Genomic DNA, 56,819 nt, shown 5'->3' with positions numbered 1-56,819 from the left:
ACCTCATGGTCAAGGACCACCTGTGGCAACGGCCCGCGAACCCGTCGTGAGCCGTTTTCAGGACGCCAGCCGGCCTACTTCACGTCGTCGTCGATTACCTCGGCATCATGGACCGGCGTTTCGCCCTTGCCGAGTTGTTTGGTCTCGTCCGAGCCCTTGCCGAGCATGCCCATCTTGGACTTGAGATCAAGCAATTGCTGGTCGGCCGATCCCTTGTACTCAAGTTGTTTGAACTGGGCCGCCAAGTCGTCGCTTTCGAACTCCTGCTGGAGTTCGGCCGACGCCAGGGCTTTCCGTTCGATCGCTTCGATCTTCTCGGCCATCCGGTCGAAGGACTCGAACGCGCTCTTGTCCGACATCCCAGACATGGTCTCTTGGATCCGCTGCTGGGCTTCGGCGCGCTTGGCCCGGGCCACCAGAATATTCTTCTTCCGCTTCGCTTCTTCGATCTTGTCGTTGAGCTGGCGGAGTTGGACCTTGAGGTTCTCGGTCTCGGTTTTGTGCTTGACCCAGGTCTCATGGAGCTGTTGGGCCCCCTGCAACGCTTCGTTGTAGCGAAACAGCGCCTGTTTGGCCAAATCGTCGCGCCCTTCCTGGACGGCGAGCATGGCCCGTCGCTCCCAGTCTTCCGATTGCTTCTTCAACGCCTCGGCGTCGGCCTGGAGCTTCTTCTCATCCGCGATGGCCCCGGCCGCTTCTTGCTTGGCCTTGGCCAGGTTCGACTTCATGTCGAGAATCAACTGATTCAGCATCTTCTCGGGGTTTTCCGCCCGGGAGATGAGTTCGTTGATGTTCGACTTCAGCATGGTCGAGAAGCGTTCGAACATTCCCATTGCGTCTTACCTTTCCCGGTACGGCGCCAAGGCGCTCAGGTGCGAGGATAGCGCCAACGTCAGCGAATCGAAACTGGCTTCAAACTCAGAAAAATCGAGATTCTCCAGTTCGAGCGCATCGGTCAGAACGATATGGTTGCCTTCGATCCCGTATGATCCATGGATCAGATCCCGGGTATTGAACTCCAACAGCTTTCGGAAGAGCCCGCCCTGCCTATCGGGACTGGCCGGGGGCTCCATGACGCGGACCCGAAGAATGGCCACCGGCGGCGAGAACGTCACCACCACTTCGGCCCCATTCTGGCTCTTGATGACCCAGAGCCCGGGCTCGACCTCCCGGGAATCGGCGGACCCGCCTTCGAGCCGGTCGATGAACGACTGCAAATCCTCTTTCGTGACCATCCGATCCTCCTTCTGATCCCCTAGGGCCACCCCAATGTAGCCGCGGGCACTTCCCCCGGCTCCGTGCCCCACCTGCCCCTACAGCCGCTCGGAATCGCTTTCCCGCCGTTGCGCCAGCATCCGTTCTGAGAAATCGGTTCGTTCCTCAAGTTCCGTGAGCCGGCTCCGGAGGTCGTCGAGTTCGTTCAGCACCTGTTCCGGCGGAAGCTCGCTCCCGGTGCCGCCTCGAATCCGTTCCGCGATCGCTTGCCCAAGCGGACCCCGGAGCACCACGACGGCTCCGATCGCTCCGATGATGGTCACCGGAATGGCGTACTCCTCTCCGAGCTTCAACGCCAGAATCGCGTGCACGAACAGCGCACCCAGACTGGTACCGAGCAACGCCACCAACGGAATCGTGCGGCGGTCGGCGGTCATCGCGGGGTATTCTCCGAGGGGGCTTCCAGCTGGCCGCCCTTCAGTAGAAGCCGCTCGGCGAAGTCGAGGCCTGTTACCGGCTGAGGGCGCGAGTTTATATGGTCCATATGCGATTGATCCTGCTTACGTCGCAATGTTGCAGGATGTTTCATTCCGTGCAACGTCATTCCAATTCCACGCGCGCAATCCGGGGCAAGGCAAGCGCGATTTCGGTATCGTCATCACCGACGGGGTGGAGATAGACCTCCAAGGCCGTGGGGTGCTCGTCAAGGGAGGTGGGGATGCCCAGGACGGTCTGGCCATCGGTCGTGGTGATCCGGACCGCTCGTTCGGAGCCCAGGGCAAAGCGGAGGAATTCAACGATGGTTTGGTACTCCATCAGGTACCTTGGCCCAATCGGCGGGGCCTTCCGGTGGCCGGACCGAACACCGCCTGCGAACGGAGGTGCCGGCCCAGTTGACCCAGCATTTGATTGAGCTCGTCAGTGGCTTTGCGGAGACGGTACCGGTAGAGCCATCGGTACCAGCCCAGCGATGCCACGCCGACGGCGATCGCTCCACCGAATCCCCCCCCTAGCGCACCCATCACCGAGGCGATCCCCTTACTGATCTTCCAGTTGCCCCACATTCCGGACCGGAGATCGCCGTAGCATCGGACCTCGGTCCCGCCACTCGTCACCGGACGAACGGTGACGTTGAGCCCCCGAAGCTCGATCCCGGTCATCCGGTACGAGAACATCGAGAGGCCCTCGCCGCCCACCGAACCCATGACCAGCTGTGGCACGTCGAACAGGCCTTGGGGGGTACCGGGCACCATGGTGACGGCGCTGATCGTTCGGGCCTCGGTGCCCAGCATCTAGGTCCATCGCCGTTCGTCGCCGGACGAGGCCTGGGCCGCGACCACCGACCTTTGATCCAGGCGGTCGAGCCGGACGTCACGGGCGAGGTAGACGATGCCCATGCCGCCACGGCCAAGCTCGCGCTCAATCTGGTACTGGCCGGCGAGCAACGCCGCAATATCGGTCTCTGCGCCGGTCATCGTGGTTAGCCTCCTGGCGCCACCAACCGCCGGAGAAACCGGCCGGTGTGACTGGCGTCGATGCCCGCCACGCGCTCCGGGGTTCCGGCCGCGACCACCATGCCGCCCTTCGTGCCGCCTTCCGGCCCGAGGTCGACGATCCAGTCGGCCGTCTTGATGACGTCGAGATTGTGTTCGATCACCAACACGCTGTTGCCCTTGTCGACCAAGCGATGGAGCACCTCCAACAGGACCCGCACGTCCTCGAAGTGGAGGCCGGTTGTGGGTTCATCGAGAATATAGAGGGTCCGGCCGGTATCCCGCTTCGACAGTTCGGTGGCGAGCTTGACCCGTTGGGCTTCGCCGCCCGAGAGGGTCGTGGCCGCCTGCCCGAGGTGGAGGTAGCCGAGCCCGACATCATTCAAGAGTTCGAGTTTTTCCCGGATCCGGCCATGAGCGGAGAAGAACTCGAGCGCGTCGGACACCGTCAACTCCAACACCTCGGCAATACTCCGTCCCTTGTAGCGGACCTCCAGGGTTTCCCGGTTGTATCGTTTGCCCCGGCAAACCTCACACGGGACATAGACATCGGGCAGGAAGTGCATCTCGATCTTGACGAGGCCATCGCCTTCGCAGGACTCACATCGCCCGCCTTTGACGTTGAACGAGAACCGGCCCGGCCCGTAGCCGCGCATTTTGGCCTCGGGCAACTGGGCGAATAGATCCCGGATCGGCGTGAACAGACCGGCGTAGGTGGCCGGGTTGGACCGGGGGGTCCGCCCGATTGGGCTCTGGTCGACGTCGATGACTTTGTCGAGTTGGTCGAGTCCCTCGATCGTCTTGTGGGCGCCGGGAACGAACTTGGCCCGAAAGAAGTGCCGGGCCAAGGCGTGATACAGGATGTCGGTGATCAAACTCGATTTACCGGACCCCGACACTCCCGTCACGGCCACCAACACACCTAACGGAAACTCCACCGTCAGATTCTTGAGGTTATTCGCCTTCGCGCCGACGACCCGGAGCATCCGCTTGGGGTCCACGGCGCGGCGGCGGGCCGGCAGCGGAATCCGGAGTTCGCCGCGGAGATACCGTCCGGTGAGGGAGTCAGGGTGACCGACGACGGCCTCGACGAGACCCTCGACGATCACTTCCCCGCCGAAGCGGCCGGCCCGAGGTCCGAGATCGACGACATAGTCAGCCGCCCGGATCGTGTCCTCGTCGTGTTCCACGACCAATACCGTGTTGCCGAGGTCCCGAAGTTCCTTCAACGTCTTGAGGAGCCGATCGTTGTCCCGTTGGTGGAGCCCAATGCTCGGTTCGTCGAGGATATAGAGCACCCCGACCAATCGCGATCCGATCTGGGTGGCCAGCCGAATCCGCTGCGCCTCGCCACCCGACAGCGATCCCGACCCCCGGCCTAACGTGAGATATTCGAGGCCGACGTCGCGAAGGAACGTCAGCCGGTCGTGGACTTCCTTGAGGATCGGCCCGCCGATGTCGGGGTCGATGCTGCCGGCTTTGCCGCGGCCGACCGGAATCCCCTCGAAGAACCCGATGGCCCCATCCACCGACAGGTCGACCACCTCGCCGATACTTTTCCCCGCCACCAAGACCGCGAGGCTCTCGGGTTTGAGCCGGCGGCCGGAGCAGGTCCGGCAGGGCATCTCGACCATGAACTCGCCGAGCTGGACCCGGACGGCGTCGCTTTGGGTTTCGTAGAACCGCCGCTCGACGTTCTTGAGAATGCCTTCCCAGCTCGTTTCGTAGTCGCCTTTGAGCTTCGGCCCGTCGAGCTGGAACTTGAACGTCTTCCCGGGCGCGCCGCGGAGCAGCACGTCCTGGGCCGATTGGCTGAGCGACCGCCAGGGCGCGTCGAGATCGAACTTGTACAACTTGGCCAAGGTCGGCAGGATCACCTTGCGCAAATACCCGCTCGGCTCGCCCCACGGAAGGATCACGCCCTCGAGCACCGACAGACCCGGGTCGCCGAGGACCAACTCCGGCACCGATTCGCGCCGGGTGCCGAGGCCGTGGCAGTCGGGACACACGCCGAACGGCGAGTTGAAGGAGAATTGCCGGGGCTCGAGTTCGGGCATCGACAGGCCGCAGACCGGACAGGAAAACCGCTCGGAAAACACCACCGACTGGGCCCCACCCCCGTGGCGGACCACCTCGACCACGCCGTCGGCCACCTTGAGCGCCGTCTCGATGGAATCGTTGATGCGGGATCGATCGGCGGGGCGAACTACAAGCCGGTCGACCACGACGGAGACATCATGATTCTGCCGCCGGTTGAGTTTGGGTACGCCGGTGAGGTCGTAGGTCTCGCCGTCGACCCGGACCCGGACAAACCCCCGCTTGGCGAGGTCCTCGAACAAGTCCCGGAACTCCCCCTTGCGGCCCCGAACGACCGGACCGAGGATTTCAATCCGGGTGCCTTCCGGCCAGCCGGCCACGGCTTCCGCGATCTGCGACGCACTCGACCGGGCCACCGGCGACCCGTCGGCCGGGCAATGCGGCGTCCCGGCCCGGGCCCAGAGGAGCCGCATATAATCGTAGATCTCGGTCACGGTCCCCACCGTCGAGCGGGGGTTGTTGCCGGTGGACTTCTGCTCGATCGAGATCGCCGGCGAGAGACCCTCAATGGCGTCGACATCCGGCTTTTCCATCAGCCCCAGGAACTGCCGGGCGTAGGCCGAGAGCGATTCAACGTACCGCCGCTGGCCCTCAGCGTAGATGGTGTCGAACGCCAGCGAGGATTTGCCGGAGCCCGACAGACCGGTAATGACGGTCAGTTGATTGCGAGGAATCGTGACGTTGATGTTCTTGAGATTGTGCTCGCGGGCACCGCGGACGCGAAGGTATTCCTGAGCCATAGCCCCTGAAGATATCCTGAAAACTGAATTCTTCAACGGATGGGGGTCACCGGGTTTCGGCGGACTCCGCCGGTCCGGGATGCCTTCACGGAATGACTCCGCGCCCATTGACCGGGCTGTGCCTTGCAAGCCACCGAAAGGGCGATGCGTTCCTGCACGCAGCGAAGCGAACCGGGGCCCGGGTTCTGTTGCTGACATCGACGAGCCTGGAGACGTCGGATTGGCCCCGCGAGGCGATCGACGAGTTGTACTTCATTCCCGTTATCGAGAAGAAGTGGGACATGGCCGAGGTCATCAAGGGCGTCAGTTGGCTGGCCCGGACGACGAAGATCGACCGGGTCGTTGCCCTCGACGATTGTGATGTCGAGAAGGCGGCCATGATCCGGGAGCACCTCCGGGTCGCCGGCATGGGCGACACCACGGCCTGGTACTTCCGCGACAAGCTCGCGATGCGGGCCAAGGCGAAGGAGGGAGGCCTCCTGATTCCCGCGTTCGCGCCGGTGCTCCACTACGACGACATTCGGGAGTTCTTGGCGGCGGTTCCCGGCCCGTACGTCCTCAAGCCCCGCTCGATGGCGGCCGCCATCGGGATTCGCAAGATCGCCGCCGGAGCACCGACGAGCGGGCCTTGCTCAGCTTCAATCAGGTCTTGCTCAAGGCATTGGGCCTGAAACAGGGGGTGTCGCACACTGAATTCATCAAGAGCCGACGCAGCGGCGAGTGCTATTTTCTGGAGACCTCGGCCCGGGTCGGGGGCGCCCACATCGTTGATCTCGTGGACGCCGCGAGCGGGCTCAACCTCTGGGCTGAGGGAGCCCGCCTGGAGTGCCGGCGGGACGACGACCCGTATGTCGTGACGGCACCGAAACGCCGGTACGCGGGCCTCCTGGTGTCGCTGGCCAAGCAGGAGGAGCCGGACCTTGCGAGTTACGATGCGCCCGAGGTGACCTGGCGGTTGGCCAAGAAGCACCATGTCGGGTTGGTGGTCGCCTCGCCCAAGCTCGAACGAGTCGATGCCCTGGTGGCCGAATACAGGGATGGATTTTACCGGGATTTCTTTGCGACCGCCCCGCCGAGGATGACGGCAACCGAGTGAGGGATCTATCCTTCCTCCATGCGCCGACTCACCAACTCCCGCGATAACCTGCCGGACGACCAAGCCCTTCTCGGTTCCGACCCCCTGACCCAGGAGGGCGACCTCCTGACACCCTCCCTCGATGCCATCGGATCGCTCCGCCCGTTCGGTCGGGATGTCCCCGAGCAACGGCTCGGCACCATCCTGACCCCTGATGCCGCGGCCGGGGCGAGCGCCCTCCGTCGGTCGGCCACCCTGGCGGGCGCGGGGCGCCGGTTGGATGCGATCGCCTTGCTCCGGCAGGTCATCGAGGAAGGGCCGGACGCGGTTGAGGCGCGGGTGGCGCTCGCCGAGCTCCACGGGTCGGCCAGCGATTGGGAGGCGGCCCTCGCCGAGCTGACGCTGGCCCTGGACGGGGGCGCGACCGCGGCCCCCACCCTGGTCCTCCGTGGCGCATTCCATGCACAAGCCGGTCAGACCCGGGAGGCCGAGCGGGACTTCCGCGAGGCCGTGAAGCAAGACCCATCTTATTGGCTTGCTTATCGTTACCTCGGCTCGACCCGACTCAGGAATGGCGCCAGCCGAGAGGCGATCGAAGTGCTTCGGGAAGCCCATTCCCTGGCACCTCAAGATGCCGAATCGGCCCTGCTCCTCGGCGAGGCGCTGCTGGCCCACGGCGAGCTCGTCGAGGGCCACCGGGTCTTGTTGCTGGCGATCGAGTTAGGACCGCGCGACCCTCGGGGCTTCCTGGTACTGGGGCGATTGCTGGACCGATTAGGACGAACCGACGAGGCGATGGCAATGCACCGCAAGGCACGCGAGGTCACTCCGGCGTGAAGACAGGGACCCTGAATCGGCGAACCGCCGCGCAGTTCATCCTGCTCGGTTGGGCCGTTGCGCTCGCCTGGTTGGCCCAACGGGAATTCGGGAAGGACGAGGCCGCAACGATTTCCGAGGCCACGATCCGGCTGAGCCCCGAGGCTCATTTCTTTACCGTCAACGCGGCCGATCGTCAAATCGGGTACGCCAGCGTGACCATCGACACGATGGCAGCCGGGTTCAAGCTGTCTGAGGTGATGGCGCTCGATGTGCCCGAAGCGGATTCGATTCGCCGGGTAACCCGACGGACTGAACTGGTGTTGTCGCGAAGCCTCCGGCTCCGGTCCTTAGGGCCTCTCCGTTCATGATGTTCTTGAGCGTGGTGACGATCGCCTCTTTTACGATGGTAGCCGGATCACTCGCCTTGTCGCTCGGAGTGCTCTTTCCCCAATTCGAGACCGAAAACGCCGCCAAGGGGTTCACGGGGGAACTGTGGTGGGCGATGGCCAAGGTATTCCTGCTTTGCGCCGCCGCCACCTTGATCCCGCTCCGTCAAAGCCTCAAGCGTCTCGAGGCCATCGAAGTGTAGGCGCTCGCGTTTTTCCTCCTCATCCTCGCGGTTTCTTGGTTGACGGGGACGACGGTCTTTCTCCTACTGTGGATGCCCTGGTCTCGGATACGCCGGGACCAACCATGACGAGGAGAAAACATGAAACATCATTATTGGCGGAGAGGTGCTTGGCTCGGACTGCTGTTGACCGCATGTTCGTCGCCGGATGACACTGGACCCGTCGGGCCCCATCCCGAACCCGGCAGCCGTTCAAGCCAAAGCCCGGCCGGAGCGGCGGGCCAGAGTGATCCCGATCGAACCCGCCATGACCGGCTCGCCCGGCGAGTGGCCCGGGCCCTCCGGGACCCCAGATTTCGGCAGGCGGTCTTCGACGAGATCGGCCGCTCGGGGTTCGCGGAGAAGAAGGTCCACCTTCAGGGTTTCATGGCCAAGGCCGGCGGCACCGAACGGCGCCGGTTGGCCCACCTCAGCGGGGATTCCGAGGGCGCCATCCAGACCGACCTCGACCAGGGGGCCGCGATCGAGATGTACTTCCCGCTCCCGAGTCACCGCCGGCAGTGGACCGGGGGGCCGAACCTGCTCGTGGCCACCGCCGAGCGCGATGGCGAGTCGCCGGTTGCCTATGACCTGTTGGGCCGGCGAAGCCAGTTGAGTCCGGCCAGTCCGCCGGCCACGCCGGTGCTGATGGTCGGGCGGGCCGAGACCCGTTTCGACCGGGGCCCGGCATCGGTGGACGACTGCCCCGATTGCATCTTCCCTCCCCCGCCGGGCGGCATCACCCTCGCGCCGACGGCGCCCGGGGTCTACCTGACCGCCGCCAAGTTCACCGGCACCTTCGAGAGCTGGTTCAAGGGCAGTCCTGAATTCGAGGTCCACGTCCTGGGACAAGCCGGGTCGACCAACGGGCTCACGACCTACCAGTGCGCCGGCGAGCAGGCGGGTGGGCCGTACCAATTCGACCAGAATGCCACCAACTGGACCGGCAACGTGATGCTGTTCAGCCCAACCCAGTTCGATCAATACAAGGTCCAGCACCCGGGACGAAATCTTCGGCTCTTCGTAGTCGAGGACGACGACACGGCATGCGAGATCAGGATCGACTCGACTCGAACCACCAACTTGTTCGACGCGGTCAAACTCGTCTACAGCGACCTGACCGGGGCCCAGGACTCGACGACCGGCTTCGGGACCCGGATCATCCGCAAAGCGCCGATCTATCTCCGGGTCATCCGGGCCGTCACCTCATGGTTCAAGACCAACGACGATCCGGTCGGGAATGCCGTCGAAGATCAAGTGGCCGCGAGTGCGTTTCTGCCGGGGGCGAATTGGTTGATCAAGGGGGAGCGTTCGATTACAAACGGGGCGGTGCGACTGGAGTATCGGTAGCGGCAAAGGCGAGGTGGAGCGGGCCGGCCCGCTCCACCTCAGTTTGGCTTACGACTGCTGTTTCATTTGTTTTGACATCTTTGACAGCTCGGACTCATACTTGGAGCCGCACTTGGCCAGCACCTCCGTGGCGTGAAAGACTCCGTCACGTCCGAGTTTGCCAGCCATGATGACTTCGATTTCGTTCTCGTCGGTGAAGGTGTCGGGCACAAGGCCCTGATACGTCACCGGAAACTGTCCGGTGCTGTCGGACACCACGAAGTTGATCCGCTGGGCCGGAGCGTCCCGCTGAATCGAGCCGCGGACCACCTTGGCACCCACCTTGAGACCCACGTCGTGAAACGTCGGGTCGGTCTCGGTCCGAGCGAGCAACTCGGAGGGGCTCAAGAAGTACACCCCGGTTTGGCTGACACCCGTGTAGATCAACAGCCCGATTGCCGCCACGATGACGGTCGCGCCGACCGCGAACTTGGTTCCAGGTTTCATGGGTTAAAGGTAGCCAAGACATTGGCCGGCGAGGAGGGCGCCGGTCATGGGAGGTCGGGATAGGCCCGGGCCAGGGGAAAGCTGCTGCCCGCCATCTCGCGGACCGCCCACGCGGCCAGCCGTTCCCGCGTCTCGGCGGGGACGTCCTTGTGCCGCTCGGCCGTGCCCCGAACAAACAGCTCGGCGTCGGCCTGAAGAATATGGGGCGGCTGCATCTCGAAGAGATCTTGGTGCGCTTGCATGTATTGGAAGCCGCACTTCTCCACCACGAGCCCGAGTTCCGGCTCCGACAACGGGGCAACCCCGAGGAAGGCGGTGACCTGCTTGACCACCGAGGGAAGATCCTTCTTCATGTCTTCGAACAGGACCACGAGCACGTTCGGGTTCCGGGCCGCCCGATCCCACCAGCCCTTCACGTGGTTGGACCAGGTGCCCCACCACATCAGATCCGGATCGGTGAACCAGGCTTCGAACACCGCCAGCGGCGGCGCCATGGCCCCCACGTTGGTCCGGATGAAATCAACGCAACTCGCAAAGCACGATACCGGGTGACGGGCCACGTAGATGTACCGGGCCGCGGGCTCCGCGGGGCAGAGATCGGCGGGCAGATGGGTCTTGATGATCCGGGTAGGCCGTTCCCGACCCAGGCGGGGCGCGACCTCGATCGGAACGGCTTTGCGCCCTTCGAGCCAGGGGCATTGGGAATAGAGCGTCGTCCCGGTGGCAACCAGATCACCAAGGCCCCGGTTCACCACCTCGTAGACCACGTACTGCATCCAGGTCGTGCCGCACTTCATCTGGGTAACGACGAAGACGTCTTCAGGCAGCGGCGTGAACGCCGCGGCCGCCGCGAAGGTCTCGGCGCTGCAGCTGCCCATTGGGCCCGAGACGCCGCGATACTGGAGCCGGGATTTCCGAAAGTCGAGCCGGATGAAGCGAATGCTGAGGCGGAGGATCGGGGCGAGGAGCCGGGCATGGGTCCGAAGGGTCCGTTTGAACCGATCCCGTTCGGTGGAATGGAGCCCATAGTAGCCGAGCCCGACGGTCTGATCGTCTTCCCAACGGAGTACGATGGAGAGGTAGATCAATTGCAGCACCACCACGGCGGTCACCGATCCGACTACCAGCCCGATCCAGTCCAAAGGCCCCATCGCGCGTGTCCCGAGGAAACGAGTAGTCGAAATGATAGCCTGAACCCTGGTGATCCCACTACTTTTCCGGGATGACATACTCGACCCTGCTGTTCGAAATTCGCGACGGCCTGGCGGTGATCACGGTCAACCGCCCTGACAAGCTCAACGCGCTGAATGCCCAGGTCATCTCGGACCTCGGGGACGCCGTCGATCAAGTCCGGCAGCTGCCGGAGATCCGGGCCGCGATCATCACGGGGGCCGGCCCGAAGGCGTTCGTGGCTGGGGCCGACATCGCCGAGTTCCAGAATCTCCGGGGCCTCTCGGCCCGCCGGCTCTCCGCCAAGGGGTCGGGTATTTTTCGGAGTATCGAGAAAAGTCCCAAGCCCTACATCGCGGCCGTCAATGGCTTTGCCCTCGGCGGGGGCTGCGAGTTGGCCATGGCCTGTCACATCCGACTCGCCTCGGAATCCGCCCGCTTCGGCCAACCCGAGGTGAAGCTCGGGATTCCGCCGGGGTACGGCGGCACCATCCGGCTGGCCCGTCTGATCGGGAAGGGTCGGGGCCTCGAATTGCTGACAACCGGCGGGATGATCGACGCCAAAGAGGCCCACCGAATCGGGCTCGTCAACCATGTCTACCCCGCGGACCAACTCATGGCGGAGGCCGAAAAGCTGGCTCGGGCCATCCTGGCCAATGCCCCGCTCGCGGTGACGGCCTGTATTGAGTTGGTCAATCTGTCGGAGACGATGCCGATGGACGAGGCGTTGGCCTTCGAGACGACGATGTTCGGGGTCTTGTTCGACTCCGCCGATGCAGCGGAAGGAACCCGGGCTTTCCTCGAAAAACGGAGCCCCAAGTTCGAGGGGAAATAGGGTGGAATCCAAGCCCCCACCCGCCTAAATTTCTCCCCTTATGCGGGCGGTCCGAATCGAGGCCAGCGGCTTCAGGAACTTGGCGCGCCTCGATCTCGCGCTGCCCCCGGGGGGAGCGGTCTTCCTGGGCGACAACGGCCACGGCAAGACCAATCTACTGGAACTGATCTACTATCCGGTTCTCTACCGCAGCGTTCGGGGTGCGCGCGACGCCGCGCTGGTTCAATTCGGGGAACCGGGGTTCCACCTAGCCCTGGATTTTGAACGCGGCGACCGAACCACCCGGGCCGAGGCGGGCTTCGAGGTGGTGGGCCGGCGGAAACGGGTGGTGACCGACGGGGTCGAGGCCGAGCGGGTCGGCCAATCCCTGGGCGATTGGTTGGCGGTCGCGTTTCTGCCGACAGACGTGAGCTTGGTTTCGGGCGGGGCCTCCGAGCGGCGGCAGTTCCTCGACCGAACCCTGGCCCTGGCGGACCCCGGGTACCTCCGGGCCCTCCGCCAGTATCGAGCGGCGCTGGAGCAGCGAAATGCGGCCCTTCGCCGGGCCGAACCCGAGATTGCCGCGGCATTTGATCCCGCGGTGGCTCGATTCGGGGCCGGCGTGGTGACGGCCCGGTTGGCGTGGTGCGAGCGGTTCGGCCCGGCGTGGAGCGCCGCCTGTGCCGCGCTCGGCGAGGACATGCCGGTCACGCTTCGATACCGCGGGAAGGCCGAGTTGGCCTCGCCGGATGCTTGGCCCGCGGCCTTCGCGGCCAACCGGAAACGGGACTTGGCCCTCGGGGCCACGCACGCCGGGCCGCACCGCGACGATTTGACGCTCGATCTCGGCGGGACGCCACTCCGGGTCGCGGGATCGACGGGGCAGCAGCGAACGGCGGCGATTGCGCTCAAGCTCTGCGAGCGCGACACGTTCGAGGCAGCGCACGGCGATCCGCCGGCCTTGCTCCTCGACGATGTGTTCGCGGAGCTCGACCGGGACCGGCAGGAGCGATTGGCCGGCCGGCTTCGGCTGGGATCGGTGGTTCAGGTTTTCGTGACCGCCCCCCGGCAGGACGAGTTGCCCGACGGCCTGGATCTCCCGATCTACCGAGTCGAGCGGGGCATGATCGGTACCCGGATGGAGTGGCAACCGGCATGACGAACAAGAAACGCCCCGAACCGTTGAGCAGCGCCCTCGATGCGTATCTCGGGAAAAAGGGCCTGACCAAACGGCTGGACTTGGCCGGGGCGGTCGAACGGTGGGCGGAAGTGGTCGGCGAGCGGGTCGCGGCCAATGCCCGCGCCGAGGCCGTCACCGCCGACGGCCTGCTGTGGGTTCGGGTCCGCTCGTCGCCCTGGGCCGCCGAACTGAGTTTGATGGCCCCGCGGATCCTGGCCCGGCTGAACCAAGACCGTGACGGCAAGATTCGCGATCTTCGCTGCATCGTGGGAATGAACGAATAACCGACGGATTTTCATGGCCAATGCGGACAAGCCGACTAACGGCAACGGGGACTACGGCGCGGACTCGATCCAGGTGCTCAAGGGACTGGAAGCGGTTCGCAAGCGCCCCGGGATGTACATCGGGTCGACCAGCGAAAACGGCCTCCACCACCTGGTATACGAGGTGGTCGACAACTCGATCGACGAGGCACTGGCCGGCCATTGCGACGAGATCTCGGTCACCATTCACGCCAACAACGGAATTACGGTCGCCGACAACGGGCGCGGGATTCCCGTCGACATCCATCCGACCGAGAAGATTCCGGGGGTCGAGTTGGCGCTCACGGTACTCCACGCCGGCGGCAAGTTCGACAAATCGAACTACAAGGTGTCCGGCGGCCTCCATGGCGTCGGGGTGTCGGTCGTCAATGCCTTGTCGGAGCAACTCGAGGTCTTCGTCGATCGCGACGGCAAGCGCTATCACATGGCCTTCGTTCGGGGCCAGACGACCAAGAAGCTGAATGTCGTCGGGAAAGCCAAGGGCACCGGCACGACCGTGACCTTCAAGCCCGACCCTGAGATTTTCACCGTGCTGGAGTACAATCACAACACCCTGGCCGACCGGCTCCGACAATTGGCGTTTCTCAATAAGGGCGTCAAGATCACCCTCCGGGACGAGCGCAAGGAGCCGGCCCAGGACGAGACGTTCTTCGCCAAGGGCGGCCTGATCCAGTTCGTCGAGTGGCTCAACCGCAACAAGAAGCCGGTCCACCCGAAAGTGGTGTCATTCAGCGCCACGTTGAACGATGTCGACGTCGACTTGGCCCTGCAGTACGAGGACGGCTATAACGAGAACACGTTCACGTTTGTGAACAACATCAACACCCACGAAGGCGGAACCCACCTTACCGGATTTCGGGCCGCGCTGACCCGGACGATCAACGACTACGCGAAAAGGGGCGGCCACCTCAAGAAAGAGGATTTTGGCCTCTCGGGCGAGGATATTCGCGAAGGCCTGACCTGCGTCCTGCACGTGAAGGTGCGAGAGCCCCAGTTCGAGGGTCAAACCAAGACCAAACTCGGGAACTCGGAAGTCGAAGGCGTGGTCAAGTCGGCCGTCAATGAACACCTCGGCAACTACCTCGAGGAGTACCCGTCGGTAGCGAGGGCCATCATCGAAAAGGCGGTCAGCGCCGCGCGGGCCCGCGAGGCCGCCCGGAAAGCCCGCGACTTGGTCCGGAAAAAGTCCGGCCTCGAGAATGCGGTCCTACCCGGCAAATTGGCCGATTGCTCCCTGGACGATCCGGCGCTCTGTGAGATTTATCTGGTGGAGGGCGATTCAGCCGGCGGCAGCGCCAAGCAGGGGCGCGATCGCTCGCACCAGGCCATCCTGCCGCTCCGCGGCAAGATCTTGAATGTGGAGCGGGCCCGAATCGACCGAATTCTCGGCAACGAGGAGATTCGGGCGATGATCACCGCCATCGGCTGCGGCGTGAAGGATGATTTCAAACTCGAAGACGCCCGGTACCATAAGATCATCCTGATGACCGACGCCGATATCGACGGCGCTCACATCCGGACGCTGTTGCTGACGTTCTTCTTCCGCCAAATGCCGGAGTTGATCGATGCCGGCTACATCTACATCGCCCAGCCACCGCTGTACCGGGTGGCCCGGGGCAAGGAAGAGTTTTACGCCTATACTGAGGTGGAGCGGGACGAGTACATCAAACGGTTGGCCGGCCCCGAGGGCAAAGCCAACGTCAACGTCCAGCGCTACAAGGGCCTCGGCGAGATGAACCCGGGGCAACTCTGGAACACCACCATGGATCCCGAGAAGCGGACCATCCTCCGGGTCACCCTCGAGGATGTGGTGGAAGCCTCCCGCCTGTTCGAGGAACTGATGGGCGACGAGGTGGAACCCCGGCGGCAGTTCATCGAGCAGAACGCGAGATACGTCAGCAACCTGGACGTCTGATGACCAAGGGGGGCACCCTCATAGTCTGCCCCCCTCGGCCAGCTGGCGGTCGAAGCACCTGAGCATCCATCCAAACCCGCCGGGGGCCCGAATCGACTGGGGTGGCTCGTTGGAACCTCGCTTGAGCAGACGCCGGAGCGCCGAGCCCGACGCAAATCCAAGGGAACGGGCCACGACCGCGACCGACTCGGTCGTGTTCTCCAACCGGTAGGCCGCAACCAGCGCCTTGCCCCACATGACCAACGAGCTGACCGGGGGCATCCCGGCCCGTTTGAGCTGGGCCGCCAGGGTCTTGCTGCTCATCCCGACCGTCCGCGCAATCACCTCCACTCGCGGGGCGCTGGCGGCGTGATCGAGGCAAAACCGGACGACCGGAATGAACGGCGTCGGCACCCGGCGATGGAGCGCTTGATCGGTGAGTTGCTGGAACGCGACATCGCTGGCTCGGGTCAACGCTGAGAGCAGCCGGCGTTCGAAGTCCTGCTCCTCCCGGATGATCACGGCTGACACGCCGGCCTGAATCATGGCTGCAATCGCCGCCCCGTCGGCGCCGACCCGATGGCACCGCAACACGATCGGGAGGTCCGGCCGGCGGCTCCGAATCCGAGCCACGGCGGGGGCCGCCGGCACGCCGCCGCGGTCGGCAAGATCGACGATGACGGCCAAGGCTTCCCGGGCGGACGCACGGATCATCAAATCGTCGAGGTCATCGCACCACACGATATCCCCGAACGCCTTGCAGGCCTCGGCAAATCGAGGCCGCAATTCGACCTGTCCGAGCTGAGCCAGAATGTGGTGCATCGTGGCCAGCTCCCGGGCTTCGAGGGCCCGGGGCCCGGGACTCGTCCCGCGCGCGGCCGCGGTGGCCTTGGCCGGGTCGGTATACCAGGCCGCTGCCGAGCCGACGGTCATTGGCAGCCGCCTCGGTGAGATACAGTTGTTCGCAGCCCGCGACCACCCAGATCCATTGGTCGCTCCCGTACCGCCTCGTTACCCGGGCTATTTGCCCCTGATCCCACCCCAGGCTCATCCGGCCGGGGCGGCGCCGAACCTCGGGACCTGCAACGGGATGGCTCCCGGCAATGGGGCACCCTGGCTATCGAGTGGAGGCAAGGGGTACGCCACCGGCCGGATGGTGAGGAGAGGTGCACGGAGTTGCGTGGCCGAACTTCAGTCGGGGGCGAGCCGCCTCGAAGCCTGGTCGTTAGGCGAGCGCCTCCACGCCGTCTTTGGTCACTCGATGACTCACCAGCGGCAGCGGGTCCGCGATCCCGAAGCCGATGGCTTTCCGAACCGCTTCGGCAGCGTGTTGGGCGGCCGTATTGGTCCGGGCGTGGACGGTCGCGAGGATCTGGCCAGCCTGAATGACGGCCCCGGGCTTGACCAACACCCGCACGCCGACCGCGGAATCGATCACTTCGTCGGTTCGCGATCGGCCGCCGCCGAGGGCGACGACGACATGCCCAATGGCCCGGGGTTCGACGGTACCAATCACGCCATCCGCCTCGGCCGCGATTTCCTGGACCACCGGCGCGACCGGCAGCCTTGAGGGCTCGTCGATGACCCGACGATCCCCGCCCTGGGCTTCGATCAGAAGGCCGAACCGTTCCAACGCCGCTCCGCTTGCCACCAACGCTTCGAGGCGGGTCCGGGCAATGGCCCGGTTGCTCTCGATGCCGGCGGCCACCACCATTTCGACTCCGAGGGCGAAGGTCACCTCCATGAGATCGGGCGGGCCGCTGCCCAACAGACCCTGGATCGACTCCTCGACTTCGAGCGCATTGCCACAGGCCACGCCGAGCGGACGGTCCATGGCGGTCAGGAGCCCGATGGTCCGGCACCCGCTGGCCTCGCCGAGTTCGATCATGGTCCGGGCCAGCACTTGGGAGTCGGTTGGATTCCGGATGAAGGCCCCGCTGCCGGTCTTGATATCAAGGACCAGGCCGGTGAGCGACTCCGCCAGCTTTTTCGACATGATGCTCGCGGCAATCAACGGAATCGACTCGACCGTCCCCGTCACGTCCCGAAGCGCGTAGAGTTTCCGGTCGGCGGGAACCAGTTGCGGCGTCTGGCCGACCATCGCCACCCCGATCCGCTCGATCTGACGACGGGCGTCGGCCAGACTCAGGCCGGTGCGAAATCCGGGGATCGATTCCAATTTGTCGAGGGTCCCGCCGGTATGACCAAGCCCCCGGCCGGAGATCATCGGGACAGCCACGTCGAGACAGGCGAGCATCGGCGCGAGGAGGAGCGAGGTCTTGTCACCGACGCCACCGATCGAGTGCTTGTCGACCCGGGGGCGGTCCAGATCTCCAAGATGGAATTGCTCGCCGGATTCCCGCATCGCTTGGGTCAGGGCCACCAATTCGTCGTCCGCGAGCCCCCGGAACAGGATGGCCATGGCCAGCGCCGCCATCTGGTAGTCCGGAATCCGATCGGCGACGTAGCCCGCGATCAACCCCTGCCACTCCGCGGCCGTCAGCACCCCGCCGTCCCGCTTCCGCTCGATCAACCGAGGTACCATCAGGTCGGTCGGACTCATATCATTCCCCCATGCGTATTGGAATCTTGGCCCTGGTTGGACTCATACTCGGGGCGCCGCTGTTGGCCCAAGGGGAGCTCGCCCTCTTGGCTGAAGCCCGGGAATCGGCGGCTCGACACCCGCGCGAGGCCCTCCGATTGTTGCAAGGGATTCTTGGGCATGATTCCCTTCACTTCGAGGCCAATTGGCGAAGCGCCGTGGCCTGGGTCGACGTTGGCCAGGAAACACCTGATTCGATCCGGAGCCCCGCTCGCGACTCGGCCTACGTCGCGGCGGAGCGGTTCGCCCGCCGGGCAGTGGCGGTTGACGACGCCAGGCCGGAGGGGCACTTCGTCCTGGCCATGGCCCTCGGACGGGTGGCTCTGACCCGGAGTAAGAAGGACCGGGTTCGGTACGCAATCGGGATCTACGAAGCGGCGACCCGAACCCTGGCGATCGACCCCAACCATGATGGCGCCCATCACATCCTGGGCCTCTGGCACGCCGAGGCGATGCGGACTTCGGGGTTCAATCGCTTCATGGCCAAGAACTTGTTAGGCGGGAAGATCTTGAGCAAAGCCAACTGGGCGTCGGCCATTGACCACCTGGAAACGGCGGTCCAGATCGACCCGACCAGGATCTTCCACCGGCTGGACCTTGCCGTGATCTATATCGACCGAAAACGGTGGTCGGACGCCCGGGGCGAACTCGACCGGATCGTCGAACTCCCCGACCGGGTGAGTCTCGATGCCCGCTATCGGTCCGAGGCCGCCCGGCTACTCCGGGACCTGCCCTAAAGACCGGTGCCGCCGGGTTTCGCAGCCGGGGGCCGGCGCGAAGAGGAGCGCCACGGCCGCGCCGACCAAGAGGCCGAGGCCAACGCCGGCGCGCGGGGATCGGGTCTCTTCGGGTTGCTCTCGAGTGTCCATACCGGGAGAAGCTAGCGGCCCGGCCAGCCGGGTTCAACCAAGTTTGCTAATTTAGGTCTATGAACCCAGCCCGGTTTCCCGCCGCCGACCCGAATCGGCTCCAAACCCGGATCGAAGAGCTCGAGGTCGAGCGTCGTCGGCTGCTGATCGTCATCGAGCTGCTCCGTGAGTTGGCTGGTTCGCTCAACTACCGGGACATCGTGCAGTCGGTGGCCCGCCGCGTCGGCTACGCCCTCGCGCTCGACCGCTGTTCGGTCTTCTTGACCGAGAAGGGCGGCGGCGATGTCCACCTGGTGGCGAGCTACGATGACCCCTCGCTCCGGAGCCGGAAGGTCAACCTCGCGGACTACTCCGAACTGAAGCGCGCCATCGATACCGGCGAGATCGTCAGCATTCCCGACGTGATCCACGAACCGGCACTCGAATCGGCCCAAGATGCGCTGGCCACTCGACGGGTCCAGTCGATGACCGTGGTACCGATCGCGTGGCGGAAGGTGACGATCGGCGCAATCTTCCTCCGGACCGACCGGACTCGGCCGCTTCTGACCGCTTCGGACATTCAGTGGGCTCGCTTGGTAGCCGACGTCACCGCTCGGGCGCTCCGGACCGCGCACCGGTTCGAGCGGCTCCAGGCCAAGCAGCGGGGGAGCGCGTCCGCGCTCGAAAAAGACCGGGAGCGAGCGGCGTTGATCGCCTTTCTGAAGAGGCTGCTGGCCACGTTTTCCGATCAGGATGCGGCAGCGGCCGAAGAGCTGGTGCCCCGGGCCAGCCAGGCCGAACTCGATCGGCTGGCCGGGGTTGCCCTCGCGGTTCTCAGGCGCGAATCCCGGTCATGACCCGGCCGGCCACCGACGCCGCCCGGCGGGTCGAGGAACTCCGAGCGGCCATCAACCAAGCCAACCGCCAATACCATGTCGAGGATGCGCCGGAAATCTCGGACGCGGAATACGACCTCCTGTTCCGGGAGCTCCAGAGCCTGGAGGCCGCCCACCCGAAACTCCTGACGCCAGATAGCCCCACCCAGCGGGTCGGTGGCGAGCCCGCCTCGACCCTGACCAAGCACCCCCACCTCCGGCCGATGTTGTCGCTGGCCAATGCGTTTTCGCCCGAGGAGTTGGCGGCCTGGGAGGAGCGGAATGCCCGGATCAACCCGGATGTCCGCCAGTCGGGCTATGCCGCCGAGATCAAGATCGACGGCGCCGCCGTCAACCTGACCTATCGGAATGGACGCCTGACGGTCGGCGCAACCCGCGGAAACGGGGTGATCGGCGAAGACGTCACCGCCAACTTGAAGACGATCGGGGATATCCCCTTGGTCCTCACCGCAACCGACACCCCGCGTCTGGTCGAAATTCGGGGCGAAGTCTATTTCCCGCTCACCTCGTTCCGGAAACTCAATGCCCGCCGGGAGGCGCTCGCCGAACCTCCGTTTGCCAATCCCCGGAATGCCGCGGCCGGCAGCCTCCGGCAACTCGATGCCCGGATCACCCGGTCGCGCCGCCTGCGGATGTTCGCCTTTCACATCGAGGTCATCGAAGGCTCGCTCGCGGCCACCTCCCATCACGAGGTCTTGGCCACGCTGGTCCGGTGGGGGTTTCAGGTCGAGCCCCACCGGCGACGGTTCGAGACCCTGGCGGCGGTCCAAGCGGCAATTCCGGAATACGAAGCGCTGCTGCCAACGCTCCCGTTCGAGGCTGACGGAGTGGTGGTCAAAGTCGACCGCAGGGACCTCCAGGAAGACCTTGGAGTGGTCGGGGGCCGGGAGCCGCGGTGGGCCATTGCCCGGAAATTTGCCCCCGAGGTGGCGATCACCCGGTTGGAGGAGATCCGGATCAACGTCGGCCGGACCGGCGCGCTCAATCCCTACGCGGTGCTCACACCGGTCGAGGTCGGCGGCGTAACCGTGTCGAGCGCAACGCTGCATAACGAAGACTTGATCGCCCAGAAAGACATCCGGATCGGCGACTGGGTCGAGATCATGCGGGCGGGTGAGGTGATTCCTCAAATCATCGGTCCGGTTCGGGCCCGACGGAACGGCACCGAGCGTCCGTTCGTTCCGCCGTCGGAGTGCCCGGCCTGCGGAACACCGGTGGTCCGGCCGCCGGACGAAGCGATGCGATTGTGCCCGAACGCCGCCTGCCCCGGCCGGCTCTTCGAAGCGATCGTGCACTTCGCCTCGCGGGAGGCCATGGACATTCGGGGCTTGGGCGTGGAACGGATCCGCCAGCTCCTCGACGCCAGTTTGATCGCCGACGTCAGCGGTCTCTACGGTCTGTCAGTGTCGCAACTGGTCGAACTCGACCGGTTCGCCGATCAATCGGCCACGCTACTGGTCCGGTCGATCGCGGACTCGGCCACCCGGCCCCTGTCGCAGCTGCTCTTCGGCCTCGGGGTCCGACACGTCGGGAAGAACATCGCCCAGGTCCTGGCCCGCCGGTTCGGCGACCTGACGGCGGTGGCCGAGGCCGACATCGACACCATCGCCGAGGTGCCCGGCATCGGACCGATCATCGCGGCGGCGGTGTTCGAGTTCTTCCGGACGCCGGCCAATCGGGCGCTCCTCGAGCGGCTGGCGAAGGCCGGGCTCAACTTCACGGAGCCTAACGTCGGGCCTGTCGGCGGCGCGCTGGCCGGGAAGAGCTACGTATTGACCGGAACCCTGGCGACTCTCTCTCGGCCCGAGGCGACGGCCTTGATCGAGGCCGCGGGCGGCCGGGTGGGCGGCACTGTCACCAAGAAGACCGACACCGTCGTGGCGGGCGCCGAGGCCGGTGGCAAGCTCGACCGGGCCCGGGCCCTCGGCGTCGAGGTTATCGAGGAGGCCGAACTCTTGCGCCGCGTCGGCCGGGAAGCCTAGCTTGGACTCTTGGTCTCCACCACTACGCACCCTCGTCTCGCGGTCGGCCGCGCCGCCCTCGACCAATTGCGGGTCGTCCTCGAACGTGAAGTACCCGCGCAGGCCGCCGGTTTGCTTCGGGAAATCGGATTCTCGGCCGGGGCCAGCGGATACAACGGATTCGTCGGATCGATTGTCGACCGCTATGGTGTCGAGACGCCGCAGGCACTTGATGCCCGATACCTCGGTGAGGCGCTGGCCGGCTTCTTTTTGGAGGAAGGCTGGGGGTCGGTCGCTGTGGAAACTCTGGCCCCGGGTCTCTTCTGCCTGAACAGCGGAGACTGGGCCGAAGCCGAACCCCGGGGAGCGGGGGTGCCGTCGTGCCATTTTACCTGCGGCTTGCTTTCGGATTTCTTTACCCGGCTCGGCGGGTATCCCGCGGCGGTCATGGAGGTCGAGTGCCGGAGCCGGGGCGAAGCGCGATGCCGGTTTCTGGTGGGCAGCCCCGACCTCTTGACCTGGATGTACGAAGGCATGGTCGCCGGCAAGACCTTCGACGCCCTCGTCGGCGAACTCAAGAAATAACCTACCGGAGCGTCACCCCGACTCCATCAAGAACCAACGACGGGACTCGGACGGCCCCGTGCCATTGGGCGTCGGCACCGATGGCCGCCACCTGTTGGAACAACCGGCCGACATCCCCCGCGAGCACCGCCCGTTCAACCCGGCCGACAATCCGGCCGCCCACAATCCGATAGCACCACGGTACCGCCACCCGGAAGACCCCCGGCGCCGGATTCGGCGCCGGACCGACTTCAATCTCGGAAACCAACAAGCCGTCGCCGACGGCCCGGGCCAAGTTGGACACGCCGGGTTCGGACACTTCGAGGACCAGATTGGAGTACCGGGCCACCGGCGGCCGAAAACCCCGGCGAATGCCGTGACCGGTGGCCGGAAGCCGGAGGCGCGAGGCGGTTCGGAGGTCGAGAAGACCGGCCACCGGTTGTCCCCCGCGGATCAGCGTCCGGCGTTGGGTGGGAATCCCGTCGTCGCAGACCGGCCGGCTGCCGGGGCGGCCGTCGATCAGGGGATCGTCGACCAGCGAGAGCCGCCCGTCGATGACCATGGGGCGGCCCCGATCGTTGGTGTTCCACTCGCTTGAGTGCCGAACCAGCAGGGGTGCCAGCAAGGCCCGCACTGCCCGTGGCTTGAACCAGACCCGCGCGGTGGCGGGCAAGCCGTCCAAGTCGAGCGGTTCCGGAGCAAATCGCGCTTCGACTTCGGCCACCAGCGACTCGAGATCGGGGTCGTCCGGGGGCGGCACGCTCGCCACATGCACCTGGCAGGGCCCGGGTCCTCCAGCGACCGAGATCCCAAGACCGACCACCGTGACATCGTATGACGCCAAGACACCCCGGCTGCTCCCGACGTCGACGGTCCCCACCGAGCGTTCGGCCCAGGTCTCGACGCGACGGTTGAGTCGCCTGAGGCGGTCAGCCACGGACCCCGCGAGGTCGAGCAAGTCGGGAACCGTGAGCGCGGCCGCCGCCGGCGATCGGGTGATGACCGACGGGATCGGCGCGGGAGCCGGGAAGAACATCTCGGCAGGGTCGCCGGCGGCGGCCGACCGGAGCGCGCTCTCGGCCACGGCGCCGACCGTGGCGGTGTCGCCCCCGGCCCAGCCGAGGCGGCCGTTGGCGAGGGCCCGAATCTGGACGGTGTCGCTTTGGTCGATCGAGACGGTGGCCTCACGGTCCGCGGAGAGTACCACGGTGATGGTCTCGTCCCGGGCGCGCACCAAGTCGGCATGCGACGCCCGCGACCGAAGGTCGGCGAGCACCCCGGCCATCATGTGTAGAGGGCGCCGATGTCGAGATCGACGAACCGGGTGTGGGGCGCTCCGGTGGTAATCGGCCGAAGGGGGCCGGCGTCGTGGAGGGCGGCCGCGCTCGGATCCCAGGCAAAGTCGCCCCCGACCCGGTCGAGCCGGCCGTAGAGGGCAAAGAGATCGGCCGTGATCGGGGCGCACTTGACCGACTCCGCCAAGACCCCGTTGCGAATCATCCGGGTGGACGCGGGCGTCAGCGTCACTTGGTGGCCTTCGACCGCCACGCCGAGGACATCCGACACGTAGATGCCTAACGGCACATCGCCGATCAGGGCGGCGGAGTCGCCCGGCCCCTTGGCGACGTAGCTATTGGTCGGGCGAGCCACTGGAATCGACCGGAGGGAGGTGGCCAAGGCATGTCCGGTGGGCCCGACCGCCGCGCGGGCCGCGGTTTCCCGGGTGTGGAGGTGGGCTACGACCACGCCGTTTTGGACCAAGTGCGTGTGGTTGACCGGGGTGCCCTCGTCGTCGAGCGCCAGGCTGGTCCGAAGCCCGGAGGCGGTTGGATCGTCCCCGACGGTCAGGAACTCCGGGCCGATCCGTGTGCCTAACGCCAACAACTCGCGCTCGATGCCCCGGGAGGGCGACCGGCACAGGTTGGTGATGGTCTGGAGCACCAGGGCCCCGGTGGCGCGGGGGTCGAACACAACCGGATACCGGCCGGCCTTGACCGGCGCGGCATGGAGCCGGGCCACGGCGCGTTCGCCCACCTCCCGGAACATGGGAGCCCGTCCCGCCACCGAACCCCAGCCGCCGAGCACGGCGACCGACTCGAGGGCCCGCTCTTGGGCCCCGTCCTCGCCAGCCACGGCCAGGGCGCCGAGACTTGCCTCGCTCCGCAATTCGTGGAGCCAGACCCCTTCGCTGGTGGCCAGCCACGTTTCGTACACTGAGTCGCCGTAGCTGGTCCGGGAATCGGCCAGCCGCCGATCGGCGGCCAACAATTCGCCGGTCAGCCCCTCGAGTAGTTCACGTTTTTCCGCAAGGGAAACCAAGCGGGGATCGTCGAGCAGCAGGTCCGCTTGATCGACCTGCCGAATCGGAATCGGCGCGAGGGTAATCGGGCGTTCGGGACGAGTCTCCAGCGACAGTTCGTGGGCGCGGACGACCGCCAACGCCGAGCGATCGGGGTCGGTAAAGGCCACTGCCCCCCACCCGTGGCCCGGCACCAGGCAACGGGCCACGCCGCCGAAGGCGTGATACTCGGTGGCCACTTCGAGGCGCTGCTTCCGGAACACCACGGCGGTCGACCAGCGGCGGCGGAGCCGGAGTTCGACGTAGCCACCGGCCGACTTCAGAGCCTGGACCAGCAGATCACGCATTGAGACCGGTTCCCAAAGCTCCGGCCGGCCGGCGGATCAGTTCGCCGTCGCGGATGACTTCGCGATCCCAAGGCAGGACGATCGCCTTGTCGGTTTCGAAGGAAAAAAAGTCCGGTTGATACCCACCGGTCTTGAACGACACCGCGGTCCGAACCTCCGCGGGCAACTGGGCCCGGACTTCATTGAGCGCGAGTTTGAGGGTGTGCCCGGAGTCGCAGGTTTCGTCGACGACCAGCACCCGGCGGCCTTGGATCGAGGCGGGGGGCCCGCTGACCAGCACCGGCATCGAGCCGGCCTTCTTCCGGGTCACGGTCATCGAGCTGAACTCCCGCTCCAGGATGGCCGCCACCACCGCCCCCGGGATGACCCCAGCCTTGGCGATTCCCAGGATGACCTCGGGATCGTAGCTCCGGGACACCTTCAGGGCCAAGGCCCGGCAGAGCTCCCCGAACAGGGGCCAATCAATCTCGAGGATTCCCCGAGTCGGGTCCACTGGACGCCGTGGCATGACAAGCTCCTCAATGAGGGGGTTGGCTAGGGGGCCCCCAAACATAGGGACCCGCCAGGTGGTCCGAAAGTCAGCCGCAAGGTGGAGCCGATCGAGTCGACGCCGCAACGACTTGTATTGCATCGGATCAACAACTTTCTTATGTTGTAGCAACGGCGCAGCGACCCCTGGAAAATCGGAGACGACCCCCGCTCATGAGTTTCTTTCGACGCGTCCTGGATCGGTTGAGTTCGACCCCGAGCGAACCCCAGCGCCTCGACTATCTGAACGAAGCCCTGGCCCTCGAGCGGCAGGGCGATTTCGTCGCCGCCTTGACCAGTTACCGCCTCGGACTCCGGGACAACCCCAACGATCCCCGAATCCTCCAGAATATGGCCATCGCCTGTACCAAGACGGGGCAGCCCGACGAGGCGATCCGCCACTACCGACGGGCCCTCGAACTGGACGATTCGCTCTCGGGTGCCCATTATGGTCTAGCGTTCCTGCATCTCAAACGTGGGGACCTCGACCGGGCCGCGGATCATCTCCGCGCCTTTCTGACCAAACCCCCTCGAGGATCGGACGCCGATCGTTGGATCCAGCACGCCTCCACCGCCCTTCGGGATCTCGAAGAAACGCCGGCGGCCGCCGTCGGCTCAGTCTGATCGTTGGCGCCCTGGCGGCCGGCTTCATCGGCTGCAGCGGCGCCTTCGAGAACGACGACCAGATCTCCTTTCTCGAGATCACCCAGCCGGCCAACTCGTTTCTCGAGGAAGGCCGGTCGGTGACCATTCGGGTGGTGGCCCGAAACGCCAAGGGCGACAGCGTGCCCGCGGCCCTGACCTGGCGAACCGTCGACACGGCCGCGATCGCGATTGACACCGTCCGGGGCATCGTCACGGCCCGGAAGGCTGTCGGCACCGCCGACGTCCAGATCGCCGTGTTCGGCAAAGACACGCTGGTCTCCACCCCCGCTGCTGTCAAATTCACCCTCACGGCGCGGGTTGACACCCTCCGGCTCGACGGCGTCGATTCGCTGAACGTCACCCGGGACACGATCGGGGTTCAGGTCCGGGTGGCGCTCGAAGGCGGGGCCCCCCGGGTCGGCGTCATTGGCCGGCCGGTGGCGCTTCGCCTGATCGAACCGGCGCCCGTGGACTCGCCGACCGTCGGATTTCTGTCCGGGCGAACGGCCGATTCGTTGACCACCGGCACCAACGGCCTCGCCATCGCCACCGTCCGGGGCGTCAAGGGACGGGTCGTGCCCGACCGTGCCGTCGTCGAGATCAACGCGTACCGGGCCTCCGGCGAGAAGATCCCCGGCTCGGGCCGCCGCGTCGTAATCAGGTTCCTCCACCAGTGAGCCAGCCGAAACTCGGCCCACCGACGCTGACGGCGCTCTATTTCGAAGCGATCGACCGGTTCCCGCCGGAACGGGTCGCGCTCCGGGCCAAACGGGAGGGCCGGTGGCGGGAGTACCCCTACGCCGAGGTAGCCCAAACCATCGAGGCAATCAGCCAGGGCTTGTTGGCGTTAGGCATTCATCCGGGCGACCGAGTGGCCATCCTGTCGGAAAATCGCCCCGAGTGGGCGTTCGTCGACTTCGCCTGCCTGGCCGCTCGGGCCGCCGATGTGCCGATCTATCCCACGCTGACCGGCAAGCAAACCCAGTACCTGCTCGCCGACTCCGGGGCCCGGGTCTTGTTCGTGTCGAGCGCCGGCCAGTACGCCAAGCTCGCGGAATTCTTGCCCACCCTGCCGGCCCTCGAGTGGATCGTGGCGTTCGACCCCGCCGTCACCGGCCCGCGGGTCCAGTCGCTCGATCAATTGGCGGCGGCTGGACAGGCGGCGGCCGCCCAGTGGCCGGATTGGCGCGAGGAGGCGCTCCGGGCCGGCCCCGAGGACCTCGCGACGATCATCTACACCTCGGGGACCACCGGCGAGCCCAAGGGCGTGATGCTGACCCACGGCAACATCGCCTCCAACGTGCGGGCCGGGATGTCGGTCCTTCCGGTAACGGACACCGACGAATGCCTCTCGCTGCTCCCGCTCTCCCACATCTTCGAGCGGATGACCGGTCACTACAGCATGTTCAGTGCGGGGGTGACGATCAACTACGCGGAAAGCCTCGAGGCGGTCCCGGCCAATCTGGCCGAACTCCGCCCGACGGTCGTGGCCGCCGTGCCCCGGCTGTATGAGAAGATCTACGCCCGGGCCCTCGAAACCGCGATCCGGGGCTCGCCTCTGGCCCGCTGGATATTCTTCTGGGCCAAGGGCGTCGGCGAGCGGGCCGCCGACCTCGCCGTGGCCCACCAGCCGATCCCGCTCTGGCTTCGGATCGAGCGATTCCTGGCCGACCGGCTGGTCTTTCGGCGAATCCGGGCCCGAGTGGGCGGTCGGCTCAAGTTCTTTCTTTCCGGGGGCGCCCCGCTTTCGGCGGAGATCGCCAAATTTTTCTACGCCGCCGGCCTCCCGATCCTGGAAGGGTACGGCCTGACGGAAACGTCCCCGGTCATCACGGTCAACACCTTGCCCCACATTCGTTTCGGAACCGTCGGGCGGCCAATTCCCGGTGTCGAGGTGATGATCGCGCCCGACGGCGAGATCCTGACCCGCGGCCCCCACGTGATGCGCGGCTATTTCGGCCGGCCGGCGGAAACCGCTCTGGCCATTAATCCCGACGGGTGGTTCCACACCGGCGACATCGGTGAGATCGACGAGGATGGCTACCTCAAGATCACCGACCGGAAGAAAGACCTGATCGCCACCGCCGGCGGCAAGAAGATCGCGCCCCAGCCGATCGAGGGCTTGCTCCGCCAGAACCCGTTTATCGCCAACGCCGTGCTGTTAGGCGACCGGCGGAAATTCCCGATCGCCCTGCTCGCCCCGATGTTCCCGGTCCTCGAAGCCTGGGCCACCCGCGAGGGACTGACCTGGACCACCCGGGCTGAGTTGATCGGTCTGGACCGGGTGGTCAAACATCTCGAGGCCGAGGCGATGAAACACCTCCGCGAGCTGGCTCGGTTCGAGGTCCCGAAACGATTCTTGATCGTGGCCCGGGAGTTCTCGATCGAGAGCGGCGAGCTGACGCCGAAGCTCTCGGTGCGCCGGAGGGTGGTCGAGGCCCATTATCGGGACGCGATCGAGGCCGTCTACTTGGCCGCCGACGCCGAGGGCCAAATCGAGGGCTAAGCGGCAGGAACTGCGGGCCAGGACGGCAAAGCTGGCCGGAACCCGACGGATACTTCGGAGAGCTCCCTGCTTTCATCTCATTCCATGACAACAGCTTACGCTCCACACTGAGAACGGCTCGCGACCTGCCTCTCTCGCGGGCATGCCCATCGCTCCCCGATTCCGCCTGGTGCTCATCGTGCTGGCCACAGCCCCCCGTCTCCTGGCCCAGGATTCAACCGCCCAGAGCGCGTTCGCCGGGTTGGAGCAGCAGCCTGAGGTCGGGCGATACCTGGCCTACTTCACCGGTCCCGCCCGGGCCCGGATAACCGAATGGCTGGCCCGAGGATCGAAGTACCGGCCGGCCATCGAGTCGAAGCTGACCCAGGCCGGGTTACCAGCCGAGTTTTCCTATCTGCCGATCATCGAAAGCGGGTTTTCCAATACGGCCGTGAGCCGCGCCGGCGCGGCGGGCATGTGGCAGTTCATGCCCGAAACTGCCCGGGAACTCGGGCTCCGGGTCGATCCGTGGATCGACGAACGCCGGGATCCGAATCGGGCAACCGACGCGGCCATTCGCCACCTCGGCGACCTGACCCGCACGTTCGGCTCGCCACTGCTGGCGGCGGCCTACAACAGCGGTGCCGGACGGGTGAGCCGGGGTCTGCAGAAGATTTCGACGGGCACCCCCGACTTCTTTACGCTGGCCGATCGCGGACTCCTCCCCAATGAGACCCGCAACTACGTGCCCCAGCTGCTGGCCGCCGCGGCCATCGGCAGAGATCCAGGGCGATTCGGCGTCGAGGTTCCGCCGCTTCCGGCGCCCGCCTTCGATTCGGTGTTGGTGGACCGGCCGATCCGGCTCGCCTCCGCCGAGCGGGGCCGGCCGGGGGCCTCCGTGGCGATCGCGTGGGTGCCCCGGTGCGGGGGCGGCGGGGGGACACGGTAACCGATCTCGCCGCCCGCCATGGGGTGAGCGAGGCCCGGCTCCGGCGGCTGAACGCCCTCCCGACGTGGTATCGTCTCCGGCCGGACCAGGCCCTCCGGCTCCCGGCGGCCTAACGACGAACGGTTGCCGTCGGTTTGCGGGCGACCCAGAGGTCCGTCGTCTGGGCCAGCAGTTCGAGTCCGTCGTCGGGAGCGAGCGGTCCTTCGACGATGACCCGGTTCCCGGGCAGCACGGCCTGGACGGCCGCGGCCACCCAGACCGGATCGGCCCCATGGTCGGCCGCAACCACCACGCCCCTCATGCTGGCGGCCTTGATCGGCAAGTGCCCGGCTCGAATCACGCTGATGGTTTCCGACCCAGCCACCCCGGCCGGCGGATTGATCAGGACCAATCGGGCGCCGGGCAGCCGCGCCGTCAGTTGATCCGCCAGGCCGGCGGCGGCCCCGAGGAGCGCGATGAACCCGCCCGGCCCTTCGAGCCCGAGCAAGGTGATGATGGCCTCCACCGAAAGGCCGGTCGGACTCGACGGTGGCGGCGGTGGTCCCCCGAAGTCCATGGCCCCCTCGACCACCGAGACCGTGGCACCGCAAACCGGACACCCGACCGTACCCGCCATGACCCGGCGTCCATCCATCCGATCGGGCAGCAGGATGACGAACTGTTCGTCATGGCCGGCGATGCACCGAAGGTGGTCGGTGAGTTCGATGAACACGGGTCAGGCCGGGCCGAGCTGAACCCAGCCGACGTCGACGTGACGGGGCCGGGTGGCGATCCAACGGACCAAGTCCGCGACGTCCTCCGGCCGGAGCATCGAGGCCCGGTTGGGCAGATCGGGCCGGCCATCGGGATCGATCGGGTCCCAAAGCGGGGTATCGACCGGGCCCGGACTGACCAGAGAGCAGAGGACTCCGGTCCCTCGATACTCCGCCCGAAGCACCTCGTGAAGACCCCGAGCTCCGAATTTCGTTGCCCCGTAGGCGGCGTTACCCGGCAGGGCCACGGAGTCCGCAATGCTTCCGATCAGGACATGACGCCCGGACCCGCGCTCCCGCATCCGGCCGAGGAACCGGCGGGCAATTTCATAGGGAGCCCGAAGGTTGACGCGGTACAACTCGTCGAGGGTACTCGCGGGAGTCGATTCGAACGACCCGAGCGCAAAGCCACCGGCATTGTTCACGACGAGATCGGGCACGCCGAGGGCCAACACCTCCTCCGCCAGAGTCTCGATCCCCCGATCGGTGGCCAGATCCGCCACGATCGACACGTCCCCCAGCGGTGACAGGGCCGACCGGGTTCGGGACGCTCGCACCACCGTGGCCCCCTCGGCCCGGAGGGCGGCGGCGATGGCGGCGCCGATACCCTTCGATCCGCCAGTGACAACGGCGAGTTGGCCAACCAGCGCGCCGGTCGTCACACCCGGCCGATCCGGGGCCCGTGCACCAGCCGGAGGAACTCCTCGCGGGTCCGGGCATCGTCTTTGAAGATGCCCCGCAAGGCGCTGGTGACGGTGGTCGAATTTTGCTTTTCGACACCCCGCATCATCATACAGAGGTGGGACGCCTCGATGACCACGCCGACCCCGGCGGGCTCCAGGACTTCCATGACCGCATCGGCCACCTGATCCGTCAGGCGCTCCTGAACCTGGAGCCTCCGGGCAAAGATCTCGACGATCCGCGGCAATTTCGAAAGTCCGATGATCCGTCCCTTCGGGATGTACGCCACGTGCGCCCGGCCGAAGAAGGGCAACATATGGTGCTCGCACATCGAGTAGAGTTCGATATCGCGAACCAAGATCATATTCTCGTGCGACTCTTCGAAGACACCCCCGCCGACCACATCGGCAACCGACATCTCGTAGCCCCGGGTCATCCAGCGATAGGCTTTTTCGACCCGTTCGGGAGTGCGCTCGAGCCCCTTGCGATCCGGATCTTCGCCCATCGACTCGAGGATGGCCCGGACGTGGGACTTGATGCTAACGGCCTCGGTATTCGACATAGTTCCTCGGAGTTTCCCATAATCGGATCAGGGCCAACTGGCCGGCAGGGAGCAGCGGCCCGATTTGTTCCCAACAGAACACCGCGATGTTTTCCGCCGATGGAATCCGCTCCCGAAACCAGGGAACGTCCAGATTCAAATTTCGATGATCGAGCACGCTGATGATCGCGGTCTCAACGATCCGCTTCACGATCCCGACATCAACAACGTACCCGGTATCCGGGTCGATGGGCCCTTCGACGAGCACATCGAGTTCGTAGTTGTGACCGTGATAGTTGGGATTGTTACACGGCCCAAAGGTGGATTGGTTCCACTCGTCCGACTTGGCCGGGTTATGGAGCCGGTGCGCAGCATTAAAATGCAGTCGCCGGGCGACGACACAGGTGGTCATAACGAACTCCCGTCGAAAAAGAGAGGCACCGACCCGACTACCGTCGGTCGGCGCCCCAGTGTCGGATGATACCCGAGAGGTTTATTGAAGCCCGAAGTGGAATGTTCGGCGCCCTCACCGTGCACATCTGCCTTCCCCGAGGGGCATGGCATCAGCTACAGTATGTGGGCCCAGCCTCGGACCAGTTGGCTCAAAAACTGGTTCCCAGATACCACCCGACAGAACTATTATAGGAACACTGACCGAGACCGTCAACGCGTACAAAGAGCGGACACCATGGTGAATCTCGTTGGCGCAATGATTGCGTTGCTGCTGTGGCTCGTTGGCACCTTCGCGGTGCCCGTTGGACTGGGCCTGATCCACATCCTGCTGGCCGTTGGAGTCGTTCTGCTGATTCGGTGGTGGGCGCTCCGCTACGACGGCGCCCGGGTCTAGATCTCCCAGTTCGAGAACACGACCCCGGTTCGGGGCGCCACCTCCGGGCGGTCGGCCAGGACCATCCGAAGATCGGTCCAGTGGACCCGGAAGCCCATCTCCATCAGATCGCCGTAGGCTTCGCGGAATCCCGTCTGGCACCGGATGGCCACCCGGCCAAGACCGCGAGCCGCCGCCTCCGCGACGAGCGCTTGGACGACCGCCCGGAACGCCCCCCGGTCTTTGGCCACCAGCTTGAGGACCCGAAGCTCGTCGGCCGGTCGACCGAGGGCGAGCGGCGCCGCGTGCCAAAGGGCGGCCGCGCGCCAGTGGTTTCCATCCCGCACCACCGTCACGTCACCCAACGCTTGCTCCAACGTGAGCCCCGCTTCGCGGCCCACGTCAAGACCCGGCATCACCTCGGTGACCAGCTCCCGGAGCCGCTCGATCCAGGCGCCGGGCGGTCCGAGCCGCGAGGCCAGCTCCCCGGGCATTCCGGCGGCCCCGTGGGTCTCACGGGTCACGGACACCGTCATGTGGGCCGGACGGAATCCCATCCCGCTGTAGAAGCCGATATTGTCGACCGTGCGGGGCATCGTTTCGAGCCCGATGACCCGGCACCCGTTCGCTTTGAGCAAATCAACGCCGGCCTGCACGATCCGGCGCCCCAAACCCCGGCCTTGGCAATCCGGCCGAACCGCGAGCGGGCCCATCCACCCCTCGTGGCCGAGGGTGTGGACGATGTTGAAGGCCGCGAGGTGGCCCTCGGCATCGCGCCAATGGAGCGCCCCGTCGCTGGCCGCCGCGAGGGCGAACCGCCAAATGGCCGGATTGAGCGGCGGGACCCGGACGCCGGTCATCCCATCACGGTGGTACCGTTCGGTAAACGCGTCCGAGAACACCCGGTTGATCTCGTCGACGTCGGCGGTGTTGAGCCGGAGCGGCCCCCGAATAGCGTTAGGCTGCGGCACCAGGAAGCTCCAGAGGTCCGGACGGCTCATCACGGGCCGTGGCGATGCCTCGCTCGATATCGTAGTCGATTCGGATAATCCGATCGAAGCCATCCCGAACCGATTCGATGTGCGTAATCAGGATGACCTGGGGAAACCGATCGGCCAGGCCGCGGAGCAGGTCAATGACGGCGTTCCGCCGTTCCTCATCCAGCGATCCGAACACCTCGTCCAGCACCAGCAGCGAAAACGGCTGCCCGGCCCGGTCGGCGATCATCTGGCTGATGGCGAGCCGGAGCGCCAGATTCACCACGTCCTCCTCGCCGCCGGAAATGACCGTCTTGGGTTCGCCGTCATCGACGATCGATGCGACGTACTCCTCGTCCAGCTCGAGATCGGAGTACCGGCCGTTGGTCAACTCACGGAGGAGCGCCGACGCGGCGTCGGCGAGCTCGGGGCGCAAGGTGGCATTGAGGTCATCCCGGAGATCGGTAAACGCCCGGTCGAGTTCCTGATTCAAGAGCACGTCGACCTTCAGGCGCTCGACCTCGGCTGCCCGTCGGGTTCGCTCTTCCCGCCGCCGGGCCACCGCCGCCAGATGTTCGACCGCGCCGTTCCGTTCGCCGGCAGCCCGGACCGCGGCAACCACCGCCGCCTCGCGCTCCCGGTCGGCGGTCAGATAGGCCAAGTGGAGGCGCTCGTAGGCCTCCGCGGACCATCCAAGCTCCGCCAAGCGTGCCGTCAGTTCACTCACCCGAAGCTCGATCCGGGTCAGCACTTGCTCCGCCTCGAGCGCCTTCGGCACCAACTCCGCCGCCCGCTCGGCCCGGGTGGTCAAGCGGACCACTTGCTCACGAATCGGTTCGAGCGCCGCGAGCCGCTCCCGAACCTTCAGGTGCCGGGCTTTGTCATACTCGGTCGGCGTCTCCGCCAGCTGCTGGCGGAGCCCGGCCAGCCGTTCGGCGGCCTCGGTCCGGGCGGCCTCGGCCCGAGTCCGCTCAGCCACGGCGGCCTCGGCGCGAGCGGAGGCGGTGGTGGCCACTTTGAGATCCCGCTCAGCCTGTTCAGCCGCGAGCCGGGCCTGGACCAACTCCTTCGGCTCGGTGGCCAGCTGCTTGATCCGGTCGCGGTAGTGGCGACCGTCCGATCCGATCAGTTCGAGCTTCACGACGAGGTCATCGAGCACCGCCTCGTATTCCTTGCCCAACGGCTTGCCGCAGGTCGGACAGACCCCGGTCGGCCCGGCCTCCGCGAGCCGGTTCTTCTGGGTCTCGACGTCCTCGTGTTGCTGCAGCAGACCTTTCCGCATCGTTTCGGCGTCTTGCTTGTTCCGGACCCAATTGGTCCGTTCCTCCTCGACGACGGCCGCGGTGGCGTCCGCCAGCTGTTGGACGAGGGCCGCGGCGGCCTTGGCCTGCTCAACCCGAGTCCGATCCGGGAGCTGGCTCAACCGCTGGTCGAGTTCGGCGATGGCCTTCTCGGACATCGTGACTTTGGCTTCGAGGGCCAACCGGCCGGCGAACAACTGGGCCAAGGCATCGAGCCGGTTCCGGTCCGCCACCAACGCGTCCCATTCCAAAGTGGCCGGCGCCAACTCGTCCCGCTTGGTCTTGGCCTCCAGCGATTCAGCGAGGTCGCGGTCCAGGGACTCGAACGTCCGCCGGGCCTCGGTGGCGGCGTGATTGGCGATGTTCAAGTCGGTTTCGGTGGCTTGGACCGCCTCCCGGCGGCGCTGCATTGCCGCCCACTCCGGGGCGAGCCGGGCCGAGGCCGCTTCAGCGGCGAGTTGGTGGGCTTGCGTGGTGGTCACCGACTGCGCGGCCGCCACCAGACGGGCGGTGGCCTCCAGCTCTTCGCGCTCCAACTCGACCAGGTCAACCAACCCGGTTTCCGCCGTTTGGAGGGCCGCCCGCACCGCGGAGCGTTCTTCCTTGAGCTTGACCTGCACGGTGGCCAGGCGCTCGTAGCCCAGCACCCGACTCAGGAACTTGGCCCGGCCCGACGCCGACATCGACGCCATGGTAGCCAACTCCTTCTGGCCGGTGAAGTAGGTATTGAAGAACTCCTCCTTGGTCATCTTGAGGAGCCGACTCACCTTGTCGGTGACCGCCGCCGCGCTGTTGGCGACCGGGACGTCGTCGCCATCTTGGTACAGGGCCGCCTGTTGCAGCGAGCGGACGACCCGGTACTGATGGGGGCCGAGGACGAAATCGAGTTCGACCTCCACCCGCGAGCGGGGCGGCGCACTCCGGCGACGAATCGAATCGCGGGTGCCCCGGGCCGCCGGGGTGCCGTACATCGCCCACGCAATCGCCTCGAGCAAGGTCGACTTGCCGGCACCATTGGGCCCGACAATCCCGGTCAAGCCGGCCTCGAATTCGAGCACGGTGTCGGCGTGTTGGCGGAAGTTGACCAGCCGGAGGCGGCGGAGTTGCATCAGGCCTCCGCCTCAGGCTCGAAACTCACCGACTCGAGTAACGAGACCCCACGGTCGACAAATCGGTCGCGATCGAGGCGCTCAGGAAGCGGGCGGCGGGTCAGATGAGCCCGGACCACGTCGGGCAGGGTCTGGCGGCCCCCTGGGGCACCGGTACCGATGACCCGATGCACGTCGGGGCGCCGAAGATCGAGGTGAAAGTGCAACGCCGATGCCTTGGCGGCCCGAATGGCGGTGTGATCGAGTTCCCTGGTGACATGACGGGCTACGTCATAGACGACCAAACGGACGAGCTGATCGGCAATCCCTCCGGGCACGGTGGCCAGCCGCTCCTGGATGGCCTGATCAAGGTCCGCCGCCGAGAGGTCTTTGGCTTCGACGGCTTTAAGATCAACCAGCCGGCGCTCGGGCACCACCCACTGCGGCTTCGGCGCCCCGTGGCCCTCGATCATTTGGTCGAGATCCACCAGCAACCAACCCTTGCCCTTGACCCCGGTCTTCCGTTGCTCGGTGTATTCACCCCATGGGTTCGGGGTGACGTAGTCGAGCGCCCCGGCGTACCAGACCCGGGGACCGACCTCCCGCATCACGTGGTAGTGGCCGAGCGCCACGTAGCTCCAGCCGGCGTCGGCCAACTGAGCGGGATCGAGGGCGGCCCCGCCGGGTTCCGCCCACCAACGGTCGAGCGGGAACAGTCCCTCGACCTCGCCGTGGACGGTCAGGATTTGATAGCGGGCCCGTCCGGTTGGACGAAGGTCGGGACGCTCGGCGCTGACCAGGGCATGGTGCGGCACGGCCCGAACCGCCAGGTCGAGATTCGGAAAGTTGAACTCGATGGCCTCTTCGGTCGCCACGTGAAGGCCGAGCTCGGAAAACAACTTGAGAATCGAGCCGGTCTCGCTGGCCCGCGGGGTATCGTGGTTGCCCGCGATGACGATGATTTCCGCGGCTGGTAGGCCGTCTCGAAGGCGCTGAAACTGGCGAAAGCAATGGACGATCGCCTGGTTGGTCGGCCGGACGGCGTGGAAGAGATCGCCGGCGACGATGACGACATCGGGCTTGGCCTCGATGACCTGCCCTACGGCCTGGTTGAACACCCGGGCAACGTCAACCTCACGCTGGTTGAGGCCGAGCGGGGTCTGGCGGTAGTACTGGCGATAGCCGAGGTGGATGTCGGCGAGGTGAGCAAGCAGCACGGGGGAAATCTACTCGAAAAAGCAGGTCCGTGAGGCAGCGCCTAGCCGGAGGATCGGGTGGTGGCGTCGTAGCACCCGTGGACCGAACGGGGCAACTTGTGTTTCTCGACCCGCTGGCTCGGGGTCAGCGGGAACTCGGCCACCACGGCCAGATACCGAGGGACCTTGAAGGCCGCCAACCGCTGCCGGCAGTGGTCGAGGATCCGCTCGGGGTCGGGAGCCTCGCCGGTGGGCTGGATGTAGGCGAGCACTTCCTCACCCCGGATCGGATCCGGCACCGACACGCAGGCGGCGTTTCGGACTCCGGGGTGTTCACAGAGCACGGCCTCCACCTCGCCGGCGGCGATGTTCTCGCCGCCCCGGCGGATCATGTCCTTGGTTCGACCGACGAGGTAGTAGTAGCCGTCGGCGTCTTGCCGCATCAGGTCGCCGGTGTGGGCCCAGCCGTCTCGCATCCACTGGACGGTCGCCTCGGGATTGTTCCAATATCCGAGCGCGTTGACCGGGCCCCGGCTGATGAACTCACCGACCTCGCCCCGGGGCACATCCTGTCCGGCGGCATCGACGAGCCGACCCTCGTAGCCCGGCAACATCCGTCCGATCGATCCCGACCCGGTCATGTGGCTATCGGCGAGCGGCATCGCGATGACGAAGCCGATCTCGGTGGTTCCGTACCACTCGCGCCACGGCACGCCCCATCGTCGTTCGAGTTCGGCGTGTTGATCGGCCGGGATCCCCGAACAGGAGACCCAGCGGACCCGGTGCCCGCGATCGATGGCGGGATCCTCGGGCTGTTTCTGGAGCAGCACCGGCATCGTCCCCAGGCAATAGAAGAAGGTGCCGCCCGCGTCCCGCACCGAACGCCACAGGCCGGACGCCGAGAACCGGGGCAACAAGACGAGTTCCATCCCGACGGCCAGACAGAGAATGACATTCCATCCGAAATCGCCGTAATAGAACGGGGTCATGATGACCGCCACGTCGTCGGCCGAGAATTGGCCGGCTTCGGCGAACCGGTCCGCCACGGTGAGCCACCCCTCGTGGGTGATCATGCACCCCTTGGGGAAGCCGGTGGTGCCCGAGGTGTACTGGAGCACGGCGAGGGAGTCCGGGGTGACGCCAGGGTCCGGGTCCGCCCGGGGTCCCTCCGCCGCTTCGTCCCGGAACCCGGCGTCCCAGGCCACGCAGTCCTCGAGGCCGGGGCACTCGGTCCAGATCCGGTCGAGCAACGGCAGATGGCCGGCCACGGTGACCACCAGCCGGGTTCCGGAATCGCCGAGGACGAAGCCGAGGTCGCGCTCCTGGTATCCGGTATTGACCGGGACGACGATGGCGCCGATCCGCACCACGGCGAGCCAGCTGACCACGTATTCGACACCGTTCGGCATCATGATGCCGACCCGGTCGCCGACCCTCACCCCGCGCGCCGCCAGCCGCGCGGCCACCTGGGCGCTCCAGGCCTCGACGTCGCCGAACGTTAGGCGCTCGTCGCCGAACCGGAGAAACGGCTGGTCCGGTGTTTGCCGGGCCCGGTCCGAGAGGACCCGGCCGATGGTCCGGTCAGGAATAGGGATCGTCGGCCGGCTTCAAGGAGGCCACCCCGGGCCGGGGCGCCACCGAGCGGACCTTGATCTCCCGGCCGAGACATTTGGTGAAAAACGCGGTGACGTCATCGGGCCGATTCCGGATGGTGGCGTGAAGGGCCCGGACCACGTCGTCGGTGGTCCGGCCGGCCACCAAATCCTTGATCCGATTGACCGACACCGACGGACTGAGCGCCCGGAGCCGCCGGGCCACGGCATCTTCGAACGGGACCTCGACCTCCGGTGGAAACCGCTCGACCCCTTCCCGCCCCGACAGCACCGACGGCCGGGGAAACTTCACGAAGATCGGCTGGGTGAAGTGAGGGTGGCGGAGCATCAACTCGCCCTTGGGTAGTGCGGCGAGCTTCGCCTTGATGGCCGGCGAGAGAATCCCATACCCGGGCGTCGACAATTCGTCGGCGTCGAGGCGGCCGAACACCGAAGTGCCCGCGTTTCCAACGACCCGCTTGTGCACCTGGGAACGAAACTGCTGGGCGGAGAACAGCACCAGGCCGAGGTACCGGCCTCGCTCGGACAGATCGAGCAGCATCTTTCGGACGTAGGTGTCGTGTCCCTCCTGGGGGGCATACTTGTTCAGCTCATCGACGAACACGATCACGTGTTCGACCCCGAGATCCCGGCGTTCGAGATGCTCCCGGAGCTTCGAGACGATCCGGGCAAACACCAGGTCCTGCGCCAGCGGGTCGAGACCGGCGACATCGATGACGTAAATATTTCGATCCTCGAAATGGCCCCACGGGAGGTCGTTGACCTCGCCGTCGTCGGTGACCAGACCCTTGGAGCGGGTGCTGATATTGCCGAGCCGGTTCCGGATCTTTCGAATCGTGGCCACATGGTGGGTCCGCCAAATCTCGGAGCGACCTGTCGTTTCCAAAAACTCGAAGATCGCCTTGAAGAACCCCTCGAGCTCGGCAAAGGTCCGGACCAAGAAGGTTTGCCCCGACACCTCGTCTCGAAACTCCTTCCCGACGACCCGTTCGGCCAGGAAATCGATAAAGCCGTCGGCTTTGGCGTCGATGTCGTCTCGGTTGAGGAGCACTTCGGTGTAGTCGAGCACTTCCCGGAGGCCCCACACCAACGGCTCGGTGGGTTTGAGCTCCGGATTGGTACGGAGGGTATTGAGGTTGACACCGTCGTTCTTGAACGGAGCGAAATATCGGACCTGTTGGAACGGCCCCGCGTCGAGCCCGAGCCGGTCGTAGAGCCGGCGATCTTCATCGGTGAGGGTCCCCGGTTGATCCAGGAACAGCAGGTCGGGTCCTTTGACATTGAAACAAAGGGCGGCGATCCGGCCTTTGTGGGCCGGGAATCGCTGAAAGATCGAGGTCAGGAAGAACTCGACCGCCGAGGTCTTGGTGGCGAGTCCCGAGACCCCGGTGATGTTGAGATGGGCGGCCTCGGGGCCGAGCAGAAAATCGGCGTCGATTTGGATCGGAGCTTCCAACCCGCCGGCCGCATAGAGGCCGACGGGCACGCCGGTCGGCTTGTCGCCCGTCGTGTAGGCGTCCATCCGGAGCGCCACGCCGACGTCGGCGTCGGTGGCCAGATACACCACGCCTAACGGCACCGACTGGAGCGGCTCTTCCGGGACGTGGCGGAGGACGGCGGTCTGGTAGAGCCGGATCTCGCTGCGATGGCTGGGTTCGATCGCGCCGGCGGGATCGCCATCCGCGGCGTACACAGCATCCATCGGGGTGGCGAGATCGGAGTACGCAAACGCGTCCGTCACGACGCCGTAGACCGTGCGCCCCGGCCCTTCGACCCGGACGATCGACCCGATGCCGACTTGGGCATCGCGCGCCGTCCAGAACAGGAACTGGTGCGGCGTGCTCGGCTTGAGTTCGGTGGCAACGACCTGGCCGATCATCGCGCCCTCAGGTGTCGCTCGACCGTGGCCACCCCGTACAGCAATCGGTCCCACCGGGGGTCGGGCCGGCTGAGCGGCACCCGCTCGGCCAGAATCCAGCGCGACAATTCATCGGCCCATTCGAGGCTCCGGCCGGTTTCGGCCACTTCAATCCGCACCAAGCCGTGGAGGAGATCCTGGCCTTCGTGGGGCCAGAGCCGAAGCCCCCAGGAATGGACCTTCGCGAACCGCCAGGTGGCCGGTTCGAAGACACTGGTGCGGTGGAGCGCGGGGAGCGTGAGGTACCGGGTCAGGTCGGGGCCGGCAAACGGAAGGGTGGCATGGCTCTTCGAGATCCCAATGGCTCGCGGATCGCGGGCCCAGATCGGCGCATCGGAAATCACGCCGTCCACGATCAGCCAGGCATCATGGGACCGGCGGAACGCGGCCCCGACCGTCTGCTCCAGGCCCGCCCGCGCCCGATCGATGGCCCGATGGGCGTTCTCGAGTTCTTTGAGGGGGTGGACCTGCTCGGTGGCCTCGAATCCAGCCGGCTCGAAGTCGCCACCCTCCAACCGGAGCTCCGCGAGCACATCCTGGCGGCTGACGAGGAGGCGGCGTTCGGCGCGCTCGACCGTGGTAAACCGGCCGTCGACCCGGAGCCGGACGGCGGCCGCAATGAAGGCAGCCACGATCGGTACCGTATCGAAGTAGCCGACCACTTCATATCGCTGGGTGCCATCGAGGAACGCCAACGGCTCGGGACAGACCGTCGGCGCGCCGACCGCCGAGGCGGCCAACTCGGTGCCCTCGATCAACCGAGACGGCGCCAGCCGATAGTCGTCGGGCCGGCCTTCGACCGCCGGGGGCATCGTCGACGCCACGGTCACTTGCCCGCCCCGGCCGAGTTCTCGGCGGAGCCGCTCGAAGAGCAGGGCTCGGCTCACACCGTGCCGGCCTCGAACTCCGCAAAGCAGCGGACGATCCGGTCCACCGCTTTCTCGATGTCTTTTTCCGAGGTGGCATAGGAGAGCCGGACCCAGCGGTCGTCGCCAAACGCGGCCCCCGGTACCAGCGCAACGCCATGCTCCCCTAACAACCGCTCGCAGAACTTGGTGCCGGTCAGCCCGCCGGAGCGAGGAATCCCGTCGACCCGAAAAAATAGGTAGAAGGCCCCGTGCGGCTCCACGAACTCGACCCCGGGCGCCTCGCTCCGGAACCGGTCGACCAGGTGGTCCCGCCGTTTCCGGAACGCCGCCGTCATCTTGACGACTTCCTGCTCGACCCGCGGATCGGAGAACGCCATCGCGGCGGCCGCCTGGGCCGGATGATTGGCCCCCGTCGTGGTGTGCGACTGCAGGTTCCCCATGGCCTTGGCGATCGCCGGGGGCGCGTAGGCGGCGCCGATCCGCCATCCGGTCATCGCGTAGGCCTTGCTCGCCCCGTAGATGATGACGGTCTTTTCGAGGTACTCGTCGGGCAGGTCGAAGAACGACGGCGCCGGCCCCGACCCGAAGTGGATCCGGCGATAGATCTCATCGCTGATGATCCAGACGTTGTGTTTCCGGGCCCAGTCACCAATCGCCCGAAGCTCACCCAGCGTGTACACGGCCCCCGTCGGGTTGCAGGGCGAACAGAGAATCAATCCGCGGACCAGCTTGTCGGTGTGCCGCTCGAGGTCCTTGACGCTCACCTTGAGGCCCCACTCCACCTCCCCGGGCACCATCACCGGTTCGGCCCGGGCCAGATGGACGATCTGGGGATACGAAACCCAAGCCGGCGAAGGGATCAGGACTTTGTCCTTGGGCCCGAAGAGCGTAAAGCAGGCGTTGAACAACGACTGCTTGGACCCGGTGCTGACCACGAACCGGTCCGGATCGACCGGTCGCCCGCCCGACAACTGGCTCAAGTGGGTTGCCATGGCGTTCCGGAGGTCCGCGATCCCGATGTTCGGCGGGTACCGGGTCAGTCCCTTCTGGATGGCCTGCACCCCGGCCTGCGCCGCGGCCGCCGGGGTGTCGAAATCCGGCTCGCCGACGCTCAGATCGAGCACGTCTTTCCCGAGGGCCCGGAGACGGCGGGCCTCGGTGTTGATCGCGATCGTTTCGGAGCCCTTGAGATGGGCAAGATTGCTGGACAGCGGCTCGGGAAGGCGGAGGACCTTAGTCAAGAAAATCACCGGAAATGGGTGGATGATTGGAAGGTTCGTGGGTTGTTTCAGGGATGTCAATGTTATATTGATGCCAAGCTGTTCTCTTTCACAACCGAGATACCCGTGTCTGATGCTCCGTTCGTAGCCCCGCCGGTGAGCGGGTCGGCCGTTCCGATTGCGGCTCGTGGTGCCAACCTGGTTTTGGCCGCCCCCCCCTCGCCTGCTTATGCCATCCCGGTCCTCGCGGCCGTCCTCGGCCGAACCCCAGACACGCGGTCCCATCCCCTGCTCCTCTTGGTTCCTGAATCCGCCCTGGCCCCCTGGGCCGAGGCGGCCGCTTCGGCCGCGCATTCCATCGGGAAGGTTGCGGCCCAGGGGCCAACCCCGGCCCGGGCCGGCCACCATCTCGTCGGCCAGCGGGTCGACTGCCTCGTCACCACCGGAGCGGTGGCCGCGGAGCTGATTCGCCGGAGCGCGCTCCCGGTTGCCGAATTGTCTGGCGTTGTCGTGGCCTGGCCCGAACTCGAGGCGGACGATGACCGCTTCGTCGCCGTCTTTGCCGACCTCCCGAAGGAGACCCAGCGCGTCGTCATCACCGCCGACCCGGAACGGACCGCGCCGTTCGTCGAGCGGTACGCGTGGCGCGCCGCCGTGGCTGGCCCGTTGGGCGCCGAGCCGGCAGAGCGGTTGGCCCGGATCCGGGTCGCCACGGTCGGGTGGGATCACCGGCCCCAGGCCCTCGGTTCGTTGGTCGATGCCCTCGACCTCGACCAGGTGGCCGTGTGGTGCGCCGATCCTTCCACCGTCGGCCCGGTTACCGCCCGGTTGGCCAGCCACGGCGTGTCGGTCGGGCCGGCCGACGTGACGATCTACTACGATCTCCCAACCCCAGACGTCCTGGCCACGGCCGATCCGGCCCGGTCAGTCTTGCTGATGCCGCCCGGGACCGAACATTACGTTTCTCGCCTGGTGATTAAGCGGGAGCCGATCAACCTCCGCGGCACGGTCGATGAGGCCGAGCGGGCGATGGCGGCGGATCGACGGGTCATCCGCCACCGGATCGAAGCCGGCACCGATCGGGCGGCCTTTGCCACGGTGGCGCCGCTCCTCGACCAATACCCGGCATCGGAGATCGTGATGGCGCTGCAGTCGCTCTGGACGGTGGCGAAAGCGGCGACCCCCGCGCCGACCACCGGACCCTCGATCCGTCCGATGCCCCCCGCCCGCCCGACGATGCCCAAGGTCTGGGCCGGCGTCGGGAACAAAGAAGGGGTCACCGTCGGCGAATGGATGGCGTTTCTCAGTATCGATCTCGGAATTTCCCGCGAGAAATTCGGCCGGGTCGACATCAAGGACTCGTTCACCTTGATCGAGTTTGGCGCCGAGGATACCGCCGCCGAGGCCGCGGAAAAGCTGGCGGGCCGCACCTTCAAGGGGCGCCGGCTGACCGCGCGGGTCGACCGCGGCGCCAAGCCACCCCGCCGAGCGCCTTGACCGTCGGCGGTTCGGCGCATATCGTGGGTCACTTCACACCAAACCAGGCCACCGGATGTACCACGCCTCGCGCACCGGATCCATCGAGGTCATTGCCGGCGTCATGTTCAGCGGGAAAAGCGAAGAGTTGATCCGCCGGGTCCGGCGGGCGTTGATCGCCCGCCGACGGGTTCAGGTCTTCAAATCCCGCCTCGATGACCGTTACGGCGGCATCACCCGGATCTCGAGCCACACCGGGATCGAAATCGAAGCGATTCCGACCGACCATTCGGCCGACATCTTCCGGCAAGTCCGGCCTGATTCCGAATTGGTGGCCATCGACGAGGCCCAGTTTCTCGACGCCGGGATCGTCGCGGTGTCGACCGGCCTTGCGGAGCGGGGTGTCCGGGTGGTGTTGGCCGGCACCGACACGGATTTCCGGGGCGAGCCGTTCGGCAAGATGGGTGAACTGATGGCCGTGGCGGAACAGGTCGACAAGCTCCAAGCCATCTGCGTTGTCTGCGGCGACCTCGCCTGCCGCAATCAGCGACTCATCAACGGCCGCCCCGCCCGATGGGATTCGCCGACGATTATGGTCGGTGGAAGCGAAGCCTACGAGGCCCGGTGTCGCCGGTGCCACCGGGTGCCGCGGCCGGACGAGGACCAGACCAGGATTCTCTAGCGGATGCTCAACGTCGGACTCACCGGGAACATCGCGTCGGGCAAATCCACCGTGGCCCGCCTCTTTGCCGATTGGGGCGCCGTGGTGATCGACGCCGACGCCATCGTCCACGCGCTCGAGCAGCCGGGGACGCCAGTGTTCAATGCCATCGTGGCCAAATTCGGCGAGGACGTGCTCGCCCCCGACGGCCGGCTCGACCGGCCGGCCCTTCGCGCCCGGGTCTTCGGGAACCGCGATGCCCTCGCGGCCCTTAACGGCATGGTCCATCCCGCCGTGGCCGCCGAACGCGACCGCCAGATGGCGGAAGCGCGGGCGGCGCGCACCAAAGTCCTGATCCAGGACATTCCGCTGCTCTTCGAAGTGATGGACCCCAAGCAGTTCGATGCCGTGGTGCTGGTCGATGCCCCGGAGGCGGCCCGGCGGGAGCGGCTGGAACGGCTCCGGGGACTCGACCCCGACACCGCGGAATCGATGATCGGGGCCCAGCGGCCCTCGGCGGAAAAGCGGCCGAAAGCCACCTACATCATCGACAACGAGGCCGACTTCGCCACCCTCGAAAAACGGGCCCGCGACGTCTGGCGCCAACTGGCGCGGCGAGCGGCCCGTTCGGCTTGACCGTGCCGCCCAAGCCGGGTATCCTGCTACCCGTCAATCCCCGCTAGGAAACACCGGTGGCCAACGTCCCCGAAGAGCTTCGCTACACCGCCGACCACGAATGGGCTCGCCGCACGTCGGATCCAGCCATTCTCGAGATCGGCATTACCGAATACGCCCAGGGCGAGCTCGGCGATATCGTCTTCGTGAACCTCCCCAAACCGGGCGAGAAGTTTGCCGACCACCAGGCGTTCGGCACCATCGAGGCCGTCAAAGCGGTGTCGGACCTGTACTCCCCGCTGGCCGGCGAGATCGTCGCGGTCAACCCCGCGCTCGACACCGATCCCGCGGTCGTCAACCGGGCGCCGTACACCGACGGCTGGATGATCCGGCTCAAGATCGCCGACCCGGCCCAGTTCGACACGCTGCTGGCCCCGGCGGCGTATCGATCCCAGATCGGCGCCTGACCGTCTCCGCCTTGCCCTGACAAGCCAGCGATGTCCCGGGGTGCTTCGAACGACCTGCGGGGCATCGTCGCTTCACCTTCTGATCCGTGACTCCGATGACCGAACCCGCCGCCACGTTTCTCGACCGGCACTTGGGCCCCCGATTGGCCGACATCGAATCGATGCTGAAGACGTTAGGCTACCCGAGCCTCGACGCCCTGGTCACCGCCCTGATTCCCGCCAATATCCGCCTGGGCCGGCCGCTCGATGTGCCCCCGGCCTGCAGCGAGCCGGAAGCCCTGGCGGAATTGGCCGCCCGGGCCGAAGCCAACCAGGCGTTCCGCACCTACATCGGCATGGGGTATTCGAATTGTCACGTGCCCGGCGTCGTGCAGCGAAACATCTTCGAGAACCCGGGCTGGTACACGGCCTATACGCCGTACCAGCCCGAGATCGCCCAGGGACGGCTCGAGGCGCTCCTCAATTTCCAAACCGTGATCTGCGATCTGACCGGGCTCGAAGTGGCCAGCGCCTCATTGCTCGATGAAGGGACGGCGGCCGCGGAAGCCATGGGACTGTCGGTGGCCATGGCGCCCGCCGGTCCGGGAAAGACCTACCTGATCGATGCGGCCTGCCACCCGCAGACGATTGCCGTGGTCGAAACCCGGGCCGAAGCCCGCGGCGTCCGGTGCGTGGTGGCCGACCCCGCCACCTTCCACTTCGATGCCGCCACGGTCGGCTGCCTGCTCCAATATCCCTGCACCGAAGGCAGCGTCCGCGACCTGGCCGGGATCTGTAAGCAGGCCCATACGGCCAACGCGTTGGTGACGGTGGCCACCGACCTCCTCGCGCTGGCCCTGCTCGCCCCCCCGGGCGAATGGGGCGCCGACATTGCCGTCGGCAACTCCCAGCGTTTCGGAGTGCCGTTAGGCTACGGCGGCCCCCACGCCGCGTTCATGGCCACCAAGGACGCCTTCAAACGGCACCTGCCGGGCCGGCTGATCGGGGTGTCGAAGGACCGCGAGGGCCGGCCGGCCCTCCGGATGGCGCTCCAGACCCGGGAGCAGCACATCCGCCGTGAAAAGGCCACCAGCAACATCTGCACGGCTCAAGTGCTCCTGGCGGTCATGGCCAGCATGTATGCCGTCTATCACGGCCCCGAGGGCATCCTGGCCATTGCCCGGCGCACCCACCACCGGACCAAGCTCCTGGCCCGGGCCCTGGAACACCTGAAACACTCGGTGGTCCATGGCGCCTACTTCGACACGCTGGCGGTCGACACCGATCCGGCCACCGCCTCGGCCATCCACGCCGCGGCCAATCAGCGGGGCATGAATCTTCGGGCCGTCAGCGCCACCCGGATCGGGATCGCGCTCGACGAAACCACTCGCCTGGAAGATGTCGCCGATCTGGTGGCCTGCTTCGACCGGACCGGGACCTACGTTTTCGATGCAGCCGCGCTCGAGAAGAGCCTCGGCGATGCCATTCCGAGCGGCCTGGCCCGCCGGTCGAGCTATCTCACCCATCCGGTATTCAAGCGCTACCGCTCCGAAACCGAGATGCTCCGCTACATTCGCCGCCTCGAGGCGAAAGACCTGTCCCTGACCTCCGCCATGATCCCGCTCGGCTCCTGCACCATGAAGCTCAACGCCACGGCCGAGATGGCCGGGGTCAGTTGGAAGGGCTTCGGCGGGATCCACCCCTTTGCCCCGATCAACCAAACGCCCGGGTATCAGCAACTGTTCGCCGAGCTCGAGCGCTGGCTTTCGGATATCACCGGCTTCGCCAGGATTTCCCTGCAACCGAACGCCGGGTCGCAGGGCGAGTATGCGGGCCTGTTGGTGATTCGGGCCTATCACAAGGCCCGAGGCGACCACCACCGCACCGTCTGTCTGATTCCGCAATCCGCCCACGGAACCAATCCGGCCAGCGCGGTCATGACCGGGTTCGACGTCGTGGTCATCAAGACCGACGCCCATGGCAATATCGACCTGGCCGACCTCGCCAAGCAGGCCGAGGCCCACGCGGCAAATCTCGGCGCGCTAATGGTGACCTATCCCTCGACCCACGGGGTCTTCGAGGACGGGATTCGCCAGGTGACCGAGATCATCCACCGTCATGGCGGCCAGGTCTACATGGACGGGGCCAACATGAACGCCCAGGTCGGCCTGACCAGCCCCGGTACGATCGGTGCCGACGTCTGCCACCTGAACCTCCACAAAACGTTCTGCATTCCCCATGGTGGCGGCGGCCCGGGGATGGGGCCGATCGGCGTCGCGGCGCACTTGGCGCCGTACCTCCCGAGCCACCCGGTCATTCCCGTGGGCGGACCGGAGAACTGCGGCACCGTCTCCGCCGCGCCGTGGGGAAGTCCCTCGATTCTGCCGATTTCCTGGGCCTATATCCGGATGATGGGCCCCGAGGGCCTGAAGACAGCCACCGAGATCGCGATTCTGAGCGCAAACTACGTGGCCAAACGGCTGTCGCCCCATTACAAAATCCTGTATACGGGCAACGAAGGCCTGATTGCCCACGAGTGCATCGTCGACTTCCGGATGTTCAAGCAGTCGGCGGGCGTCGAGGTCGAGGACGTCGCGAAACGGTTGATCGACTACAGCTTCCACCCGCCCACGGTGTCCTTCCCGGTGGCCGGGACGATCATGATCGAGCCGACCGAGAGCGAGTCGAAAGAGGAACTCGACCGGTTCTGCGACGCCCTGATCGCGATTCGCGAAGAAATTCGGGAGATCGAAACCGGGGTGGCCGAACGGGGAAACAACGTGCTGTTTCACGCCCCGCACCCGCTCGAGACGGTGCTGTCCGATTCCTGGAACCGCCCCTATGCCCGCGAACGGGCCGGCTTCCCCTCGGCGGCCACTCGGCTCCACAAGGTCTGGCCGACCGTGTCACGGATCGACGGGGCCTATGGCGACCGCAACCTGGTCTGCACCTGCCCGCCGATCGAAGCCTACTCGGGAGGGTGACCGGAGCCGCCTTGCGGGGGTTCTGGGTCGACCCAGAGCCCCGGCCCGGGTTTCAGAACATGGCGATCGATCACGCCATGTTCGATCTCAGTGAAGCGACCGGGGCCCATCTCTGGCGGCTGTACCAGTGGGAACCCTTCTGCCTTTCCTTCGGCCGCCACGAGCCGGCCACTCGGCGGTATCGACTCGATGCCATCGCAACGGAACACCTCGCGTGTGTCCGCCGGCCAACCGGGGGTCGCGCGGTGTGGCACGCCCGCGAGTTGACCTACGCCGTCGCCGCGCCGATGACCCAATACGGTTCACTCCGCCTCGCCTACCGGGCCATCCACGAAATCCTGGCTCGAGCCGTCGGATTGCTCGGCGCCAGTCCGGCCTTGGCGGCGGACCGGACCACCCCGGGCCTTGGATCCGGGCCCTGTTTCGCAGCGGCGGTCGGCGGAGAAATCGTGGTCGCGGGGAAGAAAGTGGTCGGGAGTGCCCAACGCCGCGGCGAGCGATCCCTGCTCCAGCACGGCTCCATGTTGCTTGAGGACGATCAGTCCGTCGTCCGCCGCCTCCATCTGGCCGAGAGCGCCGGTGAGCCGCCAGAGGCCCCGCTTGGCGTATTACTGGGCCGGCCCGTCGACTTCACTGCCGCCGCCGCCGCGGTGATCCAGGTCCTCGAGGCCGGGGGGCTCGGCGCGCTGGAGGCCGGCGGACCTAACGAGGTACTCCGCCGGGCCGAACGGCATTACGATACCTACCAATCTGACCAGTGGACATGGAACCGGTGACCATCTTTCGGCTGGTAGGCTTTGCGGCCCTGGCCCTCGCCGCCGCCGGTCCGGCCCGAGCCCAGGAGGGGCGCGACCACGGCACGATCGTCATCGTCATCGGGGCTGAGCCGACCCTCCCGGTCCCGACGCTGAGCTCGAACAAGGCCAACGTCGACGTCGCCAGTCTGATGTTCCTGCCCTTGGCGCGACCGGGCAAAAAGCTGGTCACCACCGGCGAAGCCGGCTTCGAGCCGATGCTGGCCAAATCGTGGACCCGGCGCGACTCGCTTACCCTCGTATTCACCCTCGATCCCCGGGCCACCTGGCACGACGGCGTGCCGGTCACATCGCGCGATGTGGTCTGGAGCTTGAACCGGGCCCGCGATTCGGCGGCTCCCCTGCCCTATCCGCTCCTGCTTCGCGACCTCGCCGCGGTGACGGCCGAGGGACCCGGGCGCGTGGTGGTGACGTTCCGGCGGGCCTATGCCGAGCAAATGTTCGACGCGGTCTTCCACGCCGTTCCGCTCCCCGCCCACTTGCTCGACACCATTCCGGCCGCCCGCCTGGCCACCGCAGCATTCAGTTCGCGGCCGGTGGGCAACGGCCCCTATCGATGGGTCAAGTTCGAGCCCGGGCGCCAGGCCGAACTCGCGGCCAATCCCGGGTTCTTTCTGGGCGCGCCCCAGCTCGACCGGGTGGTGTTTCTGATTGCCCGCGCCGGCGAGGCCCAGCTCAACCTGATGCTCGACGGCACCGCCGACGCCTATGAAGCCGTGCTCTTGCCCCGCCAGGTAACCCCGATCGTCGAGAGCCCGTCGCTTCGGATCCTGACCCAGCCCTCGCTCGGCATCGGATACCTGTTGTTCAACCAGCGGGCCCCCGGGGATCGCACCAAGCCACACCCGATCCTGGCCGACCCCGAGGTCCGCCGGGCGATCGCGTTAGGCATCGACCGGCAGGGGCTGGTCCGGTCGGTGTTCGGGCCCTACGCCAGCGTCACCGACGGCCCGATGGGGTCGGCCAGTTGGGTCCGCCGGATCGCGCCCAAACTCCCTGGGTTCGACCCAGGCCGGGCCCGGCGGATCTTGGCCGAGCGGGGCTGGCGGGATTCCGACGGCGACGGCGTCCTCGACAAGAACGGCACCGCCCTGGCGCTCCGGCTCAACTACCCGGGCTCGAGCCTGCCCCGGGTCAGCATTGCCGAACCGATCCAGGCCATGCTCCGCGCCATCGCCGTCAAGATCGACTTGAACCGGCTCGACGGGCCGGTCTGGGCCGATCGGCGAACCAAGGGTGACTTCGACATCGACATCTCCCAAACCACGCTGGACCCGACGCCGGCCGGCCTGGTCCAGAGTTGGACCTGCGCCGGGATCGGAACCGGCGGCACCAACGTCGGCTCGGTCTGCAATCCGCGGTTTGATGAAGCACTGCAGCAGGCCATTCGGGCCGCCACTGACCCGGTCGGCGCTTGGAAATCCGCCATTGCCGTCCTCCAGGCCGACAACCCGGCGGTTTTCCTCTTCTCGCCGGCCCAGGTCGTGGTGCACCACCAGCGGTACCGCAACGTGTCGGTCCGGGCCGATCTGCCCTGGTCCGACCTGTGGCGGTGGTCGGTCGACCCGAGGCAATCGCTGCCCCGGGATCGGCGTTAGGCAGAACCGCCGGTGGCCGCCTGGCTCGCCCGGCGCCTCCTCCAGGCGGCCGTCACCTTCCTCGCCGTGGCCGCGATCTTGTTCGTGCTGATGCGGGCGGCCCCCGGCAATCCGCTGAGCCGCCTGACCGACGACCGGCCGATGACACCCGCTGAGCAACAGCGGCTCAAAGCCCTCTTCGGGCTCGATCAGCCAATTGGAACTCAGTTCACCCGGTTTGCCGCGGCCGCCACCACCGGCGATTTCGGCGTCTCGATCGAGTACTACCCGGTCCGGGTCAATGCGTTGATTTGGAGCCGGCTCCCGGCGTCCCTGCTGCTCGGCGGCGCGGTCCTCTTCGTCAACCTCGGCCTTGGCATCTGGCTCGGCGTCTTCCAGGCCCGCAGGCGGGGCTCGGCCGTCGATCGCTGGCTCACCCACTTGTCACTGGCCGGCTACGCGATGCCGAGTTTCTGGCTGGCGCTGATCCTCGTCTCGGTGTTCGCGATCGAGTGGCGGCTCCTGCCCGCGGCCCAAATGCGGGACCCGTTGCTCAACTCCGACGCCGGCTGGCCGGCCCGCGCTTGGGACCTCCTGACTCACTTGGTGCTGCCGGTCGTGACCCTCTCCGTGGTGACCATTGCCGCGACGATGCGTTACCAACGAACGGCCATGCTCGAAGTCCTCCGGCTCGACTACGTCCGGGCCGCCCAGGCCCGCGGCCTCGCGGAGTCGACCGTGGTGTGGCGGCACGCGTGGCGGAACGCGCTTTTTCCGATCCTCACGCTGGTGGGACTGATGCTTCCGATGCTGGTGTCCGGCTCGGTGTTCGTCGAATCGGTGTTTGCCTGGCCGGGCCTCGGATCGCTCGCGGCGGGTGCCATTGCCGCGCGGGACTATCCGGTGCTCATGGCCACCGCCCTCCTGGTGTCGGGCGCCGTGCTGGTGAGCGGGGTGCTGACCGACCTCGGCTACCACCTGCTCGACCCGCGGACCCGTAGCCGATGACCGGCTCCCTCGCCGCCACGCTCCGAACCGCCTGGCAAAGCCCCTCGGGCCGCGCCGGGGCCCTCCTGATGGTTGGCCTCCTGGCGCTGGCGGTGGTGGGACCGTGGCTGCTGCCCGACCCGACCGCAATCCCGGACCTCAGCGCCGGGGCCACGCCGCCAGGCGCCGGACATCTCTTCGGCACCGACCACCTGAATCGCGACCTGCTGGCCCGGGTCGCCACCGGCGCCCGGATTTCGTTGGCCATCGGCGCGCTCTCGGTGGCACTCTCCCTCTCGATCGGCACCCTGATCGGCCTGGTGGCAGGGTTTGCCGGTGGCTGGCTCGATGCCGGGTTGATGCGACTAGTCGATGCGGCGCTGGCCATCCCCAGGCTCTTTGTCCTGTTGCTCCTGCTCGTCGTCTGGGACCAGGTTCCGCTCCCGGCGCTGATCGGCGTCATCGGGTTGACTGGGTGGTTCGGGACCAGCCGGATGGTTCGGGGTGAGGCCATCCGGCTCCGGACCGCCGGCTACATTCAGGCCGCCGCCGCCCTGGGCGCCGCCCCCAAGCGGACTATCTTTCGCCACCTGTTGCCCAACGTCTTCGGCGTCATCTTGGTGAGCGCCACACTCGGCATCGGCGAGGTCATCCTGCTCGAAGCCGGGCTTTCGTTCCTCGGCGTTGGGCTCCAGCCGCCGACGCCGTCGTGGGGCATCATGGTACTCGACTCGCGCAATTATTTCTCGACCGCGCCCTGGACGCTGCTGTTTCCTGGCGCCATGATCTTGGTAACGGTGCTCGCCGTCAACCTGATGAGCGACGCCCTCAGGGCCGCCTTCGACCCCCGGAGCGCATGACCCCGCTGCTCGCGGTTCAGAAACTCAAGATCACCTTCCGGAAGGGCACCGGCCACTCAGTTCCCGTGGACGGCGTGAGCTTTGCCATCGACCGCGGCGAACGAGTGGCGCTCGTCGGCGAATCGGGTTCAGGTAAGAGCCTGACGAGCTTGGCTCTGCTCCGGCTGGTCCCGGAGCCCGGGCAGATCGCCCCCGAGAGTTCAATCCTGCTCGACGGGGTCGACGTCATGGGCCTCGAGGGTGAGTCCCTCCGAGCGATTCGGGGCGGACGGATCGGCCTCGTGTTTCAAGATCCCATGACCAGTTTGAATCCGGTCCTCACGGTTGGCTATCAGGTCAAAGAAGCCGTCACCGCCCACCGGAAAATGTCCGCCGTCGAGGCCAAAGCCCGCACCATCGCGCTGCTCGACGAGGTCGGCATCCCCGATCCGGTTGCCCGGTATGGGGCCTACCCGCACGAGCTCTCCGGCGGACTCCGCCAACGGGTCATGATCGCCATCGCCCTCGCCGGCGAGCCCGACCTCTTGGTGGCCGACGAACCAACCACGGCCCTCGACGTGACGGTGCAAGCTCAGATCCTGGAACTGCTCGACAGTCTCCGGACCAAACGCAACATGGCGCTCCTGCTGATTACCCACGACCTCGGCGTCGTGGCCGAGCGCACCGACCGGGTCATGGTGATGTACGCGGGTCAATTGGTGGAAACCGCGCCGACCGCCGCCCTATTCGCCGCGCCCGGGCACCCATACACCCAAGCCCTGCTCCGATCGATGCCGCGGTTAACCGGACCGGTCGGCCGATTGCCGCAGATTCCCGGCGCCGTACCGCAACCGTACGCGTGGCCCGCCGGGTGCCGGTTCAATCCCCGCTGTGGGCTCCGGATCGACGCCTGTACCAGCCAAGTTCCCCCCTGGCGGGCGGCCGGGTTGGATCACGAAGCCAAGTGCTGGGTCGTGGAAGGGCTGGCCCCGTGACCGGCTTGCTCCAAGTGACCGATCTCGTCAAACACTTCGAGAGCCGGGCCGGCTGGTTTCAGGCCCCGAAGCATGTCTATGCGCTGAACGGCGTTTCGTTCGAGGTTGCCACCGGAGAAACCCTGGCCTTGGTCGGCGAATCAGGTTCCGGCAAGACCACCGCCGGCCGGACCGTGCTCCGTCTGCTCGAGGCCGACCAGGGCTCGGTTCGCTTCGATGGCACCGACGTGCTTGGCGCCGACCGCCGGACCCTGAAGCTCCTCCGCCGCCGGATGCAAATCGTCTTTCAGGACCCGTACGGTTCGCTCGATCCGAGAATGACCGTGGGCCAGTCGGTGGCCGAGGGCATCGAGATTCACCGGCTGCTACCCAAGAAGGACGTCGGCGCTCGGGTAGCGGCTCTTCTGTCCGAAGTGGGTCTCGACCCCGCGTCCGCGGAGAAGTATCCCCACGAGTTCTCCGGCGGACAGCGGCAACGAATCGGGATTGCCCGCGCCTTGGCCGTTGATCCGGCCTTCATCGTGCTCGACGAGCCGGTCTCGGCCCTCGACGTGTCGGTGCAGGCCCAGGTGCTCAATTTGCTGCTCGATCTGCAGCAGAGCCGGGGCCTGTCGTATCTCTTCATTGCTCACGACTTGAGCGTGGTCCGCCAGGTGGCCCACCGGATTGCGGTGATGTACTATGGCCGGATCGTCGAACAGGGACCGCGCGACGAGGTCCTCGAACGTCCCCGCCACCCGTACACCCGGGCGCTGATCTCGGCCATTCCGGTTCCCGATCCGACCACCCAACGAACGCGCATCGTGCTCCCCGGCGATCCGCCGAGCCCAACGGTCATGCCGCCCGGGTGCCCCTTCGCGTCCCGCTGCTTCCACCCGGCCAAGGACTCGCGGTGCACCACCAGCCGGCCCGAACTCACCGCGCTGGGACCATCGCTCGTCGCCTGTCACCACGCCTGAACTCATGCCGACACTTTGGCTTATCGACGCCTTCACCGACGCCCCGTTCAAGGGCAACCCCGCCGGCGTGTGCCATCTGACCGGCCCCGCGCCGGAGCAGTGGATGCAATCGCTCGCCGCCGAAATGAATCAGGCCGAAACGGCCTTCGTGCAGGCGGAGGGCAGCGGCTTCCGGCTCCGCTGGTTCACCCCGGCGGCCGAAGTCGATCTCTGCGGTCACGCCACGCTGGCCACCGCTCATTTCCTGTGGGAATCCGGCACCTTAGCGCGGGCGCTGACGGCCCGATTCCACACCCGAAGCGGCCTGCTGACCGCCACGCCGGGCCCGGCCGGCACGATCCTCCTCGACTTCCCCTCGACCCCTCAGCGCCCAGCGGTGGCGCCACCCGGACTGCACGAAGCGTTAGGCACGTCCGGCGGCGAGATCTTCAGTAACCAGGCGGCCCAGCCCGACTTCTTGATCGTCCTGCCGGACGCGGCCGCGGTGCGCCGCCTCGAACCCGACATGGCCCGACTCCGCCGAGTCGACGCCCGCGGCGTCATCGTCACGGCCCCCGGCGACCAACCCGGCATCGACTTCGTCTCCCGCTTCTTCGCGCCGCGTTTCGGGGTCGACGAAGACCCGGTCACCGGCTCAGCCCACTGCAGCCTCTCGCCATTTTGGGCCGGCCGCCTCGGCCGGACCGACCTCGTCGGCTACCAGGCCTCCCGCCGAGGCGGGCTCGTCGGTACCCGCCTCCTCGGCGATCGGGTCGAACTCGCCGGTCACGCGGTGACCGTGCTCCGCGGAGCCGTCAACGAACCTCGAGGATGACTGAAATCACCCCCCGTCCTACCCAGTGCCGAGCGCCGAGCACCGAGAACCCCAAACCGCCGATCCCGCCCCCGAAACCCCGCCATCACCTCCGCCAGATCCCCCAGCCGGAAGTCCGGCCACAACTCGGCCCGGAAGAACAACTCCGCGTAGGCGGTCTCCCAGAGCAGAAAGTCACTGAGCCGCTGCTCCCCGCCGGTGCGAATCGGGAGGTCGAGTGCCGGCGCCGCGGTCCGAGCGTGATCGACCAGCCCGACCAACTCGCCGAACTGGTCCGCCGAGCAGTCATCCGCCCCGGCCCGAGCCAGCCGAAGCGCCGCCCGCCGAAGGGCGTCCCGGCCTGAGTAGTCGAACGCAATCCGAAGCAGCAGTTCCCGGCCTCCGGCCGTTGCCTCCTCCGCATCGATGATCGCGCGGAGCAGCGGCGCGCCAAGCCGGTCCCGCCGGCCGATCACATTGAGCCGGACGCCGTGCTCGATGCACTGGGCCGTTTCATCCGCCAAGAACCGACGGAATAGTTGCATCAGCGCGGTCACCTCGGGTAACGGCCGCTGCCAGTTGTCCGATGAGAACGCATAGAGTGTAAGGGTCCCGATGCCGAGCCCGGGCGCGGCCTCGATGATCCGGCGGAGATTCGCGGCGCCGGCACGGTGACCGACCGGTCGGGGCAATCCTCGCCGCTCGGCCCAGCGGCCGTTCCCGTCCATGATGATCCCGGCATGGAGTTGCATAGTACTTTGCACCGCAAAGTGTCCTTTCAAAAAGAAAACCGCCTGCGCGGCCCTCGGGGAACCCGGCGCCGGCTACTTGCCCCGCGCCGCCTTGATCAACCCTTCCATATGGGCCAGGTATCGGTCGAGCGCTGCTCGTCCGGTGGCCGTCAAGCGAAACTCGGTTCGCGGCATCCGCCCCTCGAAGCTCTTCCGGCAGGAAACGTAGCCAGCGTCCTCGAGCTTCCGGGCGTGGACGCTCAGGTTGCCGTCGGTAGTTCCGAGGAGCTCATTCAAGTCATTGAACGCCAGCATCGGATTGACGGCCAGCGCGCTGACGATGGCCAACCGGACCCGTTCGTGAATCAACCGGTCGAGGTTGAGCGATGCCGCCGGGCCCTTGCCGGATACCGTGAGCTTAGCGCCGACCCCTGGGGCCGCCACCGCTCTGTCAACCGCCCGAACCGCGCTTCGTTTAGCCGCCATACCGTCTCGCAATCAAGAAACCAAAGCCGATTTGCAACCCGCCGAAGCCGGCCGCCATCATCCAGTCGCCCCAGCCCGGTGGTGAA

At 66.5% G+C, this 56,819-nt stretch carries 56 protein-coding genes and 1 pseudogene (1 of these 57 only partly in view); 29 read left to right on the top strand and 28 right to left on the bottom strand.

The genetic code is table 11. From position 1 onward, the window contains the following. Positions 1 to 74: 74 nt before the first annotated feature. From EXR94_12980 to uvrA, 7 genes are all read right to left on the bottom strand, one after another. On the bottom strand, positions 75 to 833 hold the full coding sequence (locus tag EXR94_12980; GenBank protein ID MSR03634.1) for a PspA/IM30 family protein: 759 nt from the start codon (positions 831 to 833) through the stop codon (positions 75 to 77). 6 nt (positions 834 to 839) lie between these two features. Continuing rightward, on the bottom strand, positions 840 to 1,235 hold the full coding sequence (locus EXR94_12975) for a hypothetical protein (protein ID MSR03633.1): 396 nt from the start codon (positions 1,233 to 1,235) through the stop codon (positions 840 to 842). 78 nt (positions 1,236 to 1,313) lie between these two features. Then, entirely contained in the window at positions 1,314 to 1,652 is a 339-nt protein-coding gene (locus EXR94_12970; protein ID MSR03632.1) for a hypothetical protein, read from the bottom strand. A 163-nt stretch (positions 1,653 to 1,815) separates the two neighbouring features. Continuing rightward, complete coding sequence (locus EXR94_12965; protein ID MSR03631.1) at positions 1,816 to 2,031, bottom strand: hypothetical protein; 216 nt, start codon at positions 2,029 to 2,031, stop codon at positions 1,816 to 1,818. Continuing rightward, positions 2,031 to 2,507, bottom strand: a complete 477-nt coding sequence (locus EXR94_12960; protein MSR03630.1) for a hypothetical protein — start codon at positions 2,505 to 2,507, stop codon at positions 2,031 to 2,033. The genes EXR94_12965 and EXR94_12960 overlap by 1 nt, the downstream gene beginning before the upstream one ends. Beyond that, the gene (locus EXR94_12955) at positions 2,508 to 2,690 is read right to left on the bottom strand and encodes a hypothetical protein (protein ID MSR03629.1); all 183 of its coding nucleotides are present in this window, start codon (positions 2,688 to 2,690) and stop codon (positions 2,508 to 2,510) included. It abuts the gene before it with no gap. Between the two features lie 5 nt (positions 2,691 to 2,695). Next, positions 2,696 to 5,545, bottom strand: coding sequence for an excinuclease ABC subunit UvrA (uvrA, locus tag EXR94_12950; GenBank protein ID MSR03628.1), 2,850 nt, complete (start codon positions 5,543 to 5,545; stop codon positions 2,696 to 2,698). A 107-nt stretch (positions 5,546 to 5,652) separates the two neighbouring features. Between uvrA and EXR94_12945 the strand changes: the two are divergent. The 5 genes and pseudogenes from EXR94_12945 to EXR94_12925 all read left to right on the top strand — a co-directional run bounded on the left by EXR94_12945 (position 5,653) and on the right by EXR94_12925 (position 9,396). Further along, positions 5,653 to 6,641 (top strand): annotated as a pseudogene (locus EXR94_12945) (hypothetical protein). Positions 6,642 to 6,659: 18 nt separating this feature from the next. Beyond that, complete coding sequence (locus EXR94_12940) at positions 6,660 to 7,457, top strand: tetratricopeptide repeat protein (protein ID MSR03627.1); 798 nt, start codon at positions 6,660 to 6,662, stop codon at positions 7,455 to 7,457. After that, positions 7,454 to 7,807, top strand: a complete 354-nt coding sequence (locus EXR94_12935; GenBank protein MSR03626.1) for a hypothetical protein — start codon at positions 7,454 to 7,456, stop codon at positions 7,805 to 7,807. Before EXR94_12940 ends, EXR94_12935 begins: the two co-directional genes overlap by 4 nt. After that, on the top strand, positions 7,804 to 8,028 hold the full coding sequence (locus EXR94_12930) for a hypothetical protein (GenBank protein ID MSR03625.1): 225 nt from the start codon (positions 7,804 to 7,806) through the stop codon (positions 8,026 to 8,028). Before EXR94_12935 ends, EXR94_12930 begins: the two co-directional genes overlap by 4 nt. Positions 8,029 to 8,148: 120 nt before the next feature. Continuing rightward, positions 8,149 to 9,396 (top strand): hypothetical protein, encoded by a 1,248-nt coding sequence (locus EXR94_12925; protein MSR03624.1) that lies wholly within the window; start codon positions 8,149 to 8,151, stop codon positions 9,394 to 9,396. 48 nt (positions 9,397 to 9,444) lie between these two features. Here EXR94_12925 and EXR94_12920 read toward each other — a convergent pair whose 3' ends face one another. Together EXR94_12920 and EXR94_12915 are read right to left on the bottom strand one after the other, a co-directional pair. Continuing rightward, on the bottom strand, positions 9,445 to 9,882 hold the full coding sequence (locus EXR94_12920) for a cytochrome c maturation protein CcmE (GenBank protein MSR03623.1): 438 nt from the start codon (positions 9,880 to 9,882) through the stop codon (positions 9,445 to 9,447). A 44-nt stretch (positions 9,883 to 9,926) separates the two neighbouring features. Beyond that, on the bottom strand, positions 9,927 to 11,111 hold the full coding sequence (locus EXR94_12915) for a sulfotransferase domain-containing protein (GenBank protein MSR03622.1): 1,185 nt from the start codon (positions 11,109 to 11,111) through the stop codon (positions 9,927 to 9,929). Here EXR94_12915 and EXR94_12910 point away from each other — a divergent pair. The 4 genes from EXR94_12910 to gyrB are packed head-to-tail and all read left to right on the top strand — an operon-like array spanning position 11,105 to position 15,284. Further along, positions 11,105 to 11,887, top strand: a complete 783-nt coding sequence (locus EXR94_12910; protein MSR03621.1) for a hypothetical protein — start codon at positions 11,105 to 11,107, stop codon at positions 11,885 to 11,887. The genes EXR94_12915 and EXR94_12910 overlap by 7 nt on opposite strands. Before the next feature lie 40 nt (positions 11,888 to 11,927). Further along, positions 11,928 to 13,025, top strand: coding sequence for a DNA replication and repair protein RecF (recF, locus tag EXR94_12905; protein MSR03620.1), 1,098 nt, complete (start codon positions 11,928 to 11,930; stop codon positions 13,023 to 13,025). After that, entirely contained in the window at positions 13,022 to 13,330 is a 309-nt protein-coding gene (locus tag EXR94_12900; GenBank protein ID MSR03619.1) for a DUF721 domain-containing protein, read from the top strand. Before recF ends, EXR94_12900 begins: the two co-directional genes overlap by 4 nt. A gap of 13 nt (positions 13,331 to 13,343) precedes the next feature. Further along, positions 13,344 to 15,284: a DNA topoisomerase (ATP-hydrolyzing) subunit B gene (gyrB, locus tag EXR94_12895; protein ID MSR03618.1), complete on the top strand. Its 1,941-nt coding sequence runs from the start codon at positions 13,344 to 13,346 to the stop codon at positions 15,282 to 15,284. Between the two features lie 18 nt (positions 15,285 to 15,302). Here gyrB and EXR94_12890 read toward each other — a convergent pair whose 3' ends face one another. Together EXR94_12890 and EXR94_12885 are read right to left on the bottom strand one after the other, a co-directional pair. After that, the gene (locus tag EXR94_12890) at positions 15,303 to 16,196 is read right to left on the bottom strand and encodes an AraC family transcriptional regulator (GenBank protein ID MSR03617.1); all 894 of its coding nucleotides are present in this window, start codon (positions 16,194 to 16,196) and stop codon (positions 15,303 to 15,305) included. A gap of 292 nt (positions 16,197 to 16,488) precedes the next feature. Further along, positions 16,489 to 17,808, bottom strand: a complete 1,320-nt coding sequence (locus EXR94_12885) for a thymidine phosphorylase (protein ID MSR03616.1) — start codon at positions 17,806 to 17,808, stop codon at positions 16,489 to 16,491. A gap of 29 nt (positions 17,809 to 17,837) precedes the next feature. Here EXR94_12885 and EXR94_12880 point away from each other — a divergent pair, with 29 nt between their 5' ends. The 4 genes from EXR94_12880 to EXR94_12865 all read left to right on the top strand — a co-directional run bounded on the left by EXR94_12880 (position 17,838) and on the right by EXR94_12865 (position 22,155). Next, a complete protein-coding gene (locus EXR94_12880) occupies positions 17,838 to 18,602 on the top strand; it encodes a tetratricopeptide repeat protein (protein MSR03615.1) in 765 nt (254 codons plus the stop codon). Positions 18,603 to 18,793: 191 nt separating this feature from the next. Beyond that, positions 18,794 to 19,570 carry a GAF domain-containing protein gene (locus EXR94_12875; protein MSR03614.1) on the top strand — a complete coding sequence of 259 codons (777 nt, stop codon included), beginning with the start codon at positions 18,794 to 18,796 and terminating at the stop codon, positions 19,568 to 19,570. Continuing rightward, complete coding sequence (ligA, locus tag EXR94_12870; GenBank protein ID MSR03613.1) at positions 19,567 to 21,591, top strand: NAD-dependent DNA ligase LigA; 2,025 nt, start codon at positions 19,567 to 19,569, stop codon at positions 21,589 to 21,591. Before EXR94_12875 ends, ligA begins: the two co-directional genes overlap by 4 nt. A gap of 9 nt (positions 21,592 to 21,600) precedes the next feature. Then, positions 21,601 to 22,155: a hypothetical protein gene (locus tag EXR94_12865; protein ID MSR03612.1), complete on the top strand. Its 555-nt coding sequence runs from the start codon at positions 21,601 to 21,603 to the stop codon at positions 22,153 to 22,155. Between the two features lies 1 nt (position 22,156). Here EXR94_12865 and EXR94_12860 read toward each other — a convergent pair whose 3' ends face one another. From EXR94_12860 to EXR94_12850, 3 genes are read right to left on the bottom strand one after another with little or no spacing between them, the layout of a single operon-like run. Continuing rightward, entirely contained in the window at positions 22,157 to 23,422 is a 1,266-nt protein-coding gene (locus EXR94_12860) for a TldD/PmbA family protein (protein MSR03611.1), read from the bottom strand. Continuing rightward, positions 23,419 to 24,780 (bottom strand): TldD/PmbA family protein, encoded by a 1,362-nt coding sequence (locus EXR94_12855; GenBank protein MSR03610.1) that lies wholly within the window; start codon positions 24,778 to 24,780, stop codon positions 23,419 to 23,421. Before EXR94_12855 ends, EXR94_12860 begins: the two co-directional genes overlap by 4 nt. After that, positions 24,773 to 25,411 carry a hypothetical protein gene (locus EXR94_12850; GenBank protein MSR03609.1) on the bottom strand — a complete coding sequence of 213 codons (639 nt, stop codon included), beginning with the start codon at positions 25,409 to 25,411 and terminating at the stop codon, positions 24,773 to 24,775. Before EXR94_12850 ends, EXR94_12855 begins: the two co-directional genes overlap by 8 nt. Before the next feature lie 71 nt (positions 25,412 to 25,482). On the opposite strand from EXR94_12850, the gene EXR94_12845 reads away from it, so the two are divergent. The 4 genes from EXR94_12845 to EXR94_12830 all read left to right on the top strand — a co-directional run bounded on the left by EXR94_12845 (position 25,483) and on the right by EXR94_12830 (position 29,500). After that, positions 25,483 to 25,932, top strand: coding sequence for a tetratricopeptide repeat protein (locus EXR94_12845; GenBank protein ID MSR03608.1), 450 nt, complete (start codon positions 25,483 to 25,485; stop codon positions 25,930 to 25,932). Positions 25,933 to 26,440: 508 nt separating this feature from the next. Beyond that, complete coding sequence (locus EXR94_12840) at positions 26,441 to 28,459, top strand: long-chain fatty acid--CoA ligase (GenBank protein ID MSR03607.1); 2,019 nt, start codon at positions 26,441 to 26,443, stop codon at positions 28,457 to 28,459. Between the two features lie 142 nt (positions 28,460 to 28,601). Further along, complete coding sequence (locus EXR94_12835; protein ID MSR03606.1) at positions 28,602 to 29,387, top strand: hypothetical protein; 786 nt, start codon at positions 28,602 to 28,604, stop codon at positions 29,385 to 29,387. Continuing rightward, entirely contained in the window at positions 29,231 to 29,500 is a 270-nt protein-coding gene (locus tag EXR94_12830; protein MSR03605.1) for a LysM peptidoglycan-binding domain-containing protein, read from the top strand. The genes EXR94_12835 and EXR94_12830 overlap by 157 nt, the downstream gene beginning before the upstream one ends. Here EXR94_12830 and EXR94_12825 read toward each other — a convergent pair. From EXR94_12825 to EXR94_12775, 11 genes are all read right to left on the bottom strand, one after another. After that, on the bottom strand, positions 29,497 to 30,099 hold the full coding sequence (locus EXR94_12825; GenBank protein ID MSR03604.1) for a hypothetical protein: 603 nt from the start codon (positions 30,097 to 30,099) through the stop codon (positions 29,497 to 29,499). The genes EXR94_12830 and EXR94_12825 overlap by 4 nt on opposite strands. 3 nt (positions 30,100 to 30,102) lie before the next feature. Further along, positions 30,103 to 30,801, bottom strand: a complete 699-nt coding sequence (locus EXR94_12820) for an SDR family oxidoreductase (protein MSR03603.1) — start codon at positions 30,799 to 30,801, stop codon at positions 30,103 to 30,105. Beyond that, a complete protein-coding gene (folE, locus tag EXR94_12815) occupies positions 30,798 to 31,382 on the bottom strand; it encodes a GTP cyclohydrolase I FolE (GenBank protein ID MSR03602.1) in 585 nt (194 codons plus the stop codon). Before folE ends, EXR94_12820 begins: the two co-directional genes overlap by 4 nt. Continuing rightward, complete coding sequence (locus tag EXR94_12810) at positions 31,360 to 31,773, bottom strand: 6-carboxytetrahydropterin synthase (GenBank protein ID MSR03601.1); 414 nt, start codon at positions 31,771 to 31,773, stop codon at positions 31,360 to 31,362. Before EXR94_12810 ends, folE begins: the two co-directional genes overlap by 23 nt. A gap of 431 nt (positions 31,774 to 32,204) precedes the next feature. Further along, the gene (locus EXR94_12805) at positions 32,205 to 33,251 is read right to left on the bottom strand and encodes a GNAT family N-acetyltransferase (GenBank protein ID MSR03600.1); all 1,047 of its coding nucleotides are present in this window, start codon (positions 33,249 to 33,251) and stop codon (positions 32,205 to 32,207) included. Next, positions 33,145 to 35,574 carry an SMC family ATPase gene (locus EXR94_12800; GenBank protein MSR03599.1) on the bottom strand — a complete coding sequence of 810 codons (2,430 nt, stop codon included), beginning with the start codon at positions 35,572 to 35,574 and terminating at the stop codon, positions 33,145 to 33,147. Before EXR94_12800 ends, EXR94_12805 begins: the two co-directional genes overlap by 107 nt. Next, positions 35,574 to 36,779 (bottom strand): DNA repair exonuclease, encoded by a 1,206-nt coding sequence (locus EXR94_12795; GenBank protein ID MSR03598.1) that lies wholly within the window; start codon positions 36,777 to 36,779, stop codon positions 35,574 to 35,576. Before EXR94_12795 ends, EXR94_12800 begins: the two co-directional genes overlap by 1 nt. A 32-nt stretch (positions 36,780 to 36,811) precedes the next feature. Beyond that, positions 36,812 to 38,338: an AMP-dependent synthetase gene (locus EXR94_12790; GenBank protein MSR03597.1), complete on the bottom strand. Its 1,527-nt coding sequence runs from the start codon at positions 38,336 to 38,338 to the stop codon at positions 36,812 to 36,814. Further along, positions 38,331 to 40,241, bottom strand: a complete 1,911-nt coding sequence (locus tag EXR94_12785) for an ATP-binding protein (protein ID MSR03596.1) — start codon at positions 40,239 to 40,241, stop codon at positions 38,331 to 38,333. The genes EXR94_12790 and EXR94_12785 overlap by 8 nt, the downstream gene beginning before the upstream one ends. Beyond that, positions 40,238 to 41,167, bottom strand: coding sequence for a hypothetical protein (locus EXR94_12780; protein MSR03595.1), 930 nt, complete (start codon positions 41,165 to 41,167; stop codon positions 40,238 to 40,240). The genes EXR94_12785 and EXR94_12780 overlap by 4 nt, the downstream gene beginning before the upstream one ends. Continuing rightward, a complete protein-coding gene (locus EXR94_12775; protein MSR03594.1) occupies positions 41,164 to 43,098 on the bottom strand; it encodes a pyridoxal phosphate-dependent aminotransferase in 1,935 nt (644 codons plus the stop codon). Before EXR94_12775 ends, EXR94_12780 begins: the two co-directional genes overlap by 4 nt. On the opposite strand from EXR94_12775, the gene EXR94_12770 reads away from it, so the two are divergent. The 12 genes from EXR94_12770 to EXR94_12715 all read left to right on the top strand — a co-directional run bounded on the left by EXR94_12770 (position 42,340) and on the right by EXR94_12715 (position 55,537). Then, positions 42,340 to 43,866, top strand: coding sequence for a hypothetical protein (locus EXR94_12770; protein ID MSR03593.1), 1,527 nt, complete (start codon positions 42,340 to 42,342; stop codon positions 43,864 to 43,866). The two genes, EXR94_12775 and EXR94_12770, sit on opposite strands and share 759 nt — an antisense overlap. A 55-nt stretch (positions 43,867 to 43,921) precedes the next feature. After that, complete coding sequence (locus EXR94_12765) at positions 43,922 to 44,527, top strand: thymidine kinase (GenBank protein ID MSR03592.1); 606 nt, start codon at positions 43,922 to 43,924, stop codon at positions 44,525 to 44,527. A 3-nt stretch (positions 44,528 to 44,530) separates the two neighbouring features. After that, entirely contained in the window at positions 44,531 to 45,142 is a 612-nt protein-coding gene (locus EXR94_12760; GenBank protein ID MSR03591.1) for a dephospho-CoA kinase, read from the top strand. 56 nt (positions 45,143 to 45,198) lie between these two features. Further along, positions 45,199 to 45,588: a glycine cleavage system protein GcvH gene (gene gcvH / locus EXR94_12755; GenBank protein ID MSR03590.1), complete on the top strand. Its 390-nt coding sequence runs from the start codon at positions 45,199 to 45,201 to the stop codon at positions 45,586 to 45,588. A gap of 95 nt (positions 45,589 to 45,683) precedes the next feature. After that, complete coding sequence (gene gcvP / locus EXR94_12750; protein ID MSR03589.1) at positions 45,684 to 48,551, top strand: glycine dehydrogenase (aminomethyl-transferring); 2,868 nt, start codon at positions 45,684 to 45,686, stop codon at positions 48,549 to 48,551. Continuing rightward, positions 48,548 to 49,327: a hypothetical protein gene (locus EXR94_12745; protein ID MSR03588.1), complete on the top strand. Its 780-nt coding sequence runs from the start codon at positions 48,548 to 48,550 to the stop codon at positions 49,325 to 49,327. The genes gcvP and EXR94_12745 overlap by 4 nt, the downstream gene beginning before the upstream one ends. Continuing rightward, positions 49,315 to 50,964, top strand: coding sequence for a peptide ABC transporter substrate-binding protein (locus EXR94_12740; GenBank protein MSR03587.1), 1,650 nt, complete (start codon positions 49,315 to 49,317; stop codon positions 50,962 to 50,964). Before EXR94_12745 ends, EXR94_12740 begins: the two co-directional genes overlap by 13 nt. A 12-nt stretch (positions 50,965 to 50,976) precedes the next feature. Continuing rightward, positions 50,977 to 51,951 (top strand): ABC transporter permease, encoded by a 975-nt coding sequence (locus EXR94_12735; protein MSR03586.1) that lies wholly within the window; start codon positions 50,977 to 50,979, stop codon positions 51,949 to 51,951. Next, positions 51,948 to 52,790 carry an ABC transporter permease gene (locus EXR94_12730; GenBank protein ID MSR03585.1) on the top strand — a complete coding sequence of 281 codons (843 nt, stop codon included), beginning with the start codon at positions 51,948 to 51,950 and terminating at the stop codon, positions 52,788 to 52,790. Before EXR94_12735 ends, EXR94_12730 begins: the two co-directional genes overlap by 4 nt. After that, on the top strand, positions 52,787 to 53,764 hold the full coding sequence (locus EXR94_12725) for an ABC transporter ATP-binding protein (GenBank protein ID MSR03584.1): 978 nt from the start codon (positions 52,787 to 52,789) through the stop codon (positions 53,762 to 53,764). Before EXR94_12730 ends, EXR94_12725 begins: the two co-directional genes overlap by 4 nt. Then, complete coding sequence (locus EXR94_12720) at positions 53,761 to 54,723, top strand: ATP-binding cassette domain-containing protein (protein MSR03583.1); 963 nt, start codon at positions 53,761 to 53,763, stop codon at positions 54,721 to 54,723. Before EXR94_12725 ends, EXR94_12720 begins: the two co-directional genes overlap by 4 nt. A 4-nt stretch (positions 54,724 to 54,727) precedes the next feature. Beyond that, positions 54,728 to 55,537: a PhzF family phenazine biosynthesis protein gene (locus tag EXR94_12715; GenBank protein MSR03582.1), complete on the top strand. Its 810-nt coding sequence runs from the start codon at positions 54,728 to 54,730 to the stop codon at positions 55,535 to 55,537. Here the strand turns inward: EXR94_12715 and uppS are convergent. The 3 genes from uppS to EXR94_12700 form a co-directional block, all read right to left on the bottom strand. Beyond that, a complete protein-coding gene (gene uppS, locus EXR94_12710) occupies positions 55,489 to 56,268 on the bottom strand; it encodes a di-trans,poly-cis-decaprenylcistransferase (GenBank protein MSR03581.1) in 780 nt (259 codons plus the stop codon). The genes EXR94_12715 and uppS overlap by 49 nt on opposite strands. A gap of 72 nt (positions 56,269 to 56,340) precedes the next feature. Beyond that, positions 56,341 to 56,733, bottom strand: coding sequence for a transcriptional regulator (locus tag EXR94_12705; GenBank protein MSR03580.1), 393 nt, complete (start codon positions 56,731 to 56,733; stop codon positions 56,341 to 56,343). After that, positions 56,723 to 56,819, bottom strand: the 3' portion of a protein-coding gene (locus tag EXR94_12700; GenBank protein ID MSR03579.1) for a hypothetical protein. It continues 515 nt past the right edge of the window; the window shows 97 of its 612 coding nt (coding positions 516-612); the start codon falls outside the window, past its right edge; its stop codon occupies positions 56,723 to 56,725. Before EXR94_12700 ends, EXR94_12705 begins: the two co-directional genes overlap by 11 nt.

The sequence above is a fragment of the Gemmatimonadota bacterium genome (assembly GCA_009692115.1).
Lineage (GTDB): Bacteria > Gemmatimonadota > Gemmatimonadetes > Gemmatimonadales > GWC2-71-9 > SHZU01.
This window is presented reverse-complemented; position numbering and strand designations above follow the sequence as displayed.

Excerpts from the sequence above, each read along its gene's own strand:
- EXR94_12980 (MSR03634.1), bottom strand. The coding sequence starts at position 833 with ATGGGAATGTTCGAACGCTTCTCGACCATGCTGAAGTCGAACATCAAC.
- EXR94_12975 (MSR03633.1), bottom strand. The coding sequence starts at position 1,235 with ATGGTCACGAAAGAGGATTTGCAGTCGTTCATCGACCGGCTCGAAGGC.
- EXR94_12970 (MSR03632.1), bottom strand. The coding sequence starts at position 1,652 with ATGACCGCCGACCGCCGCACGATTCCGTTGGTGGCGTTGCTCGGTACC.
- EXR94_12965 (MSR03631.1), bottom strand. The coding sequence starts at position 2,031 with ATGGAGTACCAAACCATCGTTGAATTCCTCCGCTTTGCCCTGGGCTCC.
- EXR94_12960 (MSR03630.1), bottom strand. The coding sequence starts at position 2,507 with ATGCTGGGCACCGAGGCCCGAACGATCAGCGCCGTCACCATGGTGCCC.
- EXR94_12955 (MSR03629.1), bottom strand. The coding sequence starts at position 2,690 with ATGACCGGCGCAGAGACCGATATTGCGGCGTTGCTCGCCGGCCAGTAC.
- uvrA (MSR03628.1), bottom strand. The coding sequence starts at position 5,545 with ATGGCTCAGGAATACCTTCGCGTCCGCGGTGCCCGCGAGCACAATCTC.
- EXR94_12940 (MSR03627.1), top strand. The coding sequence starts at position 6,660 with ATGCGCCGACTCACCAACTCCCGCGATAACCTGCCGGACGACCAAGCC.
- EXR94_12930 (MSR03625.1), top strand. The coding sequence starts at position 7,804 with ATGATGTTCTTGAGCGTGGTGACGATCGCCTCTTTTACGATGGTAGCC.
- EXR94_12925 (MSR03624.1), top strand. The coding sequence starts at position 8,149 with ATGAAACATCATTATTGGCGGAGAGGTGCTTGGCTCGGACTGCTGTTG.
- EXR94_12920 (MSR03623.1), bottom strand. The coding sequence starts at position 9,882 with ATGAAACCTGGAACCAAGTTCGCGGTCGGCGCGACCGTCATCGTGGCG.
- EXR94_12910 (MSR03621.1), top strand. The coding sequence starts at position 11,105 with ATGACATACTCGACCCTGCTGTTCGAAATTCGCGACGGCCTGGCGGTG.
- EXR94_12915 (MSR03622.1), bottom strand. The coding sequence starts at position 11,111 with ATGTCATCCCGGAAAAGTAGTGGGATCACCAGGGTTCAGGCTATCATT.
- recF (MSR03620.1), top strand. The coding sequence starts at position 11,928 with ATGCGGGCGGTCCGAATCGAGGCCAGCGGCTTCAGGAACTTGGCGCGC.
- EXR94_12900 (MSR03619.1), top strand. The coding sequence starts at position 13,022 with ATGACGAACAAGAAACGCCCCGAACCGTTGAGCAGCGCCCTCGATGCG.
- gyrB (MSR03618.1), top strand. The coding sequence starts at position 13,344 with ATGGCCAATGCGGACAAGCCGACTAACGGCAACGGGGACTACGGCGCG.
- EXR94_12890 (MSR03617.1), bottom strand. The coding sequence starts at position 16,196 with ATGACCGTCGGCTCGGCAGCGGCCTGGTATACCGACCCGGCCAAGGCC.
- EXR94_12885 (MSR03616.1), bottom strand. The coding sequence starts at position 17,808 with ATGGTACCTCGGTTGATCGAGCGGAAGCGGGACGGCGGGGTGCTGACG.
- EXR94_12880 (MSR03615.1), top strand. The coding sequence starts at position 17,838 with ATGCGTATTGGAATCTTGGCCCTGGTTGGACTCATACTCGGGGCGCCG.
- EXR94_12875 (MSR03614.1), top strand. The coding sequence starts at position 18,794 with ATGAACCCAGCCCGGTTTCCCGCCGCCGACCCGAATCGGCTCCAAACC.
- ligA (MSR03613.1), top strand. The coding sequence starts at position 19,567 with ATGACCCGGCCGGCCACCGACGCCGCCCGGCGGGTCGAGGAACTCCGA.
- EXR94_12860 (MSR03611.1), bottom strand. The coding sequence starts at position 23,422 with ATGATGGCCGGGGTGCTCGCCGACCTTCGGTCGCGGGCGTCGCATGCC.
- EXR94_12855 (MSR03610.1), bottom strand. The coding sequence starts at position 24,780 with ATGCGTGATCTGCTGGTCCAGGCTCTGAAGTCGGCCGGTGGCTACGTC.
- EXR94_12850 (MSR03609.1), bottom strand. The coding sequence starts at position 25,411 with ATGCAATACAAGTCGTTGCGGCGTCGACTCGATCGGCTCCACCTTGCG.
- EXR94_12845 (MSR03608.1), top strand. The coding sequence starts at position 25,483 with ATGAGTTTCTTTCGACGCGTCCTGGATCGGTTGAGTTCGACCCCGAGC.
- EXR94_12835 (MSR03606.1), top strand. The coding sequence starts at position 28,602 with ATGCCCATCGCTCCCCGATTCCGCCTGGTGCTCATCGTGCTGGCCACA.
- folE (MSR03602.1), bottom strand. The coding sequence starts at position 31,382 with ATGTCGAATACCGAGGCCGTTAGCATCAAGTCCCACGTCCGGGCCATC.
- EXR94_12810 (MSR03601.1), bottom strand. The coding sequence starts at position 31,773 with ATGACCACCTGTGTCGTCGCCCGGCGACTGCATTTTAATGCTGCGCAC.
- EXR94_12805 (MSR03600.1), bottom strand. The coding sequence starts at position 33,251 with ATGGCTTCGATCGGATTATCCGAATCGACTACGATATCGAGCGAGGCA.
- EXR94_12800 (MSR03599.1), bottom strand. The coding sequence starts at position 35,574 with ATGCAACTCCGCCGCCTCCGGCTGGTCAACTTCCGCCAACACGCCGAC.
- EXR94_12785 (MSR03596.1), bottom strand. The coding sequence starts at position 40,241 with ATGATCGGCCAGGTCGTTGCCACCGAACTCAAGCCGAGCACGCCGCAC.
- EXR94_12770 (MSR03593.1), top strand. The coding sequence starts at position 42,340 with ATGGGCAAGATTGCTGGACAGCGGCTCGGGAAGGCGGAGGACCTTAGT.
- EXR94_12765 (MSR03592.1), top strand. The coding sequence starts at position 43,922 with ATGTACCACGCCTCGCGCACCGGATCCATCGAGGTCATTGCCGGCGTC.
- EXR94_12760 (MSR03591.1), top strand. The coding sequence starts at position 44,531 with ATGCTCAACGTCGGACTCACCGGGAACATCGCGTCGGGCAAATCCACC.
- gcvP (MSR03589.1), top strand. The coding sequence starts at position 45,684 with ATGACCGAACCCGCCGCCACGTTTCTCGACCGGCACTTGGGCCCCCGA.
- EXR94_12740 (MSR03587.1), top strand. The coding sequence starts at position 49,315 with ATGGAACCGGTGACCATCTTTCGGCTGGTAGGCTTTGCGGCCCTGGCC.
- EXR94_12730 (MSR03585.1), top strand. The coding sequence starts at position 51,948 with ATGACCGGCTCCCTCGCCGCCACGCTCCGAACCGCCTGGCAAAGCCCC.
- EXR94_12725 (MSR03584.1), top strand. The coding sequence starts at position 52,787 with ATGACCCCGCTGCTCGCGGTTCAGAAACTCAAGATCACCTTCCGGAAG.
- EXR94_12715 (MSR03582.1), top strand. The coding sequence starts at position 54,728 with ATGCCGACACTTTGGCTTATCGACGCCTTCACCGACGCCCCGTTCAAG.
- uppS (MSR03581.1), bottom strand. The coding sequence starts at position 56,268 with ATGCAACTCCATGCCGGGATCATCATGGACGGGAACGGCCGCTGGGCC.
- EXR94_12705 (MSR03580.1), bottom strand. The coding sequence starts at position 56,733 with ATGGCGGCTAAACGAAGCGCGGTTCGGGCGGTTGACAGAGCGGTGGCG.